Origin of the sequence: Parabacteroides sp. PF5-6, from assembly GCF_029504695.1 — a bacterium.
Taxonomy (GTDB): domain Bacteria; phylum Bacteroidota; class Bacteroidia; order Bacteroidales; family Tannerellaceae; genus QVMG01.
This window is the reverse complement of the sequence record NZ_JAQFIN010000003.1, coordinates 346028-403698: the sequence shown is the minus strand read 5'-3', so window position 1 is coordinate 403698 and position 57671 is coordinate 346028. Positions and strand designations below refer to the sequence as shown.

The window sequence follows — 57671 nt, the reverse complement described above, 5'->3', positions numbered from 1 at the left end:
AAGACACTTCCGGTCCCAGCCTGAATATCCTGATCAAACTGATGAGTATGGTGGCTATTGTGATGGCCGGCCTGACGGTTGCCTGGAGTATCTTCTGAGTTTTTTCCGAAACATAGGGAAGAAAAATTGGTAAGAGGTACCTCATAATCGATTATGAGGTACCTCTTAGTCGTTTTTGACGTACCTCATAATTTGTTTTGAGGTACCTCATACCAAAAAAAACGCCCCGCTTTCTATAAAAGAGTCGCTTGCCGCATCCTTTTCATGCCGGCTCTTGCCCAATATGACTAATTTTTACCCCTGAAAAAACAATACTTCCACATCTTTTCCCACAGAATTGGCCTACCTTTGGGCAACTAATAGTTTGAGTAAATCTAATATTAATCCATTAAATTCACAATACGAATGAAGAAAGACGCGAATGCGATGTCCAGAAGGAAATTTCTGGCTTCTACAGGGGCTCTGACCGGAGCCGCACTTTTATCTTCCACACCGGTAAACGGGATAACAAACGAAACGGCAAATATAATGCCGCAGCCTCCCGCTAAGAAACTCAAAGTGGCACTGGTTGGTACCGGCTCTCGCGGAAACGGCATGTGGGGACGCGATCTGGTGCAGTCGTATCCCGACTATCTGACCTTTGTCGGCCTTTGCGATAAAAATGAAGGACGGGTGAAGACCGGGAAAGAGATGATCGGCGCGGATTGCCCGACCTTTACGGATTTTGAAAAGATGATGCGTGAGACCAAACCCGATCTATTGATCGTCACGACCATGGACAGCACCCATCATGAATTTATTATCAAAGGCATGGAGATGGGCGCCGATGTGATCACCGAGAAACCGATGACCACCGATGAGGTGAAGGTACAGGCGATCCTCGATGCCGAGAAACGCACGGGAAAGAATTGCCGGGTGACGTTCAACTACCGCTATTCGCCCCATCGCTCGAAGATGTGGGAGCTCTTGCGTGCCGGAGAGATCGGTGAGTTGACCTCGGTCGATTTCCATTGGTACCTGGATACCTCGCACGGGGCGGATTATTTCCGTCGCTGGCACCGGAAGGTGGAGAATGGCGGATCGCTTTGGGTGCATAAGGCCAGCCACCACTTCGATCTGTTGAACTGGTGGATCGGTAGTGACCCGGAGACGGTATTCGGCTTGGGTGATCTGAACCATTACGGGCGTAACGGGGCACAACGGGCCGAGAACTGCCGCACCTGTCCGCATACCGGCAGTTGTAAGTTCTACTGGGACGTGATGAAAAACCCGACCTACGTAAAGCTCTATGTCGAGAACGAGAAATACGACGGATACCTGCGCGACGGCTGTGTGTTCAAGAACGATGTCAATATATTCGACAAGATGGCGGCCTCCATCAAGTATAAGAATGGCGTACAGGTGTCTTATTCGCTGACCACCTATTCGCCTTACGAAGGCTATCGCATTGCTTTCAACGGGACCAAGGGACGCATGGAAGCGTGGATCCAGGAATCGCGCCCGGTATCGGATGTAAATTACGACGAGATCGTACTGTTCAAGAACTTCAGCCGACGGGAATATATCCAGGTGCCTTTCGGCACTTCCGGCCATGGGGGAGGCGACAAGCTGTTGAAAGACCAGATCTTCCTGCCGAATATCGCCGACCCGTTCCAGCAATGCGCCGGCGTACGCGACGGAGCCCTGGCCTGTCTGGTGGGCATTGCCGCCCGCAAGAGCATCCAAAGCGGCCAGCCGGTGAATATCGCTGACTTAACATCGATTAAGCCGCAGGAGAAAAAGGAGTATAGGAGGATTCTTTAGGAGTAGGGGGGATTAAGAACTCATAGGAACTCATAAGAACTCATAGGAACTCATAGGAAAGCCCAATCAATGGATTCCTATGAGCTCTTATGAATTCCTACGAGCTCCTATGAATTCTTATGAATTCCTATGAGTTCCTATGAATTCCTATGAGCTCTTATGAATTCCTATGAGTTCTTACCCTCTTTTTCCCATTATCTCCCTATATTTACCCCTCGTTCATCCCCAAAATGAAGATTAATGAAACGCATACTACTGCCATTCGTTCTCGTATTGCTGCCGTTTTGTTTAGGCGCGCAATTCCTTTCTGTTGATTTTCAGTCGGACCGGGAGGCCAAAGCGGTCGGTGTCTATCTGGACGGACAACTCTTTACCCGGCTGATCTATCCTGATTCATTGACGAAATATGTATTGTATCCTCTATACACCGCTTCGGGCGTTGAAGTCACCCGGGGTTATCCTATCGCTCCGCGCGAAGGAGAGCAGACCGATCATCCGCATCAGGTTGGCTTGTGGTTTACCTTTGGTGATGTCGACGGTGTGGATTTCTGGAACAATTCATCGGCACGCAAACCGGAAGAACGCCATAAATACGGCTCGATCCGGGTGAGTGAGCCCCCAACGACCAATGTCTCACAGTCGAGCCTCACCGTCCGTGCCGACTGGGTGAACGCCCACGAAGAGATCCTGTTGAAAGAAGAAACGACCTTCCATTTCGATGGCTCGGCCGACTGTCGCACCCTCCGTCGGCAGACAACGCTGACTGCTTCGGAAAAGGCCGTCGACCTGACGGGCAACAAAGAAGGATTGATCGGCTTGCGGGTGGACCGTCAGTTCGAGTCGTCGGCGACCGGGATCTATCAGAATGCCAATGGCGACCGGGGGGATGCCGTCTGGGGCAAACGCGCGCCCTGGGTGTCGCTGACGGGAAAGAAAGAAGAGCGTGAGATCAAGATCACGCTCTATGATGTGCCGGGCAATCCCCACTATCCGGCCTGGGCGCATGCCCGCGGATACGGCCTGTTTGCCTTGAATAACCTGGGCGGCCATGAGTTTAATCCGGCGGATGAAAAGATCCGTATCCATCTGGAGAAAGGAGAATCGATCTCCTTCTCACATATCCTGACCATTTCCGAGTCGGGCCTGCCTTAATTCTCTTCTACATACGCCAATGCCTTCTCCATATCTTCCGGCGTATCGATGCCGATGGTCTCCTGGTGGGTGATGCCGACTTTTATCTTATAGCCGTTCTCGAGCCACCGCAGTTGCTCCAAGCTCTCGGCCAGTTCCAATGCCGATTGGGGCAGGCGGGTGATTTCGCGCAGGACATGGGCGCGGTAGGCGTAAAGCCCGATATGTTTGTAGAAGGTATGCGTCCGAAGCCATTCGGTATGTTTCTCCCCCCGGATGTAAGGGATGATGGAGCGGCTGAAATACAGAGCTTCCTGGTTCCTGTTGAACACTACCTTCGGCGTATTGGCATTGAACAGGGCCGATTCGAAGTCGTCGTCCGCCCGAAAGGGCTTGACTAAGGTGGCGATATCGACCGTTGGGTCGGTGAAGCACGACTTCAGGGTCTCGATCTGCTCCGGCCGGATAAAAGGTTCATCTCCCTGTATATTGATCAGGATATCATAACCTTCGCCCACGAGGGTGTAGGCCTCGTAGCAACGATCGGTGCCGCTACGGTGCTGGTCGGAAGTCAGTACCACCTCTCCGCCGAACGCTTCGACGGCTTCGACGATCCGCTGGTCGTCGGTCGCCACACAAACCTTATCCAATATGCCGCAAACCTGTTCGTACACCCGTTGTATCATCGGTTTACCTTTCATATCCGCCAGGGGTTTGCCCGGAAACCGGGTCGAGGCGTAACGCGCCGGGATAATGCCTATAAACTTATGTTCCATGCTCTGTTGTTTTTGCTTGCCAAAGTTAGTTATTTCTTTTAATTTTGTACACGAAACAAGAAGCCCGGCGTGAAGAAGAAACATCCCATAGAAGAACTGATTAGTCAGGGTGAACATCAACAACTTGATTTTAAATTTGAAGTCAGCGACAGCAAGAAGATCGCGCGGACACTGAGCGCTTTTGCCAATACCGACGGCGGAAGGCTGTTGATCGGGGTGAAAGACAACGGCGTGATCGCCGGCGTGCGCAGCGAAGAAGAATATTATATGATCGAAGCGGCCTCGACAATGTACACCCGTCCGCCCGTACCTTTCGAAGCCAAGCGCTGGGATATCCAGGGCAAGACCGTATTGGAAGTCTATATCGCCCCGAGCCCGGACAAACCGCATGCGGCGCCCGATAAGGACGATAAGTATAAAGCCTATATCCGGGTGAACGATGAGAATATCCTGGCCAACGAGATCCTGATATTTTCCTGGCAGAAAGAGCAGGAATCCAAAGGGATCCTATTGAAGATCAATAAACCGGTGGAGCGCCTGTTCGACTGGCTGGATACCCATACCTACATCAATGCGAACCAGTTTTGCCGGATCGGACGCATCAACTATTTCACCGCACGGAATATCCTGAGCGACCTGATGGCTATCGGCGCCCTGCAATACGCGGTGGTCGACAAGCGCATCCTCTACTGCCGCCGGACCCCTTAGATTGAAGTGACGTACACCTGGGCATTCTCATAGCGGATCACTCTCACCTTTGCCCCTTTTTCGATAAAACCGGAGTCGGAGATGCCATCGTAGTATTCGCCTTCGATCTCCACCTTGCCCGACGGACGCAAAACAGTCGCTGCCCGGCCTTCTTTCCCTACCATATTATTATAGGCGGGCGCGGAAACCGAATCTTCCAGGTCGCTATGCAGGGCCACCTTGCGGAACAGGCCGTTCTTCCGGCCGATATGGTTGGAAAGCCACAACATCAGGATGAAACTAAGCCCAATGCCGACCAGAACGGTGAGCGCGGCTTTGCCCGTTTGCGCACTTGATACACCTTCGAAGTCAAAGTAGAAATTGTCGATCAGACTCATGGTCAGCCCGCCGATAACCAATGTGATACCGGCAATTCCGGGCACGCCAAATCCGGGAATAACGAATATCTCCAAGAGGATAAGGATTATACCGATAATGAATAACAGGATTTCCCAGTTTTGAGCCAGCCCGTCAATGTAGAGCGGAGCGAAATATAAAACGGCGGCAGCTATTGCGGCGATTGAAGGGAATCCTACGCCGGGCGTTTGTAATTCAAAATAAATACCGCCGATAATGATTAGTATCAAGAGTGATTGAAAGACCGGACTCATCAGAAAACCTTTCAGGTTATCGTACCAGGAAGGAACGTATTTCTCGATCACATACGTTTCAAAACCCAGATGTTTGCGGATGACTTCATCGGTCGTCTCCGCGATCCCATCGCAATAGCCCCATTGCAAAGCCTCCTCGGCCGTAAAGGTCAGCACCTTGCCGCTATCACTCACCTGGGGGACCACCGTGCGCTCGTCGACCATGGCCTCTGCAATCAAGGGGTCGCGCTTCCATTTATAAATCGTATCCCCGCGCTGGATGAGCGTGTCCTTGCCGTGCGCTTCGGCCGTCGAACGGATCATCGAGCGCATATACGACTGATACTTATCGGGTAAGATCTCGCCGGTCTGGTTCACAACCGACGCCGCTCCGATATTCGCGCCTTTGCGCATGTAGATCTTTTTGCAAGCAATGGAGATCAAAGCGCCGGCAGAGGCGGCGTTGTTGTCGATGAAAACATAAACCGGGATAGGGTTGTATAAGATAGCCGTCCGCATGGAGTCGGCCGCTTCCAACAGCCCCCCGTACGTATTCATGTGAATGAGTACCGCGTCGGCATGGACCTGTTGCGCCTCCGCCAGACCGTTCTGTAGGTAGAGTTTGGTGGTGTTGTCGATCTCTTTCTTGATATCGATAATATATACCTTTTTATCATTTGTTGACAAGTTTTTCCCGGATAGACAAAAACAGATTGAAAAGAGAAATCCAAGGATGATAATGGGGGTTGTTTTCTTTGCTTTCATTGAATTTCAATGTGTATATTTAGTTGTATAAAGTAATCACTTTGTTGTTTATTTTATCTTTGGCCACTTGAAGAGGTTGCAAATTATACGTGTTTTTAACCTATTTAAGAATTAAAATAAAACTTGTAATTATAAATATTAATATTTTCAAAACAAGGCATCAGCGTTCCTTTTTATTTTTATATTTGTAGAAGATAGGATACGCCTCAATATGACTCAAGCAGGCTTGGTATTGCATTGCTTTACGCTTCGCCAAGCGAATGTCATTTCGGCTTTCCCGCTTCAATTTAGCTAACCAAATAAAAAAGGAATTATGAATGCGTTGCAATTTCAGAAAAAATTATTGGCCATGCAAGAAAACATGATGAATTTTGCGTTAATGCTGACAGCCAACCGTGATGATGCCCAGGATCTGATGCAGGACACAACCTTAAAGGTGTTGAACAATCAGGAGAAATTTGTCGACAATGTGAATTTTAAAGGTTGGGTCTTGACCGTTATGCGCAATATCTTTATCAATAACTATCACCGGGTAGTGCGAACTCAAACGGTGATCGACCAGAATATCGATGTCTACAATCTGGATATCTTAAATGATTCCGGCTTTGACTCGCCCGACGGCTCTTTCCAGATCCAGGAAATCACCGGAGCGATCGAAAAGCTGAACAACGAATTACGCATTCCTTTCTCGCTCTTCCTCAGTGGCTATAAATACAATGAAATTGCCGAGAAACTGAACCTGCCTTTAGGCACAATCAAAAGCCGCATCTACTTTGCCCGCCAGGAACTCCAGGTCGTCCTGAAAGATTTCCGAAAAGATTAAACCTCCTAAAGTTTTTTCAATTACTTTTCTACACATATTTTTGGCGATCGTCCTGTAGGGACAGCGAGCGCTGAAAGCGCGTCAGCGCCCAGCCCGGGGTCAGCAGAGTGAAACTCTGCGCCACCCTGGGTCGGACACAGCTACACGCAACGAAGCGCTGAAAGCGCGAAAGCAAATCTTTCGCGCTTTCAGCGCTTCTTGTCCTTCATTCCTATGCGAGTTTAACTGTTTTTTGCCGGGAGTATTTATTTGTTGATAACCGTCAACAAATTTGTTGATAACTATCAACAGATCTGTTGACAATTATCAACAAATCTGTTGATAATTATCAACAAGTGAATAGTGGGTCGGAAAAATGATTTAACTTCTTTATATTCAGGAAGTCGCGGCATGAATAATTTTTTGTGTATTTTTGGCTACAAAAATACAGGTATGAGAAGTTTTGCAAGCGATAATAATTCGGGGGTGCATCCCTTGGTGATGGAAGCGGTGGTTCGGGCGAACCAGGATCATGCGGTCGGTTATGGCGACGATCCCTGGACGATCGAAGCGACGATAAAGATCAAGGAGGTATTCGGTCCGGCGGCTGAGCCTTATTTTGTGTTCAACGGAACGGGAGCCAATTCGGTGGCGTTGCAGGCGGTTACCCGTCCATTCCATAGTATTCTTTGTGCGGAGACGGCACATATCTATGTCGATGAGTGTGGTGCGCCGGCCAAGATGAGCGGTTGCGCGGTGACGGCTATCCCGACGCCCGACGGCAAGCTGACGCCCGAACTGATCCGGCCGCGTTTGCATAATTTCGGCGTCTGCCATCATTCCCAGCCCAAGGTGGCGTATATCTCCCAGGTGTCGGAGATGGGAACGATTTATACGATTGAAGAGGTCAAAGCGATTGCCGATCTGTTGCATGCACACGATATGTATCTGCATATGGACGGCGCGCGCCTGGCGAATGCCTGTGCGTACCTGAACTGTACGATGAAGCAGTTGACAGTCGATGCCGGTGTGGATATCCTGAGTTTCGGCGGCACGAAGAACGGCATGATGATGGGTGAGGCAGTGATCGCTTTCCGCCCGGAGATCGCCGAAGACCTGCAGTATTATCGCAAGCAATCCGCGCAGTTGGCTTCCAAGATGCGTTATCTCTCGGCACAGTTCGTGCCTTACCTTGAGAATAACCTCTGGCTGGAGAATGCCATGCGCGCGAATATCAGTGCCCGGAAGCTGGCGGAAGCGTTAAGCCTTTATCCACAGATCCGGTTTACGCAAAAGGTTGAGTCCAACCAGTTGTTTTTCACTATTCCCACGGAACCGCTAAAGAAATTGCAGGAAGAGTATTTCTTTTATATGTGGAACGAAGAATGCAACGAGGCCCGGCTGGTTACTTCCTGGGATACGACGGGAGAGGATATTGCGCGGTTTGAGCAGAGCTTGAGGGAGGCTTTTGAAGGGGGGTAAGGAGTTTAAGGTCTTTTAAGTCTTTTAGGTCTTTTAGGAGCTTTAGACTTAAAAGACCTAAAAGACCTAAAAGACTTAAAAGGCCTAACACTCCTAAAATTAACGATCTAAATAATTATATCATGAAACAACTCTTATTTTTTGGTGCCATCGCATTATTCCTTAGTCCCTTTTCCCCGGCAAAGGCACAGCGCCTGGGTGATGCCGCGCATAATACTTACCGTATTATGAGTTACAACGTGCATCACGGCGAAGGCACAGACAAAGTATTGGATCTGCAACGTATCGCGGATATTATCAACCGGGAAGCGCCCGATGTGGTCGCCGTTCAGGAGCTGGACAGCATGACGCAGCGCACGGGGCAGATCGATATGTTGCGCATCCTGGCCGACAAAACCCTGATGTTTCCGGTCTTTGCTCCGGCTATCCCACACGAAGGCGGGAAGTATGGCCTGGGCATGCTGAGCAAAGAAAAACCGCTGAGTAGCTACCAGATCCCTTTGCCCGGACGCGAAGAGGCGCGCACGTTATTGGTCGTAGAGTTTGCACAATACTATATGGGCTGCACCCATTTCTCGCTGAACGCGGAAGATCGGCTGGCGTCGGTCGAGCTGATCCGTCAGGAAGCGGAGAAGATGGATAAGCCCTTTTTCGTTGCCGGCGACCTGAATGCCCGTCCGGACTCTCCGGTGATGGAAGCGTTCACGAAAGATTTTGTTCTGTTCAACAATCCCAAGCCGGCCGGCAAAGAGAGAGGCGTGATCGATTATATCGCCGGATACAAAACCAAAGGTACACCTTTCACTGCGTTGCATACGCGCATTATCGATGAGCCGGTTGCCTCCGATCACGATCCGTTGATCGCCGATGTGCGTATCCAGGCCTCGAAAGAAGATATCTTCTATGCCGAGCCATACCTGCAAAACCCGGTCGACGGAGGCATTACCGTCATGTGGCAAACCCGCGTGCCGACCTATAGCTGGGTGGAATACGGCACAGACACCTTATATCTGCAAACCGCCCGTACGCTGGTCGACGGACAGGTGATCTGCAACGACCTGCACAATAAGATCCGTATCGAAGGCCTGACGCCCGGGCAAACCTATTACTACCGCGTCCATTCGCAGGAGATCCTGTTGTATCAGGCCTACAAAAAAGTATTTGGTGAGACCGCCGTTTCGCCTTTTTATTCCTTCACTTTGCCGGCGGCAGATACCCGGGACTTTACGGCGTTGATATTTAATGACCTCCATAAACAGGAAGCCACATTGAATGGCCTGTACGACTTGGTGAAAGATATCCCTTACGATTTTGTTTTCTTCAATGGCGACTGCATCGATGATCCGGCGAACGAAGAAGAGGCGCTTCTCCATATCGCGATGCAATGCCGGAAAGTCGGTGCTTCGAGCCATCCGGTCTTTTACCTTCGGGGCAACCATGAGATCCGGAACGCCTATTCCATCGGCCTGCGCGAACTGTTCGACTATGTGGGCGATAAGACCTACGGCGCGTTCAACTGGGGCGATACCCGTTTTGTGATGCTGGATTGCGGCGAAGACAAACCGGATACCACCTGGGTGTATTACGGACTAAACGATTTCACCCAATTGCGGCAGGATCAGGTCGGATTTCTTCAGGAAGAACTGAACAGTGCGGCCTTCAAGCAAGCCCGAAAAAAGGTATTGGTCAATCATATTCCTTTGTACAGTAAACGTCCGGCGCGCTATCAGCCGTCGTTCGACCTCTGGGGAGACCTCTTGGCGAAGGCGCCTTTCGATGTGAATATCAGTGCGCATACCCATCGCTATGATTATATACCCAAAGGGGAAGCGGGAAATCACTTCCCGGTTGTCGTGGGCGGTAGCCAGCGTTTGGATACGGCCACGGTGATGGTGTTGCAGAAGAAAGGGGATGCGATGACCTTGCGTGTCTTGAATGGCAAGGGGGAAAAGGTTTTTGAGTTGGCGCTGTAAGGTAATTATGAATTATGAATTGGAGCGAAGCAGAAATCGCTTAGCCGAAGGCGTAAAGCAATTATGAACAACATTCGCTTTGCGAAGCGTAAAGCAATTATGAACAACATTCGCTTTGCGAAGCGTAAAGCAATTAGGAGAAAGTGTGATATGGAAAGTAGAATGATTCGTGTAGTGTGTAGTGTATTAGTGGGAGTGAGTGTGTTCATGTCGTGCAATCGGGTGACGCCTCCCTCCAGTGGAAAAGGCGATGGTCTGCCGCGGAGCACGCCCGAAGCCCAGGGAGTGGCCACGGAAGGTATTGTGCGTTTCCTGGAAGCTATTGAAGATAAAGATCTTGAGATACATAGTTTCATGATGTTGCGCCATGGCAAGGTGATTTCTGAAGCCTGGTGGTATCCTTACAAAAGGGATATCACGCATATCATGCATTCGATGAGTAAGACGGCCACCTCGACGGCGATCGGTTTTGCGGTACAGGAAAACCTGTTGTCGGTCGACGATAAGGTCATTTCTTTCTTTCCGGAGGATTTGCCGGCGGAGATCTCTCCCGAGTTGGAGAAACTGACGGTGAAACATCTATTGACGATGGCCGTAGGCATGGACAAGCTACCGGTATTGACCCGTGACGAACCGAACTGGGCGCGCACTATTCTGGCTACTCCGATCAAGTACGAGCCGGGAACCCGTTTCCATTACGATTCGAATGCCTCTTATATGCTGTCGGCTATCCTGGAGAAGGTGACCGGCGAAACGACCATGGCGTATCTGACGCCCCGCTTTTTCGAACCTCTGGGGATCCGTGATATTCAATGGGAGAGTACGCCCGACGGAGTCACCCTGGGTGGCGGAGGCCTGCGCCTGAAAACCGCAGATATGGCAAAGATCGGCCAGTTCTACCTGCAGAAAGGGAAATGGAACGGGCAGCAGTTGCTCCCCGAATCCTGGATTGAAGAGGCGACCACGGCACAGATCTACCAACGCCCGGACCGTAGCCCGGAAGCGAATGCAAACGATGAAGGCGCGCAGGGATATGGCTACCAGCTCTGGATCTGTACACACGATGCGTACCGCGCCGATGGGGCACGGGGCCAGTTGATTGTCGTTATCCCGGAAAAAGAAGCGGTGATTGTTACGACTGCCAATGTCGCCAATATACATACGCTGCTCGAGCTGATGTGGGAGCATCTGGATGCGGTGATCTTCCCGAACAACCTGAATAGCGACCCGATGACCACCGAGATGTTCGGTAGCCGTGTCTCTGCGTTGGAGTTGAAACGTCCGTCGATCACGCCCGATGAGCTTTCTCCCCGCAAGGATATGCAGCAGACCTATCAGATGGAACCCAATACGTTGGGAATAGAAAAGATGACATTCGATTATCAACCGGATGGCGATTGCCGCCTGACTTTGGTGAAAAGCAATGAATCCCATGAATTCCTGTTCGGATGGGACCGTTGGCGTTATGGCGAAACCACAAAGCCGGGTCCTTATTTCCTCAGTAAGCGGCGAACGCCCGACAGGCTTGCGCCTTTCACCGTCAGTGGCTACGGAAGCTGGACAACCACTTCCGATCTCTCGCTTTGCCTGTTGTATATGGCGGAAGCACATTACGAATACTATTCCTGCTGTTTCACGGATGAGGGGGTAACAGTCCGCCTGACGAATACCGGACAGCCGGATGCCCCGATCGAGTTGAAAGGAAATAGACTTTAATTCACTACATAAATAAATCACGTTATGAATCGAAAACCACTTAGAACAATTATTTGCAGCCTATTGCTTGCGGCTGCCGTATGTCAAGTTATTGCCCAGCAAACCGCGCCGCGCCTGATTATCCGTTCGGATGATATGGGTGCCTTTCACGCGGTGAACGAGGCTTGTATCCAGGCGTATAAAGAAGGTGTGCAAACATCGGTCGAAGTGATGGCTGTCACCCCCTGGTTTCCCGAAGCGGTGAAGATGCTGAAGGAAAATCCCGGATTGGATGTGGGTATCCACCTGACGATCACCAGCGAATGGGAGAATATCAAATGGCGGCCGTTGACCCCTTGTCCCAGCCTGACCGATGCGAACGGCTATTTCTATCCGATGATGTCGGCCAACGCGGCGTATCCGGGCCAGTCGATCCGGGAAAACAAATGGAATCTGAAGGAGATCGAACAGGAGTTTCGAGCGCAGATCGAACTCGTGTTGAAGAACATTCCGCAGGCGAGCCATCTCTCCGGCCACATGCTCTCGACGGGCTTCGACGAAGAGGTCGTGCGCCTCGTTAAGCGCCTGGCTGCCGAATACAACCTGCCGGCGATGGACCGCATGGATGCGATGGCGGAATACAATTATAATTATGTCGGTTACGACGGACCGAAAGCCACCTCGGCGGAGAAAGAAACGGCTTTCATTCGTATGCTCGACAAACTGGAAGCGGGCAAGAACTATATGTTCCTCGACCATCCGGCCTACAATAACGACGAGATGCAGACGGTCGGACATATTGGTTACGAAGATGTGGCGATCGATCGCCAGGGCGTGACCGATCTCTTGACCAGCCCCCGGGTGAAACAAGCCATTGAAACGAAAGGTATCGAATTGATCAATTACAACGACCTCACCAAATCCCTTCCCCGCTCAACGCCCCAGGCCGAAAAGGTCGATCCGCGCGGCATCACCCGTTTCCTGGAAGCGGTAGAGAAAACCCAGATGGGCGTGCATAGTGTGATGGTGGTGCGCAACGGCAAGGTCGTTGCCGAACATTGGCTGGGGGATGAATCCGCCCAAAAACCTCATATCCTGAACTCGGTGAGTAAGACCTTCACCTCCTCTGCGATTGGCTTTGCCGTTGCCGAAGGGAAACTGAAGGTGACGGATAAGGTGATCTCTTTCTTCCCCGACAAACTGCCGGCCGAGGTGACGCCTTACCTGCGCGAACTGGAGATCCGCCACCTGTTGACCATGTCGGTCGGGCACGACCTGGATCCTTCCGGCCTGGTGCGTCAACCGGGCAACGAAGACTGGGTGAAGACTTTCCTGGCCTATCCGATCGATCACAAGCCGGGCACGATCTATGTCTACAACAGTCTGGCAACCTATATGCTTTCGGCCATCATCCAGCAGGTGACGGGCGAGAAACTGATCGACTACCTTTATCCCCGCCTGTTCCGTCCCTTAGGTATCGTTGGCGCGACCTGGCAGGAATGTCCTAACGGCACGAATGTCGGAGGTTGGGGACTCTATGTCAAGACCGAAGACATGGCGAAGCTCGGATTGCTCTACCTGCAGAAAGGCCAGTGGAACGGCCAGCAACTCTTGCCCGAATCGTGGATCGAAGAAGCTTCGCGCTCGCATATCGCCTCCCTGCCTGCCGGTACGAAGCGGGAAGATCTCAAGATGAAACCCAAAGACAGCGACTGGTTGCAGGGCTATGGCTACCAGATGTGGCGCAGCCGCCACAACTCCTACCGTGCCGACGGTGCCGGTGGACAATATATCCTGATCCTGCCCGAGAAGAACACCGTCATCGCCATCACCGCCCAGTTGCAAGATATGCAAGCCGAGCTCAATCTGGTATGGAAATACCTGCTTCCGGCATTGAAGTAATTAAAACATTGCACTTTCGTGAATAAAACATCGCACTTTTGCCGACAAAACATTGCGCTTTTGTCGGCAAAACACCGATGTTTTGTGGGTGACGAATAAAAGCCCCTCTCTTTTTATCGGTCCGGGGCGTCGGGATTTAATAATTTTGTTAGCTTTGTAGACACTTAATCCAAAAGGAAAAATTTAAAGCTATTATGGATGTGAAGCACAAGTATGTAATGGCCATAGATCAAGGGACAACATCGTCTCGCGCCATTCTTTTTAATCATCAGGGAGAGATTGTTACGTTGGCGCAGAAGCCGTTCGAGCAACATTTCCCTAAACCGGGATGGGTCGAGCACGACCCGAATGAGATCTGGTACACCCAATCTACAGTTATTCAAGAGGTAATGGCTAAGGCCGATGTGCGCGAAGAATATATCGCCTGTATCGGTATTGCCAATCAGCGGGAAACGACTATTGTCTGGGACCGGGAGACCGGTTTTCCGGTGCATAACGCGATCGTCTGGCAAGACCGGCGTACGGCGGATTACTGTGAGGAGCTGAAAGCGAAAGGCTACTCCGAGATGATCCGCGAGAAGACGGGCTTGGTGCTCGATGCCTATTTCTCCGCCACGAAGGTGAAATGGATCCTGGACCATGTCGACGGACTCCGGGAGCGGGCGGAGCGGGGTGAACTCTGTTTCGGCACGGTCGATACCTGGTTGCTCTGGAAACTGAGTCACGGCACAGCTTTTGTCACGGATGTGACGAATGCTTCGCGCACGATGTTATTCAATATCCATACCTGTGAATGGGACAAAGAACTACTGGAACTGTTTACGATCCCGGCCGCGATGATGCCCGAGGTGCGCAGTTGCAGCGAAGTCTACTGCGAGACGAAGGCGCCATTGTTCAAGACCGGTATTCCGGTTTCCGGCATTGTGGGCGATCAGCAGGCAGCGTTGTTCGGACAGCTCTGTGTCGATCCCGGCATGATCAAAACGACCTATGGCACCGGCTGTTTCATGGTTCTGAACACGGGAGAGAAAGCTTTCGTCTCTGAAAATAATTTATTGACAACCATAGGCTGGAAGCTGGACGGCAAAGTGACGTATGCGCTGGAAGGCAGTGTCTTTGTCGGTGGAGCGGCTATTCAATGGCTGCGTGACGGTATCGGGTTGATCGCCAATGCGGCGGTTTCGGAGTCGATGGCCAACGCGGTGCAGGATAATGGCGGGGTTTATTTTGTTCCGGCACTCACCGGACTGGGTGCTCCCTACTGGGATCAGTATGCGCGGGGAGCGATCCTGGGCATTACCCGGGGGACGACGGCTTCGCATATTGCCCGTGCCACCCTGGAAGGGATCTGCTATCAGGTCTATGATGTGCTTACTGCCATGGAGAACGATATCGGTGCCAAACCGAAAGAGGTGCGTGTCGACGGAGGTGCGGTAGCCAATAACTTCCTGCTTCAGTTCCAGGCCGATATTACCCGTTGTCCGGTTGTCCGTCCGAAGATCCTGGAGACGACCGCTTTGGGCGCTGCTTACATGGCCGGACTGGCTGTCGGTTACTGGGAGAATATCGAAGAGCTCAAACAACAATGGAGCAAAGACAAACTCTTTGCGGCCCAAATGGAAGAAACGCAGGCTACCCATTTCCTTTCCGAATGGCATAAAGCCGTGGGGCGTACACTCCATTGGGCGGAGTAAATAAGAGAATTATGAATTATGAGTGATGAATTATGAGACCAGGGAAGCTCGTAGTTTATTCTCATAATTCATAATTCATAATTCATAATTTAAAACAAATACCATGAATCCTTTTATTGCTGAACTTTTAGGAACGATGTTGCTGATCCTTATGGGAGCCGGCGTGTGTGCGAATGTGTTATTAACCAAAACCAAAGGTCATGGCGCCGGTTGGATGGTGATTACCACCGCCTGGGCGATGGGCGTCTTTATCGGTGTGGTGGTGGCCGGGCCGTATAGCGGTGCTCACCTGAATCCTGCCGTTACCTTCGGCCTGGCATTGGCCGGGCAGTTCGCCTGGAATGCCGTAGGAGGCTATATCCTGGCGCAGATGCTGGGTGCTGCTTTAGGCGCGCTGTTGGTGTGGCTGGTGTATAAAGATCATTTTGATGCGACGGAAGAGGCGCCGAAGAAATTAGCTGTTTTCTCTACGAATGCGGAGATCCGCAATCCGGCGATCAACTTCTTTACGGAGTTGGTGGGGACTTTCGTTTTGATGTTTGTCGTGTTTTATATCTCGGACGGTAGTTTCGATTCGACAAAGACCGGCGATGCCGGCGTGATCGGTTTGGGCTCTGTGGGGGCGATCCCGGTGTCTTTCACGGTTTGGGTGATCGGACTTGCTTTGGGCGGGCCGACCGGTTATGCGATCAATCCGGCACGCGACCTGGGTCCTCGTATCATGCATGCGCTTTTGCCCATCAAAGGCAAAGGCGGTAGCGACTGGGGATATGCCTGGGTTCCGGTGTGCGGACCGTTGGCCGGGGCGGCGGTTGCGGCGTTGTTGTTTGGGGCAATCTAAGAGATAAGGTCTTTTAGGTCTTTTAGGTCTTTTAGGTCTTTTTACGACTTAAAAGACTTTAAAGACCTAAAAGACTTAAAACTCCTAAAAATCCCCATTTTGTAGAAAAAAGGCCGATAATCTATGCAGTTTGGAACATTTCTTTACCTATAATCGTTATACCTTTGCAAGGTTTTTAACGACGAAATTTAATTGATGGGGAGAAAGATTGTTTTTTTATTGTGCCTGATAGTGATGGTTGCCAAGGTCGCCTCGGGACAGGAAACTGTTATTCGGGGCGAAGTGACTGATTCGATAACAGGCGAAACGTTGCCGTATGTCTCCATCCAATTCAAAGGGACAACCACCGGGACAACCACCGACCTTGACGGTCTTTATAACTTTTCGACACGGACCAATGCCACTTCGATCATTGTTTCTTATCTGGGTTACCGGGAAAAGGAAGTGACTATCCGTCCCGGGCGGACCAATACGATCGCTATCGAACTGGCGCCTTCCTCGATCGAATTGAGCGAAGTGATCATCAAACCCAAAAAAGAAAGATATTCCAAGAAAGATAATCCTGCGGTTATCTTTGTGCGCAATATGATCGAGCGCCGCGAACTCAATAGTCCGCAAAACCACGACTTCTTCCGGTACGACCATTACGAACGCATGATCCTTGCGCTCGATAATTATAAACCGAAGCCGCCGCGGAGCGATGGCAAACGGCGTCGGTTCGATTTCCTGATCGACTATATCGATACGTTGGATATCGGAAAGACGATCCTTCCGGTTTCCGAGAAAGAAAAGCTGGAGACGGTCTATTACCGCAAAGATCCGAAGAATGAGAAACGTTTGGTGCACGCCGCCAAATCGGCGGGTATCGATGAGCTCTTCTCGCGCGACGGGGTGCAGAATATCTTGAATGAAGTATTCAAAGAGGTGGATATCTTTCAGAACGATATCTCCCTCTTCCTTTTCCGTTTTGTGAGTCCGCTGTCGAGGATCGGGCCGGACTTCTATAAATATTATCTGTTGGACACGCTGGAGGTGAACGGCGAGAAGCTTGTCGACCTGGGCTTTGTTCCGCACAACTCCGAATCGATGGGTTTTACGGGACATCTTTTTGTGACGCTGGATTCGACGTTCTTCGTGCGGCAAGCGCAGTTGAACGTGCCTAAAGATATCAACCTGAACTTCGTAGACCGGATGACGATCAACCAGACTTTCGATCGTACGCCCGACGGCACGCGTATCATCCTGAAGAACGACATTCTGGTGGATCTCAAATTGACGGAGAAGTCCGGCGGAATGTTTGCCCGACGAACAATCGTCTATCAGAATAATTCATTCGAACCGCCGGAGGATCAGGAGATCTTCCAGAACAGTTCGCCGGTGATCACCGTCGAGGATGCCTACAAACGCTCGGAAGAATACTGGGAGGAGGCGCGGCCGACGGAGATCGAAAAGCGTAATCCGAACTCCGTGGAGATGTTGATGGCGCAATTTCGTTCGGTACCGATCTTCAAAGTGACGGAGAAAGTCGTTTCGATCTTTGTCAACGGATACGTGCAGACCCATAAAGATCCGTTGAAGAGTAAGTTCGAGATCGGACCGGTCAATACGTTTATCAGCCCCAATAATATCGAAGGCTGGCGTTTCCGTGTGGGAGGAACGACCACGACCAATTTCAGCAAGCGTCTCTTTATCGATGGCTTTGCGGCCTACGGAACGAAAGACGAGAAGATGAAATACGACGCGATCGTGGAATATTCGTTTCACGACAAGACCGAATACCGAAAGGAATTCCCCGTGCACTCCATTCGTGCGGAGATGAGCTACGACATCAATCAGTTGGGCCAGCAGTATATGTACACCAATAAGGACAATATCTTCCTGGCCTGGAAAAGACAGGAAGATACGCGGGCAACCTATCTGCGCAAAGCCGACCTGACGTATTACCGCGAGCATTATAACGGATTGGGCTATGGCGCTTCGATCCGCAATATGGAAGAGTTTGCTACGGAATACTCCGCGTTCGACCGGATCGAAGCGGACGGTGCACTGAGTCCGGTCAAATCCTATACCATGAGTGAGATGGAATTCAAATTCCGTTACGCGCCCAAAGAAACATTCTACCAGACACGCAACTACCGCTATCCGATCACATTGGATTATCCCGTCATTACGCTTACCCATGTCACGGGCCTGAAAGGTTTCCTGGGATCCGATTATAATTATAACCGGACGGATATCGGTTTGCAGAAACGTTTCTGGCTGACGCCCTTCGGTTATATCGATATCATCGCCAAAGCGGGTAAGGTGTGGAATAAAGTGCCTTATCCTTTACTGATCTTGCCCAATGCGAACCTCTCTTATATGATCTATCCCGAATCGTACACGAACATGAATGCGATGGAGTTTATCAACGATGAGTATGTCTCCTGGGACTTTACGTATTATCTGAACGGTACGATCCTGAACCGTCTTCCGTTGTTGAAGAAACTGCAATTGCGCGAGATCGTTACCTTCCGCGGACTCTATGGTAACCTCACGGATAAGAATAATCCGTTTATCCGGGGCGAAGGCTTGTATGCTTTTCCCGAAGGTTCGTATGTGATGGGTAAAGATCCGTATATGGAAGTCGGCGTGGGGGTAGAGAATATCCTGAAGTTTATCCGTATCGATTATGTCTGGCGTTTGAACTACCTCGATCATCCGAATATCGACAAGCGTGGGATCCGTATACTCTTAAAAGTCTCTTTCTAACGGTCTTATTTCTGCACAACCGGGACTGTTTTTCGCAAACTAAGCGGCTTTTTTTGGTAAGAGGTACCTCAAAATCAATTATGAGGTACGTCAAAACAAAATTAGAGGTACCTCATAATCGATTATGAGGTACCTCTAACTTATTTTTGAAGGTTGTTTTCCTGTTTTTCCTTCCGGGTTGCGGCAAAAAATTACCGGACTGTTACTTGCAGCGGGTGGTTTACTTTCTCGGCGTACCGCTCGATGTAGGTAAACCAGTCGTCCGGTGTCTGGAATCCCCATTTGCTCCAGCCACCCCCGAAGTAGTAGGTGTATTTGTCGTTGGGGTTGTAGTCGCTGATGGCTAATACATGCCCGTTGGCTTTCCGGTCTTTCTTCTCTTCGTCGGAGAAATAGACGGCGCCGGCCTGGGTCAGCTTCTGCGATTGGGGAACGACTGCACCGACGTAGATCTGTCCGTTCACCGGGTCGGCCGGATCGGCGTAAGCGATGTATCCTTTTTCGGCATCCGCCTTATACACATCGCTGGGTTCGTGCAATACCAAACCGGTTGCCACCGGTGTGGTTTCCGCCAGGTTCTTGTAAATGATCGTTACCTTATTCAGTTGCGAACCGGCATCGAGCGACAGCAGGCGGTTTTCGATCACCTTGTCGTTCTCCCGGATAGTCAGCGGATTATAGGTCAATGACACCGTGAAGCGCAAAGGACCGTTGTCGAGGATCTCGTAGGTCTTGTAACAATAGGGATACACAATCTCGCCGTCGACCATCAGGGCAGCCGTTCCTCCTCCCAAAGTCGGGCCTACGGAATAATAATCCAAGCCGTCGCCATGGTCGTTATGATAAGACACCGAAGCGGCTAATTCCTGTGCCGCCTTCGGATCGGTTTTCCGCAGTTCGGCGATCTTCTGTAAGGTTTCCGGGTTTAATTCCTTGGCATAACGCGCTTCGACGACCGGATGCGACACTCGTTTGGTCCACACATCGTATCCGAAAGCACGCTCGCCCGTAGCCTGCAGCGCCGGTCCGTAGGTGCGGAACGCCGTGCGGTCGTTTTCCCAGGCAATATCGTCTACCCTTTCCGGATAATGTTTCCCACAGGTAATGGTTGCGTATGTCTGGGGCGTTCCGCTTTTTATCGTGTAGACGGTGTTCCCATTAGCCGGCACCGAAGCGGGCAGGAGCAGTTGACTGTCGTAAGTCAGCTGGTAGGTTACTTCTTTTTCGTTACTGTCCGTGATGATAAACTGGTCGCCATACTTCGCTTTGATCGCCGATACGGTCTCCGCCGGGAGTTCTATCACTTCATTTTCCCTGTCCAGTGCCAGCGGATTGTTTACCGTGATTTGCATATCCTTTGGCTGGGTGCAGGCAAAGGCTGCCGCTAAAAATAAGAGTCCGATAATTCTTTTCATATTCTGTTATTATTAGATAAAATAGTTGTTATCAAACGAATTTCCGGCGCAAAGGTATAAATATCAAAACGTATTCATGTGGATTTTTTGTTCTTTTTCGGGATGTTAATTGGTAAGCCAAAAGATATGGCTATTTTTGTGTGGATTACTAATTATATATTTGTATGAATAAGAAGTTTTTTGTACTTGCGACTGCCCTGTTGATGTCGGGAACCCATGTATTTGCCCAGTTCAACCTCCGGATGACACGCAGTGGGACGAATGCGGAATGGGTGGTGAATTTTTTCCGTGTAAACAATCCGGCGGAGCGTCTGTATGAGGATGCCAACAGTGAATATTCCCGAGGAAAGGGAATGAATTACCTCGGTGTAGAAGGAAAAGGGGATGAGAAGAATACGGCGATGCTGGTGAAGTACACGCGAGGCAAGATCATGCCTCAATACCTGGTCATGCTGGGGAAATCGGTAACGGAAGGAACCGAATATCTTTGCCCCGAATGTCAGGACCCGGATTGTACGCATTCAAAGATAGAAGTTGGATTTACAACCGCCCGTTTCCTGGTCAACCTGACCGATTCGATCGAACACTACGAAGGCAATCCAACCCGAACTGATCTTTTCAAATGGAATGATTACGCCCGCCTGGCTTTTGTGGAAGGGAAGATCTATGGCGACACAGTGGTGGTGCTTCAAAGCTCGGCCAAGGATGATCCGAAGGCAAACCGGATCAATATCGTTGACGTAGACGAAAAGGGCGAAGGGGTGTATAGTCCTGTGCTTTTCTCTTTCCGTTTGTTGAACAGCGATGAGCCCGACGGTGATTTCCTGATCGAGTCTTGTGGGAAGGAGATCGCTTCACGCGAAGGACAATGGATAAAGATACAGAATGGCGTGCCGGTGATTGTCGATACGACGGTTAAGTCGGCGATTATCAGCGAAGCGGAAAAATTCAACTTGGAATATACCGAAAACAGCCCCGTTCCGAATGCCGGACTGAATCCGGCGACGATACGGATCACGGCCGATTACGGAACAGTCACCATCAAAGGCGCACAAGGGAAAACTGTCTCGATCAGTAATCCTTTAGGACAAATCTTAGTGAAACAACGACTCCAACGGGATGAAGTGACAGTTGCTGTTCCGGCCGGCGTAGCTGTCGTGGCGGTCGAAGGGAAAAAGGCGACGAAGGTGTTGGTGAAGTGAGGGAGAGGGGGACTTAAGAACTCATAAGAACTCATAAGAACTCATAGGAACTCATAGGAAAGGCCCAACGGATTCTTTCCTATGAGTTCTTATGAGTTCCTATGACTTATGAGTTCCTATGACTTATGAGCTCCTATGAATTCCTATGAGTTCCTATGAGCTCCTAACTACCCTAATAGCTCCCTCATCGTCACCACAGGCACATCCCTCACCTCCCCAGTTTCATAGTCCGGCAGATTATTTTGATACTGATACCCCACCTCTTCTTTCAAAGGCCAGACAATAGGCGAGAGGCAAAGCGTAGCCGCCCGGAAGCCTTGCATCGTCGCCCCGATATTCCCGGTATGCGCCGAATTGGCGGCTTCGTTCTCAATCACAAACGGCTTATCAAAGCCTACCTCCATCAATGTTTCAAGGAATGCCCGCCAGTCCATACTGTCGTTGCCGCCAAAGCCGGGAAGCATCGCTTCATACGGATGGCGGTCCCAGTCGTGTGCCACATTCGGGATGCCGGCTGCTTGGGCTAACTCCGGATTCACATACTGTTTGGGATACATCGCTCCCCAATAGATGCTACTGGCATTGTTCAGGTTGCGGGTGGCTTTGACATGCACCCGGTGCAAGCGGCTGAGGTCGGTATGGCGGATCACATCGCAGGGATTGATATGTTGCCATACGTCGTGGGACGGATCGTACGTCTCGCCGTGCGCCTTACTTGGGATAAGCGTGTACATCAGCTTACGGGCAGCCAGGGTGCCCGGCAGGTTATTGAAGGTAAAAGGCCAGGACTTCGCGCGCCAACCTTCCATCGGGCAGTTCTCGTAAGTGATCGTCACGCCCAGGTCTTCCGCATACTTGATGATCGGTTCGAATATCCGTTTATACTCATACAGGTTTTTCTCGAAACCTCCGTCCTGCACGCCCAACTCATCGTTGTAACCGACGAACGTGCCCACATTGATATCCTGCTTACTCCCCCCGCAGAGGTGAGCAATACGGATAAGCTTCAACAGGTGATTCTGATTTTTTACTCTTTCCTGCGGATCGCCTCCGATCAGGTTTTCGTACGAGCCGATAGAGAAGCGAAGACCTTCGCGGTTGAACTGTTCAAGTAGTTTTTTGGCCTGTTCGGGACCAAAATGATCGTAATCCAAATGCGTTGCCACATGGTCGCTGCGGGAGCCGTCATTAGGAAATACGCATATTTCCAGTCCCTGCGAACCTACTTCTTTTGCTTTCTGAATAATCTCATCGAGAGAATAGCGTTTAAAGGCTGATGTCATCAGCCAAATTGGGTTGTTCATGATACAGATTATATTAGGTTATCAAATAAAAAAACTCTTATTCTACATAGAGCACCAATCCTTTCAGGTATTCTCCTTCGGGATGGTAGATGTTCACCGGATGATCGGCCGGCTGAGTCAGTTGGTGCAAGATGCGTACACTTCTTCCCGACTGTGCCGCAGCACTGAATACCGCCAGGCGGAAATTCTCCTTACTGACCACCTGCGAACAGGAGAAGGTGAAGAGTATGCCTCCGGGTTTTATCTTTTCAAAAGCGATGGCATTCAGTTTCCGGTAGCCCTGAAGCGCGTTTCTCAATACATTCTTATGCTTGGCAAAAGCCGGAGGATCCAGAATGATCAGATCGTAATTGTGCCCCATCTTCTCCAGATACTTGAACGCATCTTCGGCATAAGCCGCATGGCGGGGATCTTCGGGGAAGTTGAGCGATACGTTTTTGTTGGTCAGCGAGATCGCTTTGGCGGAGCTGTCGACCGAATGCACCAACTGGGCTCCTCCACGCATGGCGTAGAATGAAAATCCACCGGTGTAGCAAAACATATTCAAGACGGAGCGATCCTTGGCATAGTATTCGAGCAATGAGCGGTTCTCCCTTTGATCGACAAAAAAGCCGGTCTTCTGTCCTTTCAGCCAATCGACATAGAACTTCAAACCGTTTTCCATGGCCACATCTTCGATATCTCCTCCGTAAAGGTAACCGTCTTCGCTGCCCAGATTGGCTTTGTAGGGGAGGGTGGCTTCCGATTTATAATAGATGTTTTTGAGTTGAGGCCCTAAAACCGCAACCAACGCTTCGGCGATGATATGGCGGGCATGGTGCATACCCACGGAATGGGCTTGCATCACTGCCGTATGCGCATAGACGTCGATAATCAATCCCGGCAGGTTGTCTCCTTCGCCATGGATGAGGCGGTAGGTGTTATTGTTGTCGTTCTCTGCCAACCGCAGGATTTTGCGCAGGTGGTAAGCCGTTGCGATCCGTTCTTTCCAGAAGTCGAGATCGATCGTTATCGGTTGGAAAGAAAGTACCCGGACGGCTATGCTCCCGATCTGGTAATGGCCGATGGCTAAAAAGCGATTGTTTGCCCCGTAGACTTCCACCAGATCACCTTCTTCCGGTTCGCCGGTAATGGATTGAATGGCACCGGAAAAGATCCAGGGATGAAAACGCAGGAGCGAGTCTTCCTTTTTGGGTTTGAGGATTACCTTATGATATGTCATTGAGCGGGATTCAGTTGATTATAGATTTTGAGACAGGCCCAGGCGTCCAGGGCGGCATACTTCTGCTGGGATTCGGTCAGTACATCGGCATCCCAGTTGGTCAACCGTTGTCCTTTGGATATCTTCTTGTTGAATAAGATGGCGTAGATCTTTTGCAGGCTGGCATCTTCGATACCGAACTGGCCGACATACGATTGCAGGTCGAGAAAGTTTGCCGGCGTAACATCTGCCCGTTTGCGCAAGGCGTTGAAGTCGTCTTTCAGTGAAAGTCCGATCTTCAGTGTCTCTTTGCTTTCCAGAAACTCTTCCAATGCCGGAGGTATATCGATATGATTCAGGCGGAACAGGAAGCAGGCCTCTTCCGTTGCGATTTGAATGAGAGAGACTTTGTAGCGTTGCCCTTTCTTGAAGCTAGGGCGTGTCTCCGTGTCAAATCCTACCCGCTTGAATTGATTCAGGTAGTCCACCGCTTTGTTGGTGTCCCTCTCCGTAATGATCGGGATGATTCGGCCGGTGAATTCTTCCAGCTCCAACTCGGCGAGAGCCTCCTTACTTATCGTATGTGCGTATGGTTGTATCATTCTTCTATTTCTTCTTCCATTTCGAGACTATCGTCGAGATCGTAGCGGATGGCATGCAAGGCTTTCAGGGTGCTTAACAGTTTTTCTCCCCAGAACGTGCGGAAGCTGTTTTGGCAAACGGCAGTGGCTTCGAGCATGACCTCTTCGAATCCTTGCCGGAACAGGGAAACGAAATTACCCACGTCCTGATACACATCGGCCAGACCTTCGGAAATGAATACAGCGACAGGGGTATCGCTGTATTGCATATCCGGGTGAAACGTTTCCAGATAGGTATCTTTCTCGCCCAACAGATTGGCCATACGCGTGCGAACGGATTCGTACATGTCTTCTGTGACCGTTAATTCGATTTCCGCTTCGTCGTCCGATTCGATATCCGACAACAACGCTGCTTTGAGATAAAGCAATGGCAAGATCTTTGTCGCTTTATCTACAAAACCAAACAGCCCTTCTTTCTCAGGAGTTTCAACGAGTGTGCAAAACTCAAGCGCTACGGTGACAAATTCCAACGTGTTGCGTTCATAAACAGGGTTGTATTCCTTCTCCACTTTTCGATTCACGATAATCCCTTTTTTATAACTCGCAAAATTAGGAAAATAATTGCGATTAGACCAATCTTTTCCGCTACAACTTATACGGTTTGCGATATTCGTAATGATACAGACGGTGTGCGGCGGCTTCTTTGTCGTCTTCGAAGCTTAACGTGGCCGGATCCCATTTGACCGGACGTTGCAGTTCGGTGGCGATGTTTGCCAGGCAACACAAGGTGTTGGTGCTGCATCCCACTTCGACCGGTGCAATCGGGTTTTTGCGCGAACGCACGGCGTCGATGAAGTTTTGCATATGCGGCGAACTGACTTCGTATTCTCCTTCGCCTACGGCCGTTTGTTGTTTCTTCAATAACGACGGATTGGAGCATTCGATATATCCGCGGGCTACTTTGAGCCAGCCTTTGGTGCCGACGAACTGGATACCCTGCGCATTGGCGTTGTCTTCGCGGTAGGGCTGTTCGGTCATGATAATGCCGTTCTGATACTTCATGGTCAGGTAAGGCGTTCCTTTGTATCCTTTGGGGATGTATTCAACCGGTCCGGAACCGTCCATGCCGATAGCTGCCTGTGCAATATCGAACATGTGCGCGCCCCAGTCGGCCGTGAAACCGTTACCCAATTCGCAATACCAGCGCCAGGCGCCCCATAGTTCTTCGTTCATCTCCGGATCGAGAGAAACGGGCGGGCAGAGGTCGGGATGATAATGAATCTTGGGATCATTCAGCGGTCCCATCCATAAGTTCCAGTTCAAGGAAGCCGGAACAGCCTGTTCGGGCAGATTGAATGGCGTAGGGGGATCGCCTACCTTGGCGTAGATCTTTTCGATATGTCCGATCGCTCCGCTTCTGACCAGGGCGATGGCCTGTTGGAATTCCTTGCTCGAGCGTTGCTGGCTGCCCACCTGCAGTACGGCGTTATTGCGACGTACGGCCTCGACCATCTTCAAACCTTCTCGAATGGTATAGGCCAATGGCTTTTGCACGTACACATCTTTGCCCGCGTCGCAGGCATCTATGCTGATCAACGCATGCCAATGGTCGGGCGTGGCAATCGATACGGCATCGATATCTTTCCGGTCTAACAATTCTTCATAGAATTCATACAGATCACAACGGGTAGCAACGCCCAGTTTCTTCTGCCAGGCTTGTACCTGCCGTCCGAAACGCTCTCTTTTGATGGCGTCGGCATCACAACCGGCAACGACCTGAACACCGGGGCATGGCGTGAAACTGTTAAAGTCGGAAAGCCCCTGCCGGCCCAGTCCGATAAATCCCAATACGACCCGGTCGCTCGGAGCAATACGCACGCCATTGGCATACGTCCAGGAGGGTAATAACGTCAATCCGGCTAATCCTAAAGCAGAATAGCTCAGGAACTCCCGCCGATTCATTTTTTTCTTTTGATTGTCCATGTTTTTCTTTTTTAGTGGTATTTCGATTTTTTGATTATTTTGTCGTGCAACAGATGAACCTTGCATTTCAAGGATACGAAAATATAAAAAGTTTGCCTTGATCTTTTCTCTTTAAGGAAATATTTGCATTAGACGGCTTCTTTTCATCGTTTGTGGGATAGTTTGTAGCTTTTTCTGCCATAGAAAAAGAGTGGCGATAACTGTCAGCACAAGTGCCGACAGTTATCGGCACTTTATTTCTACGATAGGAAAATGCAAATATCCTGGTTACAAAAAGAACTTTTCAACGAAAGGAATCAGGATGGCGGTCATAACGCCCATAATGCCGATGGCGAGTCCGCTGATGGCGCCTTCGAGAGCACCCATTTCAAGGGCGCGGGTGGTGCCTAATGCGTGGGAGGCGGAGCCGATGGCCAGGCCTTTGGCTATTTTGCTTTGAATGCCGAGGCGACGGAGGATCAGGGGACCGACCAGTCCGCCGAATATGCCGCAGATCACCACAAAGGCGACGGCCAATTCGGGAATACCGCCGGTGGTCTGGGCGATGCTGATGGCGATCGGGGTGGTGACCGACTTGGGTGCCAGGGACATCTGCAACATCTTATCGGCGCCCATGAGTTTGGCGGTACCGATCACCGTGACTATTCCCACCACACTGCCCGCAAAGACGGCAATCAGCATGGAAGTGACATTGCCTTTGATGTATTCGATCTGTTCGTACAGGATATAACCCAAGGCGACGACGCTGGGACCCAGCATGAAATTCAGGATCTTGGTCTGTTCGTAAAACGTACTGTATTCGATATCCGTGATTTTCAGGAACGGAATGATAATGGCGACCGAGATCAGGAGCGGTTGCAGTAACGGGAATTTCAAGCGTTTATACAGGTAAACGCCCAACAGGAACGTGCCCAATACCAGGCAGAGCAGAAATACCTCGCCGGAGAATAATGCCTTGAGTTGTGCCGCGTGATCGTTCATTTTTTTGTAGAAGTCTTTTGCCGGTTCTTTTCAAAACTCTCCTGAATCACCGCCACGACAATGATTGTCAGAACCGTGCTGATGATAATCGCCAGTGAGATAGCCCAGATCGATTGGGAAATCAATTCGGTATAAGCCATTAGCCCGACCGCCGGGGGAACGAAGAATACCGCCATGTTTTTGGTGATGATCGTAGCCGTGTCTTTGACACTGTTCGGGTGAACCAGTTTAAAGAACAAACTCAAGAAAAGCAGGATCATGCCGATCACGCTACCCGGGATGAATCCATTGATAAATATGCTGCAAAACTCTCCCAGGAAATAAAACAGGAGAATGTAGAATAGACCTTTTATCATAATACTGATTGAAACTGGTGCAAAGGTATAACAAAATAATTGTACCTTTACTGTTCAATTCAAAAATGAGAAAGGAATATGGCTCTGAAACGTTTTGGTGTCTCTTTGGAAGATGATCTGTTGGAATCTTTGGATAATTATGTGCAGGAGAATGGCTTTTCGAACCGTTCGCAGGCGATTCGTTTTCTGGTCGAGAAGAACGTCGCCGAGCAGAAATGGCAGTGCAACCATATTGTCGCCGGCACAACTATCCTGATGTACGACCAGAAGAAAAAAGAAATCGTCTCCCGGATCACCGATATCGAGCAGCAATATCAGGATGCCGTCCTTTCTTCTTCTCAATATTATATCAATCAAAATTTCTGCCTTCACATCGTTACGGTTATGGGCGAGGCGCACCGGCTGACGGAACTCTCCGATCGCTTGATTGCCATCCGCGGGATCAAACACGGGAAATTGGTGATGAGCCGCGCCGATTGAACGGTATATTTTCGTTTTAAGCCGAACTATTCCCCCGTTTGTGACACTGTTTTTCTTTTTTGTGCCACGAGTGTGCTACTTTGTTTACTAATTGTGTTACATTTGCGCATTGATTTATATGCATTGCAGTAAAAGAAAACGATGATGAAAAGAGTATTTTGTGGATTGTGCGGACTTCTGTTGTCTTCTTTCCCCTTTCAATCGTATGCGTTGGACGACGAACCGTTGTCGGTCGACAGTTTGATACGCCTCAAAGAGGTTGTGATCTCCGCCACGAAAACGGAGGTGAGTAAGCATCAGATACCTTTGACGATCTCGGTGATCAACCGGGCAACACTGAATGAAACGACCGAAACGGGCGTCTTGTCGGTTTTGTCTGAAGAGGTGCCGGGGGTATTTGTTACGGAGAGAAGCGTGACCGGGTATGGCATCAGTAACGGCTCGGCGGGTTCAGTCTCGATCCATGGAGTAGGAGGGGGCAATAAAATCCTGATGCTTTTTGACGGGCAACCCATGTGGGCCGGTATTTTCGGGCATAATGTGCCGGATGTGTATGTGGCTTCGGATGCGGAGCGGGTCGAAGTGGTGCGCGGGCCGGGTTCGTTGCTCTACGGGTCGAATGCGATGGGAGGGGTGGTGAATGTGATCACCCGCAAAGCGAAAGAGGATGGAGTGCATGGACGGGCGCGTGTGATGTACGGATCGTATAACACGCAAAAATATTCGGCGAACGCCGGGTATAAAAAGAATAAATTGAACCTGTATGCCTCTGTCAATCATGACCGTTCGGATGGGCACCGGGATAATTCCGACTTTTATATCACCAATGGGTATATCCGTGCCGGCTACGATTTTTCGGAAAACTGGAATGCGAATGCCAGTGCGATCATTGCCGATTTTAAGGTGACCAACCCCGGAACGATAGAAACGCCGGCAATCGAAAACTGGTCGGAAGCTTTCCGGACCACCTATTCGCTTTCGCTCAATAACCAATACGAATCGATGAGCGGAGCGCTTCAAATGTTTTATAATCAAGGCTCGCATAAGATAGATGATGGCTGGCAAAACAATGCGCCCCGCGACTATTGGTTTCGCTCGCGCGATTTTAACCGGGGTATCGCCCTGTTCGAATCTTTCCGGTTGTTTGAAGGCAATCAGGTCACTCTCGGCGTGGATTTCAAGCAATGGGGCGGATATGCCTGGAATATCAGTAAACCGGGAAAAACGGTGGATGAAAGCCGGTCGGTGGATAAAACGGTAAATGAAGTGGCCGGCTATGTCGTGGCCCAGCAAAACCTGTTCGATAGACTGACAATCAATGCCGGTGTCCGTTTGGAGAATAATGAAGGATATGGAAATGAATGGGTTCCACAGGCCGGTATCTCTTATCAGGCGTTGGAGGGAACGACCTTTAAATTTTCAGCATCCAAAGGTTTCCGCAGCCCGAACCTGCGTGAACTCTATATGTTTAAGGCGGCCAATCCCGATCTGGAACCGGAGAGGATGTGGAATTATGATTTATCGTATCTGCAATCGTTATTGAATGATCAGTTGAATTTTGAGCTGACCGGTTATATCGCTAAAGGAGATAATATGATTGCTACCATCCAGGGTGAAAATGGTCCGCAGAATATGAATACCGGGAAGTTTACAAACAAAGGGATTGACTTCGCCGCGAACTACCATCTCTCTCCGCTGTTGAAGCTGCGGGCAAACTACAGTTTTATCGATACGGACACGCGGATTTCCGGCCTGGCTCCCAAACATAAGGTGTTTGTCGGGATGGACTGGAAGATCAAAAAGGTGCAGATTGCCCCGAACTTCCAATATGTCAACGGCTTATATATGGAAACGGTCAACGAAAAGGATCAGATGGAAAGTTATGCACTATTGAATTGCAAAGTGTCTTACAAACCAAATGCATGGCTGACCCTGTTTGTGAATGGAGAAAACCTGACAGATACGTCTTACCAGACTTACAATGGCTACCCGATGCCGGGCATTGTTGTGTTGGGCGGGGTGGACTTTCAGTTTTAGCCTGCGTTGAAAAAAATACCCGTATTCCATTGCGAAATACGGGTATTCTGTTGACGAAATACGGCTATTTTATTTTCCTAAAAGAAATCCATCGATTTGTTCCACAAAAACCTCTTTTGGCAAAGCACCTTGTGCCATCTGAGGCTGTCCCTTTGCCGGAACGAACAAAAGAGAAGGAATGCTCTGGATACCGAAAAGAGCTTTCAGTTCCTGCTCGTTGTCGATATTGACTTTATAGATAATGATATCCTCTTTGTAATCGGCAGCCAACTCCTTCAGGATCGGAGCGATTTTCTTGCAAGGCGGGCACCAGTCGGCATAGAAGTCGATGATGCAAGGCTTATTCCCTTCGTACACCCATTCTTCCTGGTTCTTTTCGTAGTTGAAAACCTTGGTTAAGAAATCCGCTTTGTTCAACGTGATCACCTCGCCCTGGCTTGCTTTACTTGTATTCGTCTTATCCTTTGCCGCCATGGAACAGCTCACCGCAAAGAGCAGAACGCTTATTAAAAATAAATTTTTCAAATTCTTCATACAAATGCATACACTAGTTAATACAGCTACAAAATTAGGAATAAAACACTTACGCACTATCCAATAAATCCTAAAAGAAAAATAATAAACAAAAACGAAAAAATATCCTCCAAACCTTAGGAAGTAAAAGAAAAATCACTACATTTGCACCGCGTTTGAGAGAAAACGCAATTCATGTAGTGATAAACTTTTGATCATATTGATTCATTAACAATGGAGAGATGGCAGAGTGGTCGATTGCGGCGGTCTTGAAAACCGTTGAAGTGAGAGCTTCCGGGGGTTCGAATCCCTCTCTCTCCGCTGGAAGGTCTGGTCAAAACTGGACAACCACAGGACAAAACCCTACAAGTCAATAACTTGTAGGGTTTTTTGCTTTTAAAAAGTTCGGCTATCAGGACACGAAAAGGACTAAAAAAGACAGGTTTTTGTGCCTAAATCGTTACCGATTCCGTTCTGGACAAAAACGGTAACGATTTGTCTGAATTTGACCTCCCTTTGTCCACTTTTGTACAGTTTGCATATATCTCATATTTAACAAGTTAAAAGTAATTTTGTAACAGTAAAAATTGAGATTATGAAGAGTACATTTAAAGTCCTTTTCTACCTGAAAAAAGGGTCGGAAAAGCGTAATGGAGAGGTAACAATTATGGCAAGAGTTACCGTTGACGGAAAAATTTGCCAATTTAGTACGAAACAAAGCATCCATCCCGATAATTGGAGCGTAAAAGCAGGGAAGGCGACCGGGAAGTCTTGTGTCCAAATCAACAATCTACTGGATGATATTAAGGCATCGCTGCACAAAATCTACCATGAGCAGCAACGGCGGGAAAACTATGTTACCGCCGAACAAGTCAAGAATGAATTTTTAGGGCATACCGAGAACCACGAAACGTTACTGAACTTATTTCAGAAGCATAACGATGATGTGAAGCGGCTTATAGGTCTGTCCAAATCTGCATCTACCCACCAAAAGTATGAAGTAACCCGCAAACACCTTGCGAGCTTTATCCAAACGAAGTATAAGTCTTCTGATATAGCCTTGAAGTCTATAAACAATATGTTTATCACAGACTTTGAAGTCTATCTGATGACCGTTGGCGGCTGCAACCACAACACAACCGCTAAGTTTATGCAGTTTTTCAAACGTATTGTTTTGATTGCCCGTAACAATGGAATAATTACCGGCGATCCTTTCGTGAATTATAAAATCCGCTTGCATAAAGTTGATAGAGGCTATCTTACAGAAGATGAAATCAAGAAAATACTTGAACTCAATCTTGTTTCTGAAAGGTTGGAACACGTTCGCGACTTGTTTATCTTTTCATGTTTTTGCGGTTTAGCTTATATAGATGTAGCAGGACTTCGCAAAGAGCATATCCGCAAATCGTTTGACGGCAATCTTTGGATTATGACTAAGCGAGTAAAAACAGGAACCGACGTGAATGTCCCTCTATTGGACATTGCTAAAATGATTTTGGATAAGTATAAGGACAAGCTCCCTAACGGCAAAATCCTACCTGTAATCAGCAATCAAAAGCTTAATTCTTATTTGAAGGAGATTGCCGACCTTGCCGGAATCAAGAAGAATCTTACATTTCACCTCGCCCGTCATACTTTCGCGACCACTACAACACTGGGCAAAGGTGTTCCTATCGAAACTGTTTCAAAAATGTTGGGACACACCAATATCGAAACCACTCAAATCTACGCCCGTATCACTAATAGCAAGATAAGCAGCGATATGAAAGGACTTTCAGAACAGTTTACGGGCATTGAGAAAATCTATAAAAAAATGGCTCAATAGTTACCTGTTGAAAAACGGTAACGAAAAGGGTAACGATTTAGAAACAAATAGGTAACGATTTTCTATGTAAAGTATTAAAATACAAAAAGATATGGAGCTACAAATAATTCAAAGTAAGATTTTTGAGATTAGAGGGCAACGTGTCATATTAGATTTTGACCTTGCGGAGTTATATGAGGTAGAAAACAGATCATTGAAACAAGCGGTAAAGCGTAATATCGCTCGCTTCCCAAGTGACTTCATGTTTACACTCACAAAAAACGAATGGCAAGAGGTTATCACAATTTGTGATAACCTCCCCCAAACGGTAAAGTTCAGTCCAGCCTTACCGTTCGCATTCTCGGAACAAGGCGTAGCAATGCTCTCTTCAGTGCTAAGGAGTACGAAAGCAATCGAGGTAAACATTTCTATAATGAGAGCTTTCGTAGCTTTGCGTCAATACGCACTCGGTTATGCTGAACTCAACAAGAAACTTGAAACGTTTATGATAGAAACCAATATGCAATTCAGCGATATTTATCAGGCTCTAACCGAACTGGCTTCGCAAAAGGAGCTTGAAAACAAGCCCCGAAAGCGTATCGGTTTTAATGTTCAACATGAAGAATAGTATAATTATGGAACACGGATATATCAAAATCAAAGAAAATAATGAAAATCAGTTAATTGTTGAAGCGAAACTCGTAAATTGCACTCTTTGGCTGACAAAGCACGAGATAGCTGATTTGTTTAATGTGTCAATAGTATCGGCGAATAATAGTCTTCGGGCTGTTTTCAAATCGGGATTACTCCATGAAGAAAACGTAACCCGAATACACAAATACGAGCATAACGGTCGTCAATGTGAAATGACATTATATAATCTGGAAGCATTGATTTTTGTCAGTTATCGCATAGCGTCATTTGAAGCACGGGCGTTCAGGGAATGGGTAATGGCGGCACTAACCGAATTTACCCGAACAAAACCTAAGAGAGAAACGGAAGTTCTGATTGTGTACAACCTATCGTCAAAACTCCCTCTCATATCATTAAATTAGGTCAAACAAATAATATCATTCAGTTATGAAAAATGTAATTTATCTATTCATTGCGGTTTTCATGGTTGCCTGTGGTGGCACAAGTACAAACAACACTTACGAGAAAACCATTACCGGCTATCTACTAAAAGGTAGCGACACAAAAGAAAATCTCAACTTCAAAGTTATTGAGTTGAACGAACATGGCACTGTTACGGTTGCCGATAGTATTGCTTACCTTACTGACGAGTTTAGGAAAGATAAAGAGCTTGTTATTAAGCGGATTGAGCTTGCCAAAAAAATGAGTGAAACGCTACTGGCTAAAGCAAAAAAGCAAAGCGATATTGATAAATACAATACGGATATTGTTGAAATTAGCAACAGCATTGATTCGCTTAGAAACCTTACTCCCGATAATCTTCGGGGATATGACAGCAGAAATGCCAATGACGTACTTTCAGTAATCGTCCGTTGCAAATACTCGCTTGTTCCTCCGGGCAGAACAGCCGTTGAAGAAACATTTGATTTCTATCTATCGCCTGACGGAAGTAAATGTTACGGCAAGACAAGAGCCAAATAACCGTATATTAATCTAACACAACGAAGCCTGTTTCTGAAAATGAAGCAGGCTTTTTTATGCTTATAACTTTCCTTTCTGTGGTGAAAATCTGCGTTTTACAATAACAAACGCAAAGTATCCGACCAAAATTCTTTTTACTACACTTCTCTCCGGTATAATTTCTTCCTCATTCGCGAGTATCTGAGCGGGTACTTCTTGACCTCACGTTCAGGATACAAAGGTATTTCGGCAAATCCTGTCGCCAAATTGGTTTGTCGGAAAAATCTTCCTCTTTCCCTTGCTTGAACTACGGGCGAGCGTATTTATTCCACAAAAATTTGTCTTCGGCGGATTTTAGCCGACCTTTTAAGTATCCCGAAACATAAGGTCAGTACACCGGCTCCGATACGGCAGAAAAAAAAAGTCAGAAATTATGAGAAGTATAGCAAAAAACAGGAAACAAGGTAGTAACCTTCCAATTAGCATAAAATTGGTGGTAAAAATCGCATTAGTGGCTTTGGGGTTTTCCGTGTGGGGAACAGGGTTTATTTGGGCGTTAGTGGGCTTGTATCTCTTTCTTCCTGTCATTCGGGGTATCCTCTCCTTCTTCGTGGGTTTGGGTGCTATCATTCTCTTTATCCTCTTTCTTTTTTCGTTTTTATAATCCCCTAAAATTAGAGTTATGAGCAAAGTATTTTTATTAGGTGCAAACCGTGAAATCGACCGAGCCAAGCAAGTGGTAGAAGTCAATCAGATAATCCAAATGGAAGGCTATCATTACGATAGATATGTAGTGTACGACATTCGCAAAAACGATTGGGGTATTGCTTACAAGCTGATTAACCTGCGGACGAAGGAGTTTTTCACAGCCGACATTATCCGCCCACTATCCGAGAAATTCGGTATCGGTTATTATTACGACAGCGAGAACCCCCAGTTTATGGACGCTTTCGAGGTGCTGATACTTCAGCAGGAAGCCGAGTATAAAAAGAAAGCGGAACAGGACGAAGCCGAAAAGGAAAAAGTCAGAGTAGAACAAGTTCGGGAAATCGGACGGAAACGCTTTGCTGAGATATTTCCCGAAGATGCTTTAGGCGTTATCGTGGCACGATTGAAACAGGACGATAGCGACCGAATGACCGACTATTACGCACACAGCACACAACAGACGGTTATCATAGGCTTTTCAAAGCACAAAAGGGACTTGTTTTCCGAAATGCGGAAACACGCTCCCAATTTGGAAGAAACCGCCTACTTGTCCGAGTTTAACGAGGATTACGAACACCGTGAGAAATACAGCATGGGCGACGGATACTATTTGGGCGAAAGTAAGTACAGTGGTTGGATAATCGAAAAAGTGCCAGTCTATAACCGTGAACGCACGATTGAGGATTTTGCCTACACCGCAGGAAACGAGGAAAATATCCGTATCGGTAAACCGAATACACCACCAAACAAGCCAACAGAAGAAAGCAATAGCGGTTGCACATTGGTCGAATACTCCGCCAAAGCGGTAGCGGTATTCGGAGAAACAAGAGCCATAAAAGACGAACTCAAAGCAATGGGCGGACGCTTCAACAGCCGATTGACATTCAACGGTAAGAAGTTAGCAGGTTGGATATTCCCTAAATCACAGGAGCAACGTTTAGCCTATTATTTCGGATTAGATTAATACATAAAATTTATAGATATGAAAGCAACAAATCATTTCAAAAATACCATTAAGGCGTATTTAGACCAACGTGCGGAAGAAGATGTATTGTTCTCATTCCAATACACCAAACCCGACAAAAACATGGACGATTGTTTAACCTACATTCTCAACGAGGTAAAGAAAAGCGGTTGTATGGGTTTTGCCGATGATGAAATCTTCGGAATGGCGGTACATTATTACGATGAAGACAATATCGAGGTAGGCAAGCCGATGAACGCCCATGTAGTAGTAAACCACGTTGTAGAACTCACAGCCGAAGAAAAGGAAGAAGCACGTCAAAAAGCCATTCAAAAGGCACAGGACGAAGCATATAACAAGTTGAAACAACCTATCAAGAGAGCGAAACAAGTCGCACTAAATCCGCAACCGAGTTTATTTGATTTTTAAAGCATTACCCCATGAAAGCGAAGAACAAATTCCAACAGCAAATCGTAGAAGCGAGTAAAACCCTGCCTGCTATTACCAAAGCACAGGCACAATGGGGATACGATAACGCTATAGAACATATTGGACGAAGAACCGACAAAGGTGCTATCACTTGCACCAAGTGCGGTCATTCATGGCAAGGTACAGGCTATTTGGTCGATACCTTAACCGACTGCATTTGTCCGAACTGCCAAGCCAAATTAGCGGTAAAAACCACCAAGCAACGAGTATTCAGCGGAAGCTATTATATGACCATAGTAACCGCCCACAAGGGTTATCAAGTATTGCGTACCGTGATGATTAAATGCGTTGGCAAGGTCGACAAACCGTGTGAATACACCCATTCGGAAGTGATGCAACGTTGGATTGCTCCAAACGGCAAACATTGCACCTTTGCCAAACTTCGCCAAACAATGGGGACAATGTATTACGACTCGTGGATTTTTCCCTCCATGTTGGAACTTCGCCAAGAAAACGACGTGTATAACCGCATTTTTACAGGCGAGATGTACCCAAGACAGAAGCTAATTTCCGAAATCAAGCGGACAGGTTTTAACAAGTTTTTTTATGGGCAAAAGCCGATTGATATGTTCCGCACCTTGCTCACGGATAGCCGAACCGAAACCTTGTTAAAAACAGGACAAAGCAAGCTGTTGGAGCGGATTATGGATATAGGTTGGAAGAACATAGATAACTATTGGCAGTCAATCCGCATTTGTATTCGCAACGGTTACAAAATCGAAGATGCTACGCTTTGGTGCGACTATATCGACAATCTCCGTTTTTTCGGGAAAGACCTGCACAACGCCAAGTATGTTTGCCCGACAGACCTACACGCAGAACACGACCGCTATATGCGGAAGAAAGCCAAAGCCGATGCACAACATGAACTCGAAAAGCAATTGGAGAAAGAAGCCGAATACAAAGAAGCCAAAGCAAAATTCTTCGGATTGATGTTTTCAGACGGACTTATCAGCGTTCGGGTACTCGAAAGCGTTGCCGACATTGTGTTGGAGGGGAAGCTGATGCACCATTGCGTAGGTGGTTACCACTCAAAAACCGACAGCCTTATCCTTTCCGCTTGCATTGACGGACAACGGATTGAAACTGTAGAACTATCACTTTCTCAACTAAAGGTTATTCAAAGCAGGGGCGTTTGCAACAAGAACACCGAACATCACAGCCGAATCATCCAGCTTGTAGAGAGCAATATCCCACTTATTGAAGAAAGATTAGCAGCGTAAAAAACATATAAATATCAAAGACATGAAAGCAAAAGAAGTAAACGAGAATTTAATCGGCAAGTATTGCCACATTTCGGGCGATTTAGAGAACGGATTTTTTGAAGGAAAGCCGTATATCTGCCACGAGAGTATCACAAGAGTTATCACTCGCATAACAGCCACTCACATTATTTGTGAGTGTGGCAGAAAATTCTTGAAAAACAAAAATTTAGAGATTATAGAACGATAATAAATCATAGGGCGGAGCAATCCGCCCATAAATCAAAAAATATGAATACAGATAAATCAAAAACAGCGGCTATAGAGCTATATTCTACCGACTACGTTTTTATGGACGAGAGCGACAATTTTATCCGATTTTCAGACGGACAAATAATGATTACGGCAGATGAAGATGAGGTACAGGAAGAAATAAAATTCGGCTCAACACCCATTCGATGCACTGATTTAAGCAGAGATAAGCAAGCAGAACTAATTGAAAACATAAAGAAATTTGATAACTAAAAACATGAAAACAAATTCAATTAACAAAAACGGTTGCTCCGTATGCGAGCAGGGCAAAGAGAATTACACCACTTTTATTGCAGGAGCATTCAGAGGTACAGAATACTACCAATACGATTACCGCCACACGGACGGAGAACTTTTCTCGACGGTAGCCAAATCATTGGAACAATGCAGAAAAGAGCGGGACGAATGGCTTTCAAAAAAGCAAGAATAACAAATTACACAATAGACGGGCGATTTTTTCGCCCGTTACTTATGAGATTTCCAAATTATTTTGAAGAAAATATTAAAACTTGCGAAGAATTAATTCTTCGCAAGTTTTAATATCCTTATTGCCCCTCTGATAACAATAAGAAAGACGATACTACCGATAATAAGGTCTGGTATCTGATTATTTAATTGCCATACCAAGAATCCTGCAAGAATTACCCCTGCATTTATAATCACATCATTAGATGAAAAAATGATACTTGCCTGTATATGGGCATCTTTGCTTTTTGTCCTTTGAAGTAAAAGCAAACAAATGACATTGGCAATCAAAGCAAGTATGGATACACCTATCATCGTTTGAAAGACAGGCATTTCTTCTGCACCTGTAAACCGCCTGATTACCTCTATAAAACCGATTGCAGCCAAAAATATCTGGAAATATCCGCAAATCATGGCAACCCGCTTTTTACGGCTTACGGCTGCACCTACCGCAAACAAGCTTAATCCATATACAAAAGCATCGGCAAGCATATCAAGACTATCCGCAACCAATCCCATTGATTTGGATATGATACCCGTTGACATTTCAATCAGGAAAAAACCGAAGTTAATAGCCAACACAATCCAAAGGACTTTACGCTGTTTACTATCTTCCTCTGCCTTAAATTCGCCTGTCATTTCAGCACTTTCAATAAAGCGTGAACCGAGATTCAAGGTAGCAAGCTGTTGTTCGATTATTTGATAGTCGCCTGTATGGTAAACAGTCAATACCCTGCCTTTCAGGTCAAATTCCTGTTTGGCAATACCCTCTACGTTTTGAAGTTTCATCCGAATGAGGTTTTCCTCACTCGGACAATCCATTTGTTCAATTTTAAAAATTGATTTATTCATTTTACAATTTAAATATTATCCCGGCATTCAGAACAAAACCGTCCAATGGTGCGTAAATATCCCGGAATTCGGGCTTAGTCATCGAACCTGTATGAATGGTGTCGAACCTTATCTGCCGTCTGTCGGTAAAGTTCTCAAAGTTAGCATATATTGAGAATCTTTCCCAAATCCGTTGCATCATTAATCCGCAGATAAGGTAATCTTTTCCCTTTTTTCCGTCATTCAAGTTTTGTTTTCCTGTATAGTAGGCTTCTAATCCGATTTTCCATTTATCTTCCACCTCATACATTAATACAGAATTGATTTTATGTTTCGGTGTAAGGGTTTTCTGATAGCTTCTGCCGTCTTCCTTAACTTTAGCATCCGTATAGGTATATCCGAGAAATAAACCAAAGTCCTTATATTTTATTTTCATATTGGTTTCAGCCCCTTTGCTGTCCACATGACCGTCTATGTTGTTAAACTGCCAACGGTTATTATCCGCAGCTTGCAGTTCAAGCGGATTTTTCAGGCAAGTATAAAAGAATAACTGGTTTATACTTAAATATACTTGGTCGTCAAACAAACCTGTTTTATAAGTGAAATCCACATTTGCCCCGTAGCTTCTTTCCAGTTTGTTATTATCATCATCTATCGGCAAGACATTCTGAAACTGTATGCGTTCGCTATCTTCCGAAAAAATGGTAGGTGCTTTATATCCGAATCCGCCACCTACACGGGATGAAAATTTATCCGTTATTTTGAAATGTGACGATATACGGGGCAGTACTGCAAAACCGTAATCGGTAACATAGTCGGTACGCAATCCGGTTTCAAGGTTCATCCAGTCCGTTATTTTCGTATTGTTTTGTACAAATAAGCCTAAAGTAGTCATATTGTAGTCTCGCAAAGGAAAATCGGTCAGTTTTCTTTCGGTAAATTTATCCGTCCATATATTTGCACCGGCTACCCATTCTGTCTTTTCTTTCGTATGTATATAGGATACTTCCGAGAAAGACGATAGCTGCTCTCCGTCAAATTTAAAATCGGGAATCTCAATCTTACGGCTGAAATAGGTTACACTGTTTTTTACATTCAATCTGTTTTGTTTATCAAAACGGTGTTCAAATGTAAGTTGGCTTGAATGCCTCTGTGTCTTGTTTCTTTCAAAATAAGAATGTTCTTCATCCCCTTTATCTTTTAAATATCCCATATCACCACCTAAACGGGTTTCTATCATGGAGTTTATACCGAAATTTAAGTCTGTATTTTCAGACAGGTATAAGAATAGTTTTGGATTCAATACAAACCTATCGAATTTTGGTATTGCTGTAAAGCCTACATCTGACGGGTCATAAGCCCAGTTACGGTTATACGATGCAAATACGGTAGTACCTACTTTATTGAATTTCTGACCGAAAAAGCTGTTTACATCAAGTCCTTTGCCTGTTGTCCCGTTCAGGTGTATTGAAAAATCCCTTTCTTTTTCAGGTGTTTTCGATATAAGGTTTACCAAACCCGCAATCGCACCGCCACCGTATAAGGTAGAAGAAGAACCTTTTATAATTTCAACCTGCTTTAAATCGAGAGGCGGTGTCTGTAATAAGCCTAATCCGCTTGCTGCACCCGAAAATACAGGAAAACCGTCTTTTAATATTTGGGTGTATCTACCGTCCAAGCCCTGAATACGGATAGATGAATTACCCGATATGGCAGATGTTTGTTGCGTCATAATACCCGTGCTTTCATTCAGAAGCATACGGATATCTCCGGGTTTCATAACCCCTTTTTCGCCTAATTCTTCGGCATTTATAAATTCAATGCGTGTAGGAATATCTTTAAAAGTACGTGTTCCCCTTGTCGAAGAAACAACTATTTCCTGCAATGTTTCTTCGTCCGCTTCAACCCTGATAACAATAACTTCATCCGAAGCCAAAGGGAATGTAAACTCTTTGATGGTTTTTTCATATCCCACATAAGTAATTTCAAACTTATGTTTTCCATCAGGAATATTGGAGAGAACCGCCAAACCTTCGGTATCGGAAGATGTACCGTTCGTTGTGTTTTGTAGCACAATATTAGCACCTATTAATATCTCTTTGCTATCACAATCTATTAATTTGACTCTAAGTGTGTTTTGTGCGAAAATATTGGAAAAGCTGAATGCTAAAAATAACATCAGTATAATTTTTGTTTTCATTTTTATTCTTCTTTTTAATCTTCAATTTGAAATGATATAGGAGTTACGATACTACAAATAATGTATTATCGCAAAAAACGCAGGGCATATTCTAAATGTCCTGTAAAATTAAAAGTTGATTTATGCTTTTGGCGGTTGCCAGATTGAAGATTTAAAATCAGGAAGATTATTTCTTAATATATATTCTGATTCGCAATCAGATGTTGAGCCTAAAGTTATAACTATTGGATTATAAAAACGAGCTTCCGGGAATCCGTAACAAGTATTACAATGTAGAAAAGGAGAACAGCAACTATTATCGGTGCAATCATCACAACTATTGCCTATATCATTGCTTATTTCAGCATATATAGATAAACATTTATCCTCTAAACAACAAGGCATTACTGATAGCAGTAATACATATATGGATAATATGAGGGATAAATATTTCATGTGGTAAAGGTAAGAAAATCATATTAACAAATAGTCAGGAATTTAATATTTTTATAATCAGACACCACGTTACTGATTGGAATATTGATTATTATAATTAAATATGTAATGATTGTCATTCTTTATTACAGCAAACATCCGAGCTACAAGCTTAGCTCTGATAGCATTTAATACCGACATTTTATTTTTGCCTTCGCCAACTTTTCTATCGTAGTACGCCCTTAATCCACTATTTTTATTTTGAATAGCAGATAAGGCAGCTAAATGAAGTAGAGATTTTATACTCTTATTTGCTCTTTGGGAAACCCGATTTTTAGAGAACTGACTACTTCCTGATGAGTAACTAAATGGCGCAACACCCGCATGACAACAAAATTTGCGACTATCGGTAAATCGCGTAAAGGCTTGTGTTTCCAATATCATTTTTAAAGAAGTCTTTTTTCCTATTCCTTCAATACTCAATAATAATTTCATCTGATGAGACAACAAAGCATCTTTTGCTGCAATACTCTCAATTTCCGCTTCAATATTAGATATTGCTTTATCCAATTCTTTAATAAGCAGGGATAATCTCTTTAACTTCAACTTATAGACATAATCAGGCATATATTCCTTTTGATCTGATAATTGAGCTTGGTATTTGGCTCTATCAACACATAGCATATTTAATTCTGTTGATAATAGCTTTATTGATTCTATACTTATTGTCGGGTGATTATATATTTTAAGTTTATCTACATAACGATACGCATACAAAGCGATTCGTTTAGCATCTACCGGATCATTTTTCCCTCGTTGTAATCCGGAACTGTATTTTATTTGGGTAGGGTCTTCTAACCAAAGTTTATAGTTTCCAACTTGACAAGAGATTGCTAAAGGATAAATATATAATCCTGTAAATTCAGCACATATTACTATTTGTTCCGCATCTATATTTTGTTCCACACAAATTATAGATAAATAGTTTTCGATACTCTTTTGATGATTTGGAATAACATCTTGTTTGACCACAGAGCCATTCTTCAACACACAACAATCCAAGTTTTTCTTACTCACATCAATTCCAATAAAATAAGAGTCTTTCATGATAAAGTGATTTAATGATTTATAATTTGGAAAGGCACTTGAATATATCCTAAAAACCTTAAATATCTTTCAGATTAAATTCTTATATAGGTCTAATCCAAGACAAATAACAAGTTCGTAATAGTAACATAAGTTATTCCTACTTTCCATGTTGATTTACTTGTTATTTTCCTTTCTTTTTAATTAATAACGTAAATCATTAAATGTTCTTGAAATTAAATGAATAAAATGAGTTCCAAATAGTAACATAGACTTTACATTTCTCTTTTTCCATATGGTTCACTCATTATAGTTTATAAAATAATTACAATGCAAACCTAAGGTTTTTCCATGAGCCGGTAACTGAGCGGGAGAAAAAGTAACAAAAAGCCTGATTGACGGGAATGATTATTTTTATTTTAATAATCAAATAATTGAAATTCTTCGGATTCGATAATTCTATCAATATCCTCAATTACTTCCTCATCGACGATTAACCCTTCTTCAATTATTTCCCGTAACTCATCATTTAGCCATTCTGAGTTCCATATATCTATTGTTTGGTCATTAACTTTCTGGCATAATAATTCTTTGTATTCTTGCTCTCTATTAATTTTGATAGTTACTCGCTGAAGCCACAACTGAATATGTCCTGTATTTGGTATTTTATCAAATTTTGCAATTATTTTACTTATAATAGCCTCTTGGTTATCGGCATCGTCTATTAAGGATAAAAGTTTGCTCAAAATGGCAGCGGCAACAGAATATGTTCTTGGGTTTTTAAACGTAATATCAACAAGGATGCTAATGAGAACAGGGATGTTTTGGTTTGTTTCTTCTATCTTCTGTATTCGATTATAAAATTTGTTCAAAGCCTTGCTTAAACTGCCTGAATTGGGATGCTTTTCCGCAAGTTCATGAATTAGAAATAAGTGTTCTTGTAAACTTTTCCCACCTCTCTTATTGAGCATCCAGTAAAGTTTGTCTGATTTTATTGAGTCTCTAATTATATTATTGGAAACCAACGTCTTTTGCACGTTTAATCTCATTCCCATTTCAATAAGAATTTCTGTTAAATGTTTCGCAATTAACTCAGCTTCTTGTGGATTGTTTGAAAAAATTCTGTAGTCATCCCTATAACGGATAATTTCATACTCATCCAAACTCTCATCGTCTAATCTTTCCGATAAAGTTAAATCCACATAACCTAAAACCATTTCAGCAATGAAATCCATTAATAGACTACCTTGTGGTATGCCATTAGTCTGACCATAAGACATTCCTTGAAGATGCTTATCAATAATGTTCCCGATTAAAGACGACTTATTTCTTTCTCTTTTTGCAATATCTTTGGTATGTAAAGCCCAAGCAACAGAATGGGTGTAAATAGAACCGTAGCAATCTGAGATATCCGTATGTAAAGTGTATTCAAATTGCAATGCTAATTCTATGGATTGTTGTTCTATTGCTTGCCACCAATGTGTTATTGTTTCTGCTTTATCTGATAATTCGCTATCGGATTCTATAGGAATACTATAACATTTTATTTTAGAATTTTCCCCAAACTCTTGAAATCGCTCCACAATGAATTTCCAATTTTCTTTTTCTGTGATTTTGTGAACAAGCGATACATATAATGCAGGATGTATTAACTGAAGTGGTCTCCAAGCGTATTTCCCGTCTTTGTTATTTAAAAATTTGTAGTTTACATCTTCAAAATCACAAGGGTACTTTTTCTTCAAATTCCCCTTATCATCTTCATGTTCCAATAGAAAATTGGACAATACTTTACCTCTAAACAAAATCGAAATTGATTTCAGCAAAGGTGCAAAAATGAAATATGGTGGTATGTCAGAGTTAAAATAACTCTCTCCTTTCAAAAAAAAATTTCTTGCTTTAATATGACTGTATCCCAATATGTTTTTCATGCAGTATTTATCTAAAAAACTAATTGTTTATTTTTCTGCAAAATTACCCATAAAAAAGCACCTGACAAAATTGCTTGACAGGTGTTTTTCAATAAGTTGGCGGAAGTCGCTTATTTACATGCGGTATAGGACAATCTGCTCATTTATCGCCCTCTTAAACCGGAACGGATTGGCAACATAATAGTAACAGTTGGTAGCACCGCCAGTCGTAACCACGATAGAACCATAGCCAAAGACACGCCCTGTAATACCTTGTACCACCTGAATACCCTCACATTTAGCAAGTACCAGTTCAACTGTCCTACGACTTATTACTCCCGTTTTGATAATCACTCGTTTGTTGGTTACGGCATAGACTGAACCAACTTTTACTAACACACGTTGTACGAGGGAAACCAATCCCAAGAACAGAAGTGTGATTCCTAAATAATGTGTTATTTTCATTTCATCAAAATAACACATAAACCCGATAGCCAATAGTATGGCAGGTTGCAGGAATAAGAATATATGTATTCGTGCCCTATACATTATTTCCTCTCCGGGCTGTAAATATGTGGTAAGAAATTTCATGCTGTTTTTTCGTTTATAATTTGTTTGCTCCATATTTCAATCAGGCAGTAGCACCATCCGGTTGGGTTCAAGTAGCGTTTCCCTTTTCGGACTTCATAATGCAAATGGCTACCAGTGACTACTCCCGTGTTTCCCACACAAGCAATTTGTGTAGCTACATTTACCGAATCCCCGATATTTACTATTGTCTTGCTCAGGTGTGCGTAAAATGAACGGAAATCTCCTGCGTGCTGAATCTCTATATAGTTCCCATACCCCGAACAATACCCCTTACGAACTACTATTCCGTTACCAGTAGCATATACAGGAGTACCTTTCGTTTTGGGTATGTCAATTCCTGTATGGAATTTCCGTATCTTAACCAGATTTACTTTCAACAGTCATTATGTGATGGGGACGTAACCCCTGAAATGATTAAAGATATTTATACCGGAATTGCTTACAGTAAGCGGTATCTAATTTCCTATTTCTCCATTCACAACGAGAATTTTCGTAAACAGGTAAATATCACCCGTTCACAAGCTACTTATCAGAAATATGAAGCCATCCGGAAACACTTGGTTGACTTCTTGCAATCGACGAAAGGAATAGAAGATATCCCTTTATACAAAGTAAACCACCAGTTTATCTGTGAATTTGAAATTTATCTAAGAACAGTTTCCGGCTGCAATCACAACAGTACAGCTAAGTTCATGCAACTTTTTAAGCGGATTATCATATTGGCACTAAAGAATGGTATTATCAAGAATGACCCGTTTCAGGAATACCAAATCAAGCTAAAACAAACCAATCGCACATTTCTTACAATGGATGAAGTAAAATCTATCATGAAGCAAGAACTTCCCTATGAGCGGTTGGAACTTGTCAGGGATTTATTTCTTTTTGCGATTTTTACGGGCATTGCTTTCGTGGACGTGAAGAATTTAAGAAAAAAACATCTGCATACAGCCGTTGATGGCCATCAGTGGATTAGGATTGAAAGGTGGAAGACCAAAGAAATGAGTAATATCCGGCTTTTTGATATTCCTACCAAACTGATTGAAAAGTACAGTGATTCAAAAAGGGAGACATTGTTCCCGATGTTAAGCAATCAGAAAGTAAATCAATACCTGAAAGAAATTGCCGAAACCTGTGGGATTAAGAAGCGAGTTACATACCATTGCGGGCGGCACACAATGGCTACGACTATTGCTTTATCTAATGGTATGCCGATGGAAAGCCTTGCTAAATTATTAGGACATAAGAATGTGCGAACAACACAGCTCTATGCTCGAATTACGGATACAAAGCTTAATGCTGATATGGAATCGTTGGAGGAAAAGTTGGCAGATTTTCAGTTGTAAGCACGAAATAAACTATTCGTCTATACTCACAAAAGTTAAATAAAATAGCATGAATGCTTCAAGCTACAAATCCTCTTATCTATATTTTAATGGTGATTATTTTAATCATCATTAAAATAACCTAATATACATAGTGACGGATTGAGATATTCTTCTTATTTTTGTAACCGCCATTAAGATAATGTACATTAAATAGCATGAGATATGAAGTTTTATAACAGAACAGCAGAATTAGAGATATTAGCCCGTACATTGGAGCAATCGAAGAGGAGTTCCTGTTTTACGGTTATGGTTGGTCGCCGTCGTATCGGCAAGACCTCCCTTTTACTTGAATCTGTAAAGGGACAGAAGTATCTTTATCTGTTTGTCTCCCGCAAGAGCGAACCACTTCTTTGCGAGCAGTTTCAAAAAGATGCGGCAGATGCTTTAGACTTACAGATTTTTGGCACTATTACCCGATTCAAAGATATTTTTGAGCAGTTGTTGATTTTTGCCACAAAGGAACATTATACGCTTATCATTGATGAATTTCAAGAGTTTGATAATGTAAATTCGTCCATATTCAGCGATGTTCAGAATCTTTGGGATCAGTACAAGGATAAGACTAAGATCAACTTTATTGCTTCCGGTTCTATCTATTCGATGATGATGAAGATTTTTGAGAACAGGAAAGAACCGTTATTCGGGCGACTTACTTCAAAAATAACACTGCAACCTTTCGCTGTTAGCGTAATAAAAGAAATCCTGAACGATTATAATCCAAAATATAAATCGGAAGATCTTCTGTGTCTCTATATGCTGACGGGTGGCGTTCCCAAGTATATTGACCTTCTTATGGAAGCCGGAGCGATAACAAAGAATAAGATACTGGATATGGTTACACGTCCTGATTCTCCCTTTATCGGAGAAGGCAAAGAATTGCTTATCTCTGAGTTTGGAAAAGAGTATGGAACCTATTTTTCTATCCTACAGCTAATCGCTTCCGGGAAAACGACCCAAAGTGAAATAGATTCCATCATCGGAAAGAATACCGGGGCGTATCTGGTCAATTTGGAGAAAGAATATTCCCTTATCACAAAGAACAAGCCTATGTTCTCGAAGCCGGAAAGCCGAAAAGCTCGTTGGAGTTTGAATGACAACTACCTTCGTTTTTGGTTTCGATTCATTTATCCGAATCAGTCATTGATTGAAATGGGAAAATATGACTTGCTTCGTGAGTTTATTGACAAGAACTATGAGCAATATAGCGGTTTCATTCTGGAAAAATACTTTCGGGCTAAAATGGCGGAAGAGGAGAGGATAACCGCTATCGGTAGCTATTGGGACAATAAAGGCGAAAATGAGATAGACCTGATTGCCTTGAATGATTTGGATAAAACGGCTATTGTTGCCGAGGTAAAGCGTAACCCGAAGAAAATTGATATAGCTTTGCTTCAAACGAAAGCCGATTCAATCAAAAAAGAACTTGCAAAATATAAGATTGAATTAAGGGGCTTATCTATGAATGATATGTAAAGCCCAGTGCAAGGTGCAGCCTATTTATATATAGGCTGCACCTTGCACTGGAGAACGACTTGATATTCAATTAATTTTTGTAAGATTCAAAAAGTTCGTATATTTGAACCTGAAAGCTGATATGAAGCTTGTGGACAGGAAAAGACAGTCGAAAGTCAAGACTGGACAGAAATCAGTTACTAAATAGTTACTAAAGAAAAGGCGAAGTAGCCTTAACCTCGTATCATACAGGACAATTGGAATTTATCGTTCCGTTCCCTCTCTCTCCGCTGGAAAGAAAAGCCAAAAGGCGACAAAAAACAGACAAGTCCTACAATATCAGCATATTGTGGGACTTTTTTTATTGTCTTTGGCTGACCAAAACGCCATAAAATAGCCCCCAAAAGACAGAGTTCAGTAACCTAATCGTAACCTGAGCCTGTTTTAAAATCTCAGGTTACGAATTGTCCTGAATTGACCAGTTGTTGTCCCTCTTTGTCTGGTCTGTAATAATCTCATTTACAAGTGATAGAATTAATTTTGTAACATTAAAAAATGAGGTTATGAAGAGTACATTTAAAGTCCTTTTTTACTTAAAAAGAAGTAGTATTAGACCCAATTGTAACAGTCTTTATTTATGCGTAAACAAAATACCGGTACTTTGTGAACAAAATACCGGTACTTTGCAAACAAAATACCGGTACTTTGTCGACAAAATACCGGTACTTTGTAAATATATGAAAAACAGTTCGTTATCTTCCGTATATATCCTTGGTCGAAGGAACGAAGATGACATTGAGTTCCGGGTCGGGCATGTCCGGGTCTAACGGGAACATGGGGCGGACAATGTTTTTATACGGGAGCGTCTTGAAATCCTGGTCGACACCTCCGCGGGTTTGCGCCATGACCCAATCGGCCTGCATATTGTACCATTGGTTCACCAGGTAGCCTTGTTTGACCATCACAATATCCATCTTTTTGGGATCGACACCGGTATGGGTCAGGTTGGGCGTAGGAGAGGAGGTCCCTACCACGACGTATACACTTCCCGTTTTGATAATGGCGATATCCGGGTTTCTCCGTCCGCCCTGGTTTTGTTCTTGTTGAGAAACAGGGCTGACATAGACCACCGTGCCCGACAACCAGACCGGCGGTTCGTAGGAGTTGTCCACCATTGCGCCTACATACGCTTCGGCATGACCACCCACACCGGCTTTGCGCGCGGCTTCTACCATCTCACTGCCCGGGATAGAGCAGTAGAGCAGGCTCTTGCCGTTGGGCGATTGCAGCTCCGGACGTTTGAGTACCCGTGCCAGGGTCCAGGTCACTTCGCCTGATCCGCCGCCACCGGGGTTATCGCCCATGTCGCTGATAAAGAACGGCTTCTTTTTGCTGGCAATCGCCAGGTCGAGGCATTTCTCGAGCGGATAACCGGGTGCTTCGAGGCTGAACTGGCGGCGTACGTCCCAGAACTTCTGGGCGAGCTTTTTCGCACCGGCTTCTACCTCTGCCTTGTCGTCGCCTACGACGATCACATTCCCCTGGTTGCGCCGGTTGTCTCCCCACACATAACCAATCCAGATCCCTGCGTCGATCACACCGGGCATGGCTTCCACCTCGGGCACCAGAGCATAGAGTGATTTGGCCGGCTCGACACGCGTGCTCGACCATTCGCCCGAGAGCAATACCGGAACGGCAACCCAGGCTTTATACGCCGGGCGTCCCTTACCGGAAGCGAGGCGGTCCAATAGGTTCACCACACCGCGGCGATGCGACTCCCGACTATCATCGTGGGGCGCTTTGCGGTAGGTGGTGATCAGGTCGGAGTGGAGGGCTACTTGCCAGGAAGCGTTCCCGTGCAGGTCCATCGTGGTGGTGGTCAAGACATCGTTGCCGATCAACCGGCGGATCCTTGCCATAAACTCACCTTCCGGATCTTCCACGCCTTCCACGCTACAGGCACCGTGCATATAGAACCAGAAAGCATCATAAGGCATATTTTTTTCGATTATTTTCAGCGTGCTGTCAACAAACGCTTCGTAGGACTCGCGGGTGACCGGTCCACGGCCACTTCCGCCACCCATCAATGCCGGAAACCATTCCGCCGCCTGACCCATGGCAGAGTCCGGGCTCAGGTAGTTCGGCAGCGTAAGCGTCCGGGCAGCCAACGCTTGGCGGTTGGGCATAAACACACTGTTTTCAATCTGTATACCGGCGATGCCGATACGTGGCTTTTGTTGGGCGTTCAACATAAAGACCGCTCCCCAAGCCAGGATGAGAGCGATAAAGTAAAATCGTATTTTCATAACTTAAATCAAAAATTGAATTATGAGGTAAAGGTACGACTAAATTATGAAGTCCATACTATTGGCAGTTTGATAAAAATACCTACTTTTGGTAGCTGTGCCATAGAATTTGATACATGAAGAATCGATTTCTGTATACATATATATTGATTTTCTTCCCTTTAATTTGTTTCGCATCCGGACAATCCTATACGTTCCGGGGGGTTACAATGGCTGATGGGTTATCCGACCTGTTGGTGAATGTCATTTATAAAGATTCGGAAGGTTTTATCTGGTTGGGTACCGATAACAGCCTGGACCGCTTCGATGGTGTGTCGATCCGGCATTTTCCGTTCGAAGGGGCAGAAGTCAAAAAGAAGAGAGTCAATGTCATCACCGAAGACGCCGCGCGCAATCTCTGGATCGGCAATCCTATGGGCTTATGGCGATTGGAGCAGGGCAGGATCGGCTTGCAACGCATGTATCCGGAAACCCTCGATTCGCCGGTGTTCAGCCTCTATGTTATGGGTGAAACCTTGTACATCGGAACGGCAAAAGGACTGTTCAGCCTGAAAGACGACGAACTGAAACAAACGTATCCGGATCAAAACCTTTTGTCGCCCACAAACCGGATCAAAGGCATGACGGCAGATGAATCGGGCAGTCTCTGGCTGGCCACGGCTGCCGGTTTATGTTGTTATAATCCGGCGGACGATTCTTTCCAACAGTATCACCCGGCTTCAGGCCTTGAAGGTGAAAATGCGTTTCGCCATATCACCCGCATTGGGCAGACGCTCTATTTGGGAACGGAGAACCAGGGTATTTTCTCATTCGACGTGCCAACCGCTCGTTTCTCCCGATTTGTCGATGTCGGCAGCCAAATCATTTCTTCTTTGTCGAGTGATGGAGAAGACCGTATCTATGTCGGCACGGATGGATATGGGGTGCATTTCTTATCCCATCGCGAAAAGAAGATCACCCATTCTTTCCTTTCCAATATCAACGATCGCACGACGATCCGTTCCAATTCCGTTTATTCGCTTCTGGTGGATAAAGAAGGCATAGTCTGGATCGGTTACTATCAGGCCGGATTCGATTATAGCTTGTATCAGAATGACTTATTCCATACCTATACTGTTCCTTCCGTCTTCGACTCGAAGAACCGGACGGTCCGCTCTTTCTTTATTCATGGACAGGAAAAACTGATCGGCACGCGCGACGGCTTGTATTATATCAATGAAGAAACGAAGTCGCAGAAAGTGTTTCGCATGCCTGAGTTGCGCTCCAACCTGATCTTCTCTATACATTATTATAGAGGGAAGTTCTACATCGGCACGTACGGCGGCGGACTCTCTATCGTCGATGCACAAACCCTGCGGGTGAGTCCTTTCGAAGGAAGCGACGATATCACATTCCGCAACGGGCATATCTTCTGCCTGAAGCAAGACGCGCAGGATAATCTCTGGATCGGTACGTCGAACGGTGTTTATTGTTATAATGGCTATACCGATAGCATGCGCCATTATAATCACACCAGCTCCCAGATGCCGGAGGGAAATACGTATGATATCTTCTTCGATTCGACCGGTAAGGGCTGGATTTGTACGGATAACGGCTTGTCGATCTACGACCCTTCCACCCAGAGTATGCGTTCGAATATATTCCCCGAAGGATTCTTTCACCGCGAAAAGATCCGTACCGTCTTTGAAGACAGCCGGAAAAAACTTTATTTCCTGCCGGACAGGGGAGGATTATTGACGTCGGACCTTTCCATGCGCCAGTATGAAACGATCCCTATCCATCCGATCCTTCACGGCAATGCCTACACGACCATCCTGGAAGACGATGAAGGCTGGATCTGGCTGGGCAGCGACGACGGAATGATTCGCCAGAAAGAAGGGGAGAAGAAGTATTATACCTTCAACTTCACCGACGGCATCCCGGATCCGACTTTTATGTATCCTTCGTATAAAGATGATCAGGGCATCCTGTGGTTTAGCAATAACAAAGGACTGTTATCGGTCGATCCTTCGCAGGTGGACCGTGTCAAAAGAGATCCTTATAAAATCGTGATGACCGAGATCCGTTTGAAAGGCGTGGCTCTCTCTGAGGAGATGTTGCAGGAAGCGCGCCGGAACGACCTGTTGCGCCTGCGCAAGGAAGAGAATAATATCGGATTTAGCTTTGTGAATCTCTCGTATACCGATCCGGTCACCACGGTTTATTCCTATAAACTGGAAGGCAAAGACGACGACTGGTCATTATTGACCGGAGGCAATGCCGTGAATTATTACGACCTCCGTCCCGGCAAGTATAGTTTTCGGGTGCGTATCCCCGGGAATGAATATTCGGAAAGGGTTATCCATCTGGAGGTCGGTTCCTGGCTGACAGCAAACGGGAAATGGCTGGCCGGTATCGTATGTTTTTTGATTGCATTGGGCTTGTCGGGCGGGTACTACTTCAAACGACGGAAGACATCCGTTGCCAAAGAAAAGGAAATGGATACCGACCTTACGGAAGAGATTCATACGGAAGAATCACCTGTCGAACAGGAAAAGTATAAGATGAATAAGTTGAATGAAAAAGAGTGCAAAGCGTTACATAAGAAACTGAAAGCCTATATGGAAGCAGAGCGCCCTTATCGTAACCCGGACTTAAAGATTGCCGATCTGGCCCGTGCCCTCGAATCCTCATCGACCTCTCTTTCGTATTTGTTCAACCAATACCTGAATCAATCGTATTATGATTTTATCAACCATTACCGTATCGAAGCCTTTAAGGTCCTGGTGAATGATCCCCAATACACCCGCTATACCCTGACCGCTATGGCTTCACTCTGCGGTTTCAGCTCCCGCGCTTCTTTCTTCCGTTCCTTTAAAAAAGCAACCGGCATCACCCCCAACGAATACATCCATAGCCTCGGCCGGGAACCGGAGGAGGCAGAGAGTTAAAGGGGGGGCATTTTCAAATAGATTGAGAAGTGAAGATTTGCGGACAACCGGAACGGTTGTAATCTTGGTAGCCCGTTGCTTTAGCATCGGGTTAAAACGGATACATTCTTCACACGGGCGTGCTGAAGGTACGCCATTGAATACCAGTCGCGTACCTTCGGCACGCGTTGCGCAACAATCACTCATCCTAAACCCGAAGCTAAAGCAACGGGCTACCAAGATGATGTCCCTTCGGGACCACGGGAAAATCTTCAACTTTTCTCCATTCCCCCCTTCCAAATAAAACACCGGTGTTTTGTCGACAAAAGCGCAATGTTTTGTTTACCAAAGTGCAATGTTTTGTCGACAAAAGTGCGGTGTTTTGTCGACTAAAGTGCGGTGTTTTTTTACCCTTGATTTAAGAAGAGTGCAAGAGGCAGTAAATCAATCTCTTATAAAGAGTAATTATTTGTTGATAACTATCAACAGATTTGTTGATAATTATCAACAGATCTGTTGACAATTGTCAACAAATGTGTTGACGGTTATCAACAAACAAATACTCCCCCCAAAAAGAAGAGATAGCCTAGTGACTGTTTCCGCCTCCCCCTTTATGAGGGCTTTTTTTAGTCTCAAATAATTATTAGCGACTCTTTGATTATGGCTTGTTATTGATTGATATATAATGTTTTAAATGTTGAATATGTCTTGAATAATGCAGTGAGATGTATTGCCGACACTTTTGTCTTGTCTTGTGTTTTCCGGCTTATATATTTGCATTCGGATAGTCTCCTGAAAAACATGGAAAACACGTGCGTTATGAGAAACACAACAAGTCAAACGGACAACCTAATTGCGTGGGCATATCATGAATATTATGCCCGTATTCAACAGTACATCGCCTACCGCATCAACCATAAATACGATGCGGAAGACCTGGCACAGGATGTTTTCGTGCGCCTGCTCGATTACAAACCCATGCTGCGTCCGCAGACGGTGAAGTATTTTATTTATACGATCGCGCGTAATATCGTGACTGATTATATCCGCCGCTACTACAAACGGCAGGAGATCGACAGTTTCCTCTACGACACGCTTCCGACCGTCAGCCACGAAACGGAAGAAAAGATCCAGGCCGATAATATCGCCGAACTGGAACACCTGAAGGTACAGACATTCCCGGCACAACGGCGGACGGTTTATACCTTAAACCGCTATGCCGAACAGTCGGTGCCAGAGATTGCCGAGCAACTGAATCTGAGTCGCCGCACGGTAGAGAATCATCTTTTTCTCGGGAGGAAAGAGGTCCGTACGTATATGAAAGAAATTATTTGATCATTTATTAATCATAAAACAACCACAAAGTATGAGATTGAAGAAAAAACTAAAAGTAAAACAAGTGAATGCAGCGGCGCATCCCGCATTAGGCAAGGAGCGCAGCATCTTTTCACGTATGGTGTTGATCGCCATTTGCCTATTTTCCGTATCCGTGGCTTTTGCACAGTCGAGTAGGGTATCAGGTGTGGTGAAAGACCAGACCGGAGAGCCTGTTATTGGTGCGAATGTACAGGTCAAAGGAACAACAACCGGCTCGATCACCGATGTCGACGGTCAGTTTGCTTTTGACGCTCCGCAGCGGGGCACTTTGGTTGTGTCTTATATCGGATATAAAACACAGGAGGTGGCATTGGGCTCGACCCGCACCTTTAATATTGTATTGTCGGAAGACTCGGAAATGCTCGAAGAAGTGGTGGTTGTAGGGTTCGGTACCCAGAAGAAAGCCACACTTACCGGTGCCGTTGCGCAGGTAAGAGGAGAGGATGTGTTAAGAGGAAAAGCAACGACCAGTGTGGCGGCTGCTCTTCAGGGAGAGATTCCCGGTCTGACCATTACGCGTACCTCTTCCCGTCCGGGTAATGAAGGCATCAATATCACCTTGCGTGGGGGTATCTCGGTGAACGAAACCGACCCGATGATCTTGATCGACGGCGTTGAAGCGTATAAATGGGAGCTTTCGCAGATCAACCCGAACGATGTGGAAAGCATCTCCGTATTGAAAGATGCCGCCGCGGCGATTTACGGTACAAAAGCCGGTGCAGGGGTTATCCTGGTGACTACCAAACGCGGTAAAGCGGGTAAAACCAGTGTGACTTATTCGGGCAGCGTGCATGCGAATGTGATTGGCAAGCGTTTCCCGGTTGCCGATGGGGTGACCTGGGCGCAGATGTTAGTGCATGCCACAGAGAACGACGCGAAAGCCGACAACGGTAACTTCTCCTGGTGGATGTGGCCCGAAGATGCATGGCGTACCTTGGCCGCAGGCGATGGCTTCGAAGGAGTTGTCGGTGGAAAATGGCGTAAATTGGATCCGTATAGCGACCAGTTCGATGCCGTTTACGGTAATACCTGGGGACAATCACACAATGTTTCGATCAACAGTGGTAGCGAAAACGTGAAGGTATTGACTTCTTTGGGTTATGCCAACGACCGTTCACTGGTTGATATCGTCTATGATGGACAGAAGAAGTATAACTTCCGTACGAATGTCGACTATAATATCGGTAAATATGTAAAAACAGAATTCAACATCTCTTACGACAAACGGAATGTAAGCACACCACAACAGGGTGTAGGTCATGGGATTCAGGACTTCTACGTATTTCCTTTGTACAATCCTTACGGACAGTTCTACGATACGTTCGGTAACAATAACCTGGTGGCCAAGCTGAAAGAAGGTGGACGCCGGAACGATACGGAAGAAATCTTGCGTATGGGTGGTAAGATTACCGTCGACCTGGGTATGCTGACCAAGGGTTTATCTGTTTCTGCCAATGCCAATGTCCGCATGCGTAAACACATGCTGGTCGAGCGCCAGAGACGCGTAACGATGTACGACTGGTCGGGTGAGACCAAAACGGAAAGCGGTAACCCGGACTATAGCCTGGGTACGGGATACGTGAACTCGCAGACCGGCGACAACGACCGCTGGGTGAAGAATACCTACGAAGATGTATTGTTCCAGACGTATGGTGGTTTCGTAAACTACAACCGTGAGTTCTTCGGACATAACATCGGTTTTATGGGAGGTATCACTGCCGAGAAGAATACATATAAGAAAATGTATCAGTTCCGTAAAGGAATGACAGTCGACGAACTGGATGATATCAACCTGGGGAATGCCACAACAGCAGAAGCGACAGGGGGAAGCAACGAAGTAGGTATGGTTTCTTACCTGGGTCGTTTGAACTACGATTACAAAGGCACTTATCTCTTGGAAGGTCTTTTCCGTCGTGACGGTTCTTCCCGTTTCGACAAGAACAACCGCTGGGCTAACTTCGCCGGCGTATCGGGTGGTATCCGTTTCTCGGAATTAGATTTTGTAAAGGCATGGAATATCTTCGACAACCTGAAGTTGCGTGCTTCTTATGGTGAAACCGGTTCGCAGACAGGTATCGGAAATTACGACTACATCTCCAGTATCAGCACAGGAACGACCGTATTCGGATATAACGGAACGAAAACCAATACCTCATGGATCAGCGCGATGACGTCGACCAACAGAACCTGGGAACGGGTGGCGACAACGAATATCGGATTGGACTTTGGCTTCCTGCAAAACCGGTTGAACGGTTCTTTCGAATACTTTATCCGTGAGAATAAAGGCATGTTGATCTCTATGACTTATCCGCAGACATTAGGTGCCAACGCGCCCAAGACCAATAATGGTAACTTCCGCGCCAACGGTTGGGAGTTGCAGTTGAACTGGAACGATAAGATTGGCGACGACTTCAATTATCGTGTCGGATTCTCTTTGGCGGATGCCCGCACCGAGGTGACGGAATACGCAGGAGCGGTAGCTATCGGCGTCGGATTGAACAACAAGGTGATTAGCCCTAATGCCACCGGATCCTTTATCGAAGGCAAACCGCTGAACGCACTCTATGTTTATAAGACCAGCGGTTATATGCAAAACCAGGCTGAAGTAGACGCTTACTACCAGACCGTTAACGGTTCGGGCACATTAGCTCCTGTAGCCGGAACTGCTAAC

At 46.0% G+C, this 57671-nt stretch carries 49 protein-coding genes and 1 tRNA gene (2 of these 50 running past the window's edge); 32 read left to right on the top strand and 18 right to left on the bottom strand.

The genetic code is table 11. The annotated features are described in order from the left end of the window. From M2133_RS05845 to M2133_RS05835, 3 genes are all read left to right on the top strand, one after another. Positions 1 to 98, top strand: the final stretch of a protein-coding gene (locus M2133_RS05845; protein WP_277465064.1) for a sodium-translocating pyrophosphatase. 2107 nt of this gene lie to the left of the window's left edge; the window shows 98 of its 2205 coding nt (coding positions 2108-2205); the start codon falls outside the window, past its left edge; it ends in the stop codon at positions 96 to 98. A gap of 307 nt (positions 99 to 405) precedes the next feature. Next, positions 406 to 1803, top strand: coding sequence for a Gfo/Idh/MocA family oxidoreductase (locus M2133_RS05840; RefSeq protein WP_277465063.1), 1398 nt, complete (start codon positions 406 to 408; stop codon positions 1801 to 1803). 240 nt (positions 1804 to 2043) lie between these two features. Next, positions 2044 to 2955 (top strand): PmoA family protein, encoded by a 912-nt coding sequence (locus M2133_RS05835; RefSeq protein WP_277465062.1) that lies wholly within the window; start codon positions 2044 to 2046, stop codon positions 2953 to 2955. Here M2133_RS05835 and kdsB read toward each other — a convergent pair. Next, a complete protein-coding gene (gene kdsB, locus M2133_RS05830; RefSeq protein WP_277465061.1) occupies positions 2952 to 3710 on the bottom strand; it encodes a 3-deoxy-manno-octulosonate cytidylyltransferase in 759 nt (252 codons plus the stop codon). The two genes, M2133_RS05835 and kdsB, sit on opposite strands and share 4 nt — an antisense overlap. A 69-nt stretch (positions 3711 to 3779) precedes the next feature. On the opposite strand from kdsB, the gene M2133_RS05825 reads away from it, so the two are divergent. Continuing rightward, on the top strand, positions 3780 to 4418 hold the full coding sequence (locus tag M2133_RS05825; RefSeq protein ID WP_277465060.1) for an ATP-binding protein: 639 nt from the start codon (positions 3780 to 3782) through the stop codon (positions 4416 to 4418). Here M2133_RS05825 and M2133_RS05820 read toward each other — a convergent pair. After that, on the bottom strand, positions 4415 to 5812 hold the full coding sequence (locus M2133_RS05820) for an NfeD family protein (protein WP_346843233.1): 1398 nt from the start codon (positions 5810 to 5812) through the stop codon (positions 4415 to 4417). The two genes, M2133_RS05825 and M2133_RS05820, sit on opposite strands and share 4 nt — an antisense overlap. A gap of 313 nt (positions 5813 to 6125) precedes the next feature. Here M2133_RS05820 and M2133_RS05815 point away from each other — a divergent pair, with 313 nt between their 5' ends. The 8 genes from M2133_RS05815 to M2133_RS05780 all read left to right on the top strand — a co-directional run bounded on the left by M2133_RS05815 (position 6126) and on the right by M2133_RS05780 (position 18952). Continuing rightward, positions 6126 to 6635: an RNA polymerase sigma factor gene (locus tag M2133_RS05815; protein WP_277465058.1), complete on the top strand. Its 510-nt coding sequence runs from the start codon at positions 6126 to 6128 to the stop codon at positions 6633 to 6635. Between the two features lie 432 nt (positions 6636 to 7067). Next, positions 7068 to 8096 carry a low specificity L-threonine aldolase gene (locus tag M2133_RS05810; protein WP_277465057.1) on the top strand — a complete coding sequence of 343 codons (1029 nt, stop codon included), beginning with the start codon at positions 7068 to 7070 and terminating at the stop codon, positions 8094 to 8096. 122 nt (positions 8097 to 8218) lie between these two features. Next, positions 8219 to 10069, top strand: coding sequence for an endonuclease/exonuclease/phosphatase family protein (locus M2133_RS05805; RefSeq protein ID WP_277465056.1), 1851 nt, complete (start codon positions 8219 to 8221; stop codon positions 10067 to 10069). Between the two features lie 162 nt (positions 10070 to 10231). Beyond that, complete coding sequence (locus M2133_RS05800; RefSeq protein WP_277465054.1) at positions 10232 to 11785, top strand: serine hydrolase; 1554 nt, start codon at positions 10232 to 10234, stop codon at positions 11783 to 11785. A gap of 24 nt (positions 11786 to 11809) precedes the next feature. Then, positions 11810 to 13666, top strand: a complete 1857-nt coding sequence (locus M2133_RS05795; protein WP_277465053.1) for a ChbG/HpnK family deacetylase — start codon at positions 11810 to 11812, stop codon at positions 13664 to 13666. 194 nt (positions 13667 to 13860) lie between these two features. Continuing rightward, on the top strand, positions 13861 to 15360 hold the full coding sequence (gene glpK / locus M2133_RS05790) for a glycerol kinase GlpK (protein ID WP_277465052.1): 1500 nt from the start codon (positions 13861 to 13863) through the stop codon (positions 15358 to 15360). Positions 15361 to 15463: 103 nt separating this feature from the next. Further along, a complete protein-coding gene (locus tag M2133_RS05785; RefSeq protein WP_277465051.1) occupies positions 15464 to 16201 on the top strand; it encodes an MIP/aquaporin family protein in 738 nt (245 codons plus the stop codon). Positions 16202 to 16396: 195 nt separating this feature from the next. Further along, the gene (locus tag M2133_RS05780; RefSeq protein ID WP_277465050.1) at positions 16397 to 18952 is read left to right on the top strand and encodes a DUF5686 family protein; all 2556 of its coding nucleotides are present in this window, start codon (positions 16397 to 16399) and stop codon (positions 18950 to 18952) included. 191 nt (positions 18953 to 19143) lie between these two features. On the opposite strand, the gene M2133_RS05775 is transcribed toward M2133_RS05780, so the two are convergent. Further along, positions 19144 to 20367, bottom strand: a complete 1224-nt coding sequence (locus tag M2133_RS05775) for a DUF4861 domain-containing protein (RefSeq protein WP_277465049.1) — start codon at positions 20365 to 20367, stop codon at positions 19144 to 19146. 164 nt (positions 20368 to 20531) lie between these two features. Between M2133_RS05775 and M2133_RS05770 the strand changes: the two genes are divergently transcribed. Continuing rightward, positions 20532 to 21569: a DUF6383 domain-containing protein gene (locus M2133_RS05770; RefSeq protein ID WP_277465048.1), complete on the top strand. Its 1038-nt coding sequence runs from the start codon at positions 20532 to 20534 to the stop codon at positions 21567 to 21569. Between the two features lie 167 nt (positions 21570 to 21736). Here the strand turns inward: M2133_RS05770 and M2133_RS05765 are convergent, their stop codons facing one another. From M2133_RS05765 to M2133_RS05735, 7 genes are all read right to left on the bottom strand, one after another. Beyond that, complete coding sequence (locus M2133_RS05765) at positions 21737 to 22873, bottom strand: sugar phosphate isomerase/epimerase (protein ID WP_277465047.1); 1137 nt, start codon at positions 22871 to 22873, stop codon at positions 21737 to 21739. A 37-nt stretch (positions 22874 to 22910) separates the two neighbouring features. Continuing rightward, on the bottom strand, positions 22911 to 24095 hold the full coding sequence (locus M2133_RS05760; protein WP_277465046.1) for a class I SAM-dependent rRNA methyltransferase: 1185 nt from the start codon (positions 24093 to 24095) through the stop codon (positions 22911 to 22913). Beyond that, positions 24092 to 24676, bottom strand: coding sequence for a 3'-5' exonuclease (locus M2133_RS05755; RefSeq protein ID WP_277465045.1), 585 nt, complete (start codon positions 24674 to 24676; stop codon positions 24092 to 24094). The genes M2133_RS05760 and M2133_RS05755 overlap by 4 nt, the downstream gene beginning before the upstream one ends. Beyond that, complete coding sequence (locus M2133_RS05750) at positions 24673 to 25224, bottom strand: DUF5063 domain-containing protein (protein ID WP_277465110.1); 552 nt, start codon at positions 25222 to 25224, stop codon at positions 24673 to 24675. The genes M2133_RS05755 and M2133_RS05750 overlap by 4 nt, the downstream gene beginning before the upstream one ends. Before the next feature lie 76 nt (positions 25225 to 25300). Next, positions 25301 to 26638 (bottom strand): Gfo/Idh/MocA family oxidoreductase, encoded by a 1338-nt coding sequence (locus M2133_RS05745; RefSeq protein WP_277465044.1) that lies wholly within the window; start codon positions 26636 to 26638, stop codon positions 25301 to 25303. A gap of 267 nt (positions 26639 to 26905) precedes the next feature. Further along, the gene (locus M2133_RS05740) at positions 26906 to 27619 is read right to left on the bottom strand and encodes an LrgB family protein (protein ID WP_277465043.1); all 714 of its coding nucleotides are present in this window, start codon (positions 27617 to 27619) and stop codon (positions 26906 to 26908) included. Further along, positions 27616 to 27975, bottom strand: a complete 360-nt coding sequence (locus tag M2133_RS05735) for a CidA/LrgA family protein (RefSeq protein WP_277465042.1) — start codon at positions 27973 to 27975, stop codon at positions 27616 to 27618. Before M2133_RS05735 ends, M2133_RS05740 begins: the two co-directional genes overlap by 4 nt. Before the next feature lie 78 nt (positions 27976 to 28053). Here M2133_RS05735 and nikR point away from each other — a divergent pair, with 78 nt between their 5' ends. Together nikR and M2133_RS05725 are read left to right on the top strand one after the other, a co-directional pair. Beyond that, complete coding sequence (gene nikR / locus M2133_RS05730; protein ID WP_277465041.1) at positions 28054 to 28455, top strand: nickel-responsive transcriptional regulator NikR; 402 nt, start codon at positions 28054 to 28056, stop codon at positions 28453 to 28455. A gap of 141 nt (positions 28456 to 28596) precedes the next feature. After that, positions 28597 to 30492 (top strand): TonB-dependent receptor, encoded by a 1896-nt coding sequence (locus tag M2133_RS05725; protein WP_346843232.1) that lies wholly within the window; start codon positions 28597 to 28599, stop codon positions 30490 to 30492. A 69-nt stretch (positions 30493 to 30561) separates the two neighbouring features. Here the strand turns inward: M2133_RS05725 and M2133_RS05720 are convergent, their stop codons facing one another. Further along, positions 30562 to 31026: a thioredoxin domain-containing protein gene (locus M2133_RS05720; protein WP_277465040.1), complete on the bottom strand. Its 465-nt coding sequence runs from the start codon at positions 31024 to 31026 to the stop codon at positions 30562 to 30564. A gap of 215 nt (positions 31027 to 31241) precedes the next feature. Between M2133_RS05720 and M2133_RS05715 the strand changes: the two genes are divergently transcribed. The 12 genes from M2133_RS05715 to M2133_RS05660 all read left to right on the top strand — a co-directional run bounded on the left by M2133_RS05715 (position 31242) and on the right by M2133_RS05660 (position 38507). Further along, a tRNA-Ser gene (locus M2133_RS05715) sits at positions 31242 to 31326 on the top strand. A gap of 274 nt (positions 31327 to 31600) precedes the next feature. After that, positions 31601 to 32830 (top strand): site-specific integrase, encoded by a 1230-nt coding sequence (locus M2133_RS05710; RefSeq protein WP_277465039.1) that lies wholly within the window; start codon positions 31601 to 31603, stop codon positions 32828 to 32830. 91 nt (positions 32831 to 32921) lie between these two features. Beyond that, on the top strand, positions 32922 to 33437 hold the full coding sequence (locus M2133_RS05705; RefSeq protein ID WP_277465038.1) for an ORF6N domain-containing protein: 516 nt from the start codon (positions 32922 to 32924) through the stop codon (positions 33435 to 33437). A gap of 7 nt (positions 33438 to 33444) precedes the next feature. Continuing rightward, positions 33445 to 33864, top strand: coding sequence for a hypothetical protein (locus tag M2133_RS05700; RefSeq protein ID WP_277465037.1), 420 nt, complete (start codon positions 33445 to 33447; stop codon positions 33862 to 33864). A gap of 25 nt (positions 33865 to 33889) precedes the next feature. Further along, positions 33890 to 34423, top strand: a complete 534-nt coding sequence (locus M2133_RS05695) for a hypothetical protein (RefSeq protein WP_277465036.1) — start codon at positions 33890 to 33892, stop codon at positions 34421 to 34423. Positions 34424 to 34835: 412 nt separating this feature from the next. Then, entirely contained in the window at positions 34836 to 35066 is a 231-nt protein-coding gene (locus M2133_RS05690; RefSeq protein WP_277465035.1) for a hypothetical protein, read from the top strand. A gap of 18 nt (positions 35067 to 35084) precedes the next feature. Further along, the gene (locus M2133_RS05685; RefSeq protein WP_277465034.1) at positions 35085 to 36074 is read left to right on the top strand and encodes a fusion protein; all 990 of its coding nucleotides are present in this window, start codon (positions 35085 to 35087) and stop codon (positions 36072 to 36074) included. An 18-nt stretch (positions 36075 to 36092) separates the two neighbouring features. Next, entirely contained in the window at positions 36093 to 36503 is a 411-nt protein-coding gene (locus M2133_RS05680) for a PcfK-like family protein (protein WP_277465033.1), read from the top strand. Positions 36504 to 36514: 11 nt separating this feature from the next. Continuing rightward, positions 36515 to 37786 (top strand): PcfJ domain-containing protein, encoded by a 1272-nt coding sequence (locus tag M2133_RS05675; protein ID WP_277465032.1) that lies wholly within the window; start codon positions 36515 to 36517, stop codon positions 37784 to 37786. Between the two features lie 22 nt (positions 37787 to 37808). After that, complete coding sequence (locus M2133_RS05670) at positions 37809 to 38015, top strand: hypothetical protein (RefSeq protein ID WP_277465031.1); 207 nt, start codon at positions 37809 to 37811, stop codon at positions 38013 to 38015. A gap of 41 nt (positions 38016 to 38056) precedes the next feature. Beyond that, the gene (locus M2133_RS05665) at positions 38057 to 38290 is read left to right on the top strand and encodes a hypothetical protein (RefSeq protein WP_277465030.1); all 234 of its coding nucleotides are present in this window, start codon (positions 38057 to 38059) and stop codon (positions 38288 to 38290) included. A 4-nt stretch (positions 38291 to 38294) separates the two neighbouring features. Next, positions 38295 to 38507, top strand: a complete 213-nt coding sequence (locus tag M2133_RS05660; RefSeq protein ID WP_277465029.1) for a DUF3873 family protein — start codon at positions 38295 to 38297, stop codon at positions 38505 to 38507. Positions 38508 to 38596: 89 nt separating this feature from the next. Here the strand turns inward: M2133_RS05660 and M2133_RS05655 are convergent, their stop codons facing one another. The 6 genes from M2133_RS05655 to M2133_RS05630 all read right to left on the bottom strand — a co-directional run bounded on the left by M2133_RS05655 (position 38597) and on the right by M2133_RS05630 (position 45948). Next, positions 38597 to 39394 (bottom strand): cation diffusion facilitator family transporter, encoded by a 798-nt coding sequence (locus M2133_RS05655; RefSeq protein ID WP_080904110.1) that lies wholly within the window; start codon positions 39392 to 39394, stop codon positions 38597 to 38599. A gap of 1 nt (position 39395) precedes the next feature. After that, positions 39396 to 41573: a TonB-dependent receptor gene (locus tag M2133_RS05650; RefSeq protein WP_277465027.1), complete on the bottom strand. Its 2178-nt coding sequence runs from the start codon at positions 41571 to 41573 to the stop codon at positions 39396 to 39398. Positions 41574 to 42077: 504 nt separating this feature from the next. Continuing rightward, a complete protein-coding gene (locus tag M2133_RS05645) occupies positions 42078 to 43094 on the bottom strand; it encodes an IS110 family transposase (protein WP_006844350.1) in 1017 nt (338 codons plus the stop codon). A 398-nt stretch (positions 43095 to 43492) separates the two neighbouring features. Beyond that, positions 43493 to 45001, bottom strand: coding sequence for an RNA-directed DNA polymerase (locus M2133_RS05640; RefSeq protein ID WP_277465026.1), 1509 nt, complete (start codon positions 44999 to 45001; stop codon positions 43493 to 43495). Between the two features lie 114 nt (positions 45002 to 45115). Beyond that, entirely contained in the window at positions 45116 to 45571 is a 456-nt protein-coding gene (locus M2133_RS05635) for a PH domain-containing protein (RefSeq protein ID WP_277465025.1), read from the bottom strand. Continuing rightward, positions 45568 to 45948: a M23 family metallopeptidase gene (locus tag M2133_RS05630; protein WP_277465023.1), complete on the bottom strand. Its 381-nt coding sequence runs from the start codon at positions 45946 to 45948 to the stop codon at positions 45568 to 45570. Before M2133_RS05630 ends, M2133_RS05635 begins: the two co-directional genes overlap by 4 nt. Before the next feature lie 33 nt (positions 45949 to 45981). Between M2133_RS05630 and M2133_RS05625 the strand changes: the two genes are divergently transcribed. Continuing rightward, complete coding sequence (locus M2133_RS05625; RefSeq protein ID WP_277465022.1) at positions 45982 to 46914, top strand: site-specific integrase; 933 nt, start codon at positions 45982 to 45984, stop codon at positions 46912 to 46914. A gap of 204 nt (positions 46915 to 47118) precedes the next feature. After that, a complete protein-coding gene (locus M2133_RS05620; protein ID WP_277465021.1) occupies positions 47119 to 48429 on the top strand; it encodes an ATP-binding protein in 1311 nt (436 codons plus the stop codon). Positions 48430 to 49160: 731 nt separating this feature from the next. Here M2133_RS05620 and M2133_RS05615 read toward each other — a convergent pair. Beyond that, positions 49161 to 50660 (bottom strand): M81 family metallopeptidase, encoded by a 1500-nt coding sequence (locus M2133_RS05615; protein ID WP_346843234.1) that lies wholly within the window; start codon positions 50658 to 50660, stop codon positions 49161 to 49163. A gap of 170 nt (positions 50661 to 50830) precedes the next feature. Here M2133_RS05615 and M2133_RS05610 point away from each other — a divergent pair, with 170 nt between their 5' ends. The 3 genes from M2133_RS05610 to M2133_RS05600 form a co-directional block, all read left to right on the top strand. After that, positions 50831 to 53644, top strand: a complete 2814-nt coding sequence (locus M2133_RS05610) for a two-component regulator propeller domain-containing protein (protein ID WP_277465019.1) — start codon at positions 50831 to 50833, stop codon at positions 53642 to 53644. Between the two features lie 798 nt (positions 53645 to 54442). Next, on the top strand, positions 54443 to 54958 hold the full coding sequence (locus M2133_RS05605) for a sigma-70 family RNA polymerase sigma factor (RefSeq protein WP_277465018.1): 516 nt from the start codon (positions 54443 to 54445) through the stop codon (positions 54956 to 54958). Positions 54959 to 54989: 31 nt separating this feature from the next. Next, positions 54990 to 57671, top strand: the 5' portion of a protein-coding gene (locus M2133_RS05600; protein WP_277465017.1) for a TonB-dependent receptor. 585 nt of this gene lie beyond the right edge of the window; 2682 of the gene's 3267 nt are visible here — the first part of the coding sequence; it begins with the start codon at positions 54990 to 54992; the stop codon falls past the right edge of the window.

Coding starts and splice junctions, on each gene's coding strand:
- M2133_RS05685 (WP_277465034.1), top strand. CDS start 35,085: ATGAGCAAAGTATTTTTATTAGGTGCAAACCGTGAAATCGACCGAGCC.
- M2133_RS05770 (WP_277465048.1), top strand. CDS start 20,532: ATGAATAAGAAGTTTTTTGTACTTGCGACTGCCCTGTTGATGTCGGGA.
- M2133_RS05805 (WP_277465056.1), top strand. CDS start 8,219: ATGAAACAACTCTTATTTTTTGGTGCCATCGCATTATTCCTTAGTCCC.
- M2133_RS05735 (WP_277465042.1), bottom strand. CDS start 27,975: ATGATAAAAGGTCTATTCTACATTCTCCTGTTTTATTTCCTGGGAGAG.
- M2133_RS05795 (WP_277465053.1), top strand. CDS start 11,810: ATGAATCGAAAACCACTTAGAACAATTATTTGCAGCCTATTGCTTGCG.
- M2133_RS05645 (WP_006844350.1), bottom strand. CDS start 43,094: ATGAAAGACTCTTATTTTATTGGAATTGATGTGAGTAAGAAAAACTTG.
- M2133_RS05780 (WP_277465050.1), top strand. CDS start 16,397: ATGGGGAGAAAGATTGTTTTTTTATTGTGCCTGATAGTGATGGTTGCC.
- M2133_RS05675 (WP_277465032.1), top strand. CDS start 36,515: ATGAAAGCGAAGAACAAATTCCAACAGCAAATCGTAGAAGCGAGTAAA.
- M2133_RS05695 (WP_277465036.1), top strand. CDS start 33,890: ATGAAAAATGTAATTTATCTATTCATTGCGGTTTTCATGGTTGCCTGT.
- M2133_RS05765 (WP_277465047.1), bottom strand. CDS start 22,873: ATGAACAACCCAATTTGGCTGATGACATCAGCCTTTAAACGCTATTCT.
- M2133_RS05605 (WP_277465018.1), top strand. CDS start 54,443: ATGAGAAACACAACAAGTCAAACGGACAACCTAATTGCGTGGGCATAT.
- M2133_RS05785 (WP_277465051.1), top strand. CDS start 15,464: ATGAATCCTTTTATTGCTGAACTTTTAGGAACGATGTTGCTGATCCTT.
- M2133_RS05815 (WP_277465058.1), top strand. CDS start 6,126: ATGAATGCGTTGCAATTTCAGAAAAAATTATTGGCCATGCAAGAAAAC.
- M2133_RS05740 (WP_277465043.1), bottom strand. CDS start 27,619: ATGAACGATCACGCGGCACAACTCAAGGCATTATTCTCCGGCGAGGTA.
- M2133_RS05705 (WP_277465038.1), top strand. CDS start 32,922: ATGGAGCTACAAATAATTCAAAGTAAGATTTTTGAGATTAGAGGGCAA.
- M2133_RS05760 (WP_277465046.1), bottom strand. CDS start 24,095: ATGACATATCATAAGGTAATCCTCAAACCCAAAAAGGAAGACTCGCTC.
- M2133_RS05615 (WP_346843234.1), bottom strand. CDS start 50,660: ATGTTGAACGCCCAACAAAAGCCACGTATCGGCATCGCCGGTATACAG.
- glpK (WP_277465052.1), top strand. CDS start 13,861: ATGGATGTGAAGCACAAGTATGTAATGGCCATAGATCAAGGGACAACA.
- M2133_RS05620 (WP_277465021.1), top strand. CDS start 47,119: ATGAAGTTTTATAACAGAACAGCAGAATTAGAGATATTAGCCCGTACA.
- nikR (WP_277465041.1), top strand. CDS start 28,054: ATGGCTCTGAAACGTTTTGGTGTCTCTTTGGAAGATGATCTGTTGGAA.
- M2133_RS05725 (WP_346843232.1), top strand. CDS start 28,597: ATGATGAAAAGAGTATTTTGTGGATTGTGCGGACTTCTGTTGTCTTCT.
- M2133_RS05650 (WP_277465027.1), bottom strand. CDS start 41,573: ATGAAAACAAAAATTATACTGATGTTATTTTTAGCATTCAGCTTTTCC.
- M2133_RS05745 (WP_277465044.1), bottom strand. CDS start 26,638: ATGGACAATCAAAAGAAAAAAATGAATCGGCGGGAGTTCCTGAGCTAT.
- M2133_RS05835 (WP_277465062.1), top strand. CDS start 2,044: ATGAAACGCATACTACTGCCATTCGTTCTCGTATTGCTGCCGTTTTGT.
- M2133_RS05700 (WP_277465037.1), top strand. CDS start 33,445: ATGGAACACGGATATATCAAAATCAAAGAAAATAATGAAAATCAGTTA.
- M2133_RS05625 (WP_277465022.1), top strand. CDS start 45,982: ATGATTAAAGATATTTATACCGGAATTGCTTACAGTAAGCGGTATCTA.
- M2133_RS05670 (WP_277465031.1), top strand. CDS start 37,809: ATGAAAGCAAAAGAAGTAAACGAGAATTTAATCGGCAAGTATTGCCAC.
- M2133_RS05635 (WP_277465025.1), bottom strand. CDS start 45,571: ATGAAATTTCTTACCACATATTTACAGCCCGGAGAGGAAATAATGTAT.
- M2133_RS05710 (WP_277465039.1), top strand. CDS start 31,601: ATGAAGAGTACATTTAAAGTCCTTTTCTACCTGAAAAAAGGGTCGGAA.
- M2133_RS05665 (WP_277465030.1), top strand. CDS start 38,057: ATGAATACAGATAAATCAAAAACAGCGGCTATAGAGCTATATTCTACC.
- M2133_RS05720 (WP_277465040.1), bottom strand. CDS start 31,026: ATGAAGAATTTGAAAAATTTATTTTTAATAAGCGTTCTGCTCTTTGCG.
- M2133_RS05810 (WP_277465057.1), top strand. CDS start 7,068: ATGAGAAGTTTTGCAAGCGATAATAATTCGGGGGTGCATCCCTTGGTG.
- M2133_RS05610 (WP_277465019.1), top strand. CDS start 50,831: ATGAAGAATCGATTTCTGTATACATATATATTGATTTTCTTCCCTTTA.
- M2133_RS05680 (WP_277465033.1), top strand. CDS start 36,093: ATGAAAGCAACAAATCATTTCAAAAATACCATTAAGGCGTATTTAGAC.
- M2133_RS05690 (WP_277465035.1), top strand. CDS start 34,836: ATGAGAAGTATAGCAAAAAACAGGAAACAAGGTAGTAACCTTCCAATT.
- M2133_RS05755 (WP_277465045.1), bottom strand. CDS start 24,676: ATGATACAACCATACGCACATACGATAAGTAAGGAGGCTCTCGCCGAG.
- M2133_RS05820 (WP_346843233.1), bottom strand. CDS start 5,812: ATGAAAGCAAAGAAAACAACCCCCATTATCATCCTTGGATTTCTCTTT.
- M2133_RS05655 (WP_080904110.1), bottom strand. CDS start 39,394: ATGAATAAATCAATTTTTAAAATTGAACAAATGGATTGTCCGAGTGAG.
- M2133_RS05775 (WP_277465049.1), bottom strand. CDS start 20,367: ATGAAAAGAATTATCGGACTCTTATTTTTAGCGGCAGCCTTTGCCTGC.
- M2133_RS05660 (WP_277465029.1), top strand. CDS start 38,295: ATGAAAACAAATTCAATTAACAAAAACGGTTGCTCCGTATGCGAGCAG.
- M2133_RS05640 (WP_277465026.1), bottom strand. CDS start 45,001: ATGAAAAACATATTGGGATACAGTCATATTAAAGCAAGAAATTTTTTT.
- M2133_RS05840 (WP_277465063.1), top strand. CDS start 406: ATGAAGAAAGACGCGAATGCGATGTCCAGAAGGAAATTTCTGGCTTCT.
- kdsB (WP_277465061.1), bottom strand. CDS start 3,710: ATGGAACATAAGTTTATAGGCATTATCCCGGCGCGTTACGCCTCGACC.
- M2133_RS05800 (WP_277465054.1), top strand. CDS start 10,232: ATGATTCGTGTAGTGTGTAGTGTATTAGTGGGAGTGAGTGTGTTCATG.